Below are 57671 nucleotides of genomic sequence, written 5' to 3'. Positions count from 1 at the left end.
CGAGGTGTTTACACCAATTGATTTGATTAATGCTAAAACATTATCATCAGTTATCAACTCTTTCTTTGGTACTAACCAGTTATCTCAATTTATGGATCAAACGAATCCATTAGCTGAGATTACACACAAAAGAAGATTATCTGCACTTGGACCTGGCGGACTTTCGAGAGAGAGAGCTGGTTTCGAGGTTCGTGACGTTCACTATACACACTATGGTCGTTTATGTCCGATTGAAACTCCAGAGGGACCAAACATTGGTTTGATTTCATCTCTTGGTGTTTATGCAAAAGTAAACGGAATGGGTTTCATTGAAACTCCATACCGTAAAGTAACTAATGGTGTAGTTGATTTAGAAAGTACTCCAATTTACTTAAGTGCTGAAGAAGAAGAAGGAAAAATGATTGCTCAGGCAAACATTGAAATGGATGCTTCAGGTAAGATTACAGCGAGCAATGTTATTGCTCGTGAGGAAGGTGACTTCCCGGTTGTTGAACCATCAGCAGTACATTATACAGACGTTGCTCCTAACCAGATCGCTTCGATTTCTGCTTCATTGATTCCTTTCTTGGAGCATGATGATGCGAATAGAGCCTTGATGGGATCTAACATGATGCGTCAGGCGGTTCCTTTGATCCGTCCAGAAGCGCCGATTGTTGGTACAGGTTTAGAGCGTCAAGTAGCTTCAGATTCAAGAGTATTGATCAATGCTGAAGGGCATGGAACTGTTGAATATGTAGATGCTAATATCATTACTATCAAATACGACCGTACTGAAGATGAAAGAATGGTTAGTTTTGATGCTGATGAGAAAACTTACAACTTAATTAAATTTAGAAAAACCAATCAAGGTACAAGTATTAACTTGAAGCCAATCGTAAGAAAAGGTGATAGAGTTATTCCTGGACAAGTATTGTCTGAAGGGTATGCTACTCAAAATGGAGAATTAGCTTTAGGTAGAAACTTAAAAGTTGCGTTCATGCCATGGAAAGGGTACAACTTCGAGGATGCGATTGTAATTTCTGAAAAAGTAGTTCGTGATGATATTTTTACATCTATCCACGTTGATGATTATTCATTAGAGGTTAGAGATACTAAGTTAGGAAATGAAGAGTTAACAAACGATATTCCTAACGTTTCTGAAGAAGCTACTAAAGATTTAGATGAAAACGGTATGATTAGAATTGGAGCAGAGGTTAAACCTGGCGACATTTTGATCGGAAAAATTACACCAAAAGGAGAATCAGATCCTACTCCAGAGGAGAAATTGCTTCGTGCAATCTTCGGAGATAAAGCTGGTGATGTAAAAGATGCTTCATTGAAAGCTTCTCCATCTTTACATGGTGTAGTTCTTGACAAAAAATTATTTGCAAGAGCCGTAAAAGATAAACGTAAACGTACTCAGGATAAAGATGCTTTAGGCGCTTTAGAAATGGAATTCGAAACTAAATTTGTTGAATTAAAAGACAGATTGGTTGAGAAATTATTCTTGATCGTTAACGGAAAAACATCTCAAGGTGTAATGAATGATTTGGGTGAAGAAGTTTTACCAAAAGGTAAAAAATATACTCAAAAAATGCTTTACGCAGTAGAAGATTTTGCTCACTTAAGCAAAGGTCAATGGGTTGCTGACGATGCTACAAATAAAATGGTTAATGATTTGATTCATAACTATAAAATTAAGCTGAATGACTTACAAGGATCTTTAAGAAGAGAAAAATTCACTATTACAGTTGGAGATGAATTACCATCTGGAATCTTGAAATTGGCTAAAATCTATATCGCTAAAAAACGTAAGTTAAAAGTTGGTGATAAAATGGCAGGACGTCACGGTAACAAAGGTATTGTTGCAAGAATCGTTCGTCATGAAGATATGCCTTTCTTGGAGGATGGAACACCAGTAGATATCGTATTGAATCCACTTGGGGTACCTTCACGTATGAACATTGGTCAGATTTATGAGACTGTTCTTGGATGGGCTGGTATGAACTTGGGTAGAAAATTTGCTACTCCAATTTTTGATGGTGCTTCCCTTGACGAAATCAATGCTTTGACTGATGAAGCTAATGTACCACGTTTCGGACATACATACCTTTATGATGGTGGAACTGGAGAGCGTTTTGCACAAAAAGCAACTGTGGGTGTAATTTACATGCTTAAATTAGGACACATGGTTGATGATAAGATGCACGCACGTTCTATCGGACCATACTCATTGATTACGCAACAGCCACTTGGAGGTAAGGCTCAATTTGGAGGTCAGCGTTTTGGAGAGATGGAGGTTTGGGCACTTGAGGCTTATGGAGCTTCTAGTACACTACGTGAAATCTTGACTGTTAAGTCTGATGATGTTATTGGTAGAGCTAAAACTTACGAAGCTATCGTTAAAGGTGAGACTATGCCAGAACCAGGTTTACCAGAATCATTCAATGTATTAATGCACGAATTGAAAGGTCTAGGTTTAGATCTTCGTTTGGAAGAATAAATAAAAGTTTTGTAGTCAGTCTCATTTTTTAATGGGACTGATTACTCATTTATAAAAGTTTTTAAAGATTTATACCCGTAAACCGTTCCGATTTTTTATAATAATGCAAGGCATTTTATAACTAGCGCTTCAAATTAATTTTGAGGTTTAGAGAAGTAACCCGAGGTAGTAGCTGAATGATTAACTCTTATATTTCTAAGAGTAGATTATAAATCTAAATTCAATTTTTTAATTGCAAATAAATCAATAGTAAAAACTATGATGAATAACAGAAACAATAAAGATAAGAATCCAGTAAAAAGATTTAACAAAATTTCTATTGGATTGGCTTCGCCAGAATCTATCTTGAAAGAATCAAGAGGAGAGGTGTTGAAACCAGAAACTATCAACTACAGAACTCACAAACCAGAGCGTGACGGACTTTTCTGCGAAAGAATCTTCGGACCTGTTAAGGATTTTGAGTGTGCTTGTGGTAAATATAAAAGAATTCGTTACAAAGGTATTATCTGTGACCGTTGTGGTGTTGAAGTTACTGAGAAAAAAGTACGTCGTGATAGAGTAGGACACATCAACCTTGTTGTGCCAATTGCTCACATCTGGTATTTCCGTTCTCTTCCAAACAAAATTGGTTATATCCTTGGTCTTCCATCTAAGAAATTAGATATGATTATTTACTACGAAAGATACGTAGTAATCCAGGCTGGTATTGCTAAAAATGCAGATGGAGAATCATTACAAAGATTAGATTTCTTAACTGAAGAAGAATATTTGAATATTTTAGATACTCTTCCACAAGAAAATCAATATTTAGATGATATGGATCCTAATAAATTTGTTGCCAAAATGGGAGCAGAGTGTATTATGGATTTATTGGCTCGTATTGACTTAGATGCTTTATCTTATGAATTAAGACACAGCGCTAACAACGAAACATCTAAACAACGTAAAACTGAAGCTTTAAAAAGATTACAAGTTGTTGAGTCTTTCCGTGAGTCTAACTTAAACCGCGAAAATCGTCCTGAGTGGATGATCATGAAAGTGGTTCCTGTTATTCCACCAGAATTACGTCCGCTTGTGCCACTTGATGGAGGTCGTTTTGCAACTTCAGATTTAAATGATTTATACCGTCGTGTAATTATCCGTAACAACCGTTTGAAAAGATTAATGGAGATTAAAGCTCCGGAAGTTATCTTAAGAAACGAAAAACGTATGTTACAAGAATCTGTAGATTCATTATTTGATAACACTCGTAAAGCTTCTGCAGTTAAAACAGAATCTAACAGACCATTAAAATCATTATCTGATTCATTAAAAGGTAAGCAAGGACGTTTCCGTCAAAACTTACTTGGAAAACGTGTGGATTATTCTGCTCGTTCGGTAATTGTTGTTGGTCCTGAATTAAAATTATTCGAATGTGGATTGCCAAAAGATATGGCATCTGAATTATACAAACCTTTCGTTATCCGTAAATTGATTGAAAGAGGTATTGTTAAAACAGTGAAATCTGCTAAGAAAATCATAGACAAAAAAGAGCCTGTAGTTTGGGATATCCTTGAAAATGTAATTAAAGGTCACCCAGTATTGCTTAACCGTGCTCCTACGTTACACAGACTTGGTATTCAGGCTTTTCAACCAAAATTAATTGAAGGAAAAGCGATCCAATTGCACCCATTAGTATGTACGGCTTTCAACGCCGATTTTGATGGGGATCAGATGGCAGTTCACTTGCCATTAGGACCAGAGGCTATTTTAGAGGCACAATTGTTAATGTTAGCTTCTCACAATATCTTGAACCCGGCAAATGGTGCTCCAATTACTGTACCTTCTCAGGATATGGTCTTGGGTCTATATTATATGACCAAAGAACGTATTTCAACTCCAGAACATGTAATTTTAGGTCAAGACTTAACGTTCTATTCTGCTGAAGAAGTAAACATTGCATTAAACGAAGGAAGATTAGAATTGAATGCTCGTGTGAAAATTAGAGCAAAAGATTTTAATGATGCTGGAGAATTAGTGTACAAAATCATTCAAACAACTGCAGGACGTGTATTATTTAATGAAGTAGTACCTGAAGCAGCTGGATATATCAATGATGTATTGACTAAGAAAAACCTTAGAGATATTATCGGACACATTTTAAGTGTGACTGATGTACCTACAACGGCAGCTTTCTTGGATAATATGAAAGATATGGGGTATAAATTCGCATTTAGAGGAGGTTTATCATTCTCTTTAGGTGATATTAGAATTCCAGAACAAAAAACTAAGTTAATTGCAGATGCTAGAGAGCAAGTTGAAGGTATCTCAACTAACTATAACATGGGTCTTATTACAAATAACGAGCGTTACAACCAAGTTATTGACGTATGGACTTCAGCAAATGCGCAGTTAACAGAATTAGCAATGAAAAATATTAGAGAAGACCAACAAGGTTTCAACTCTGTATATATGATGCTTGACTCTGGGGCGAGGGGTTCTAAGGAACAGATTCGTCAGTTAACTGGTATGCGTGGTTTAATGGCTAAGCCTAAAAAATCTACTGCTGGTGGTGGTGAGATTATTGAAAACCCGATTCTTTCTAACTTTAAGGAGGGTCTTTCGATCCTTGAGTACTTTATTTCTACTCACGGTGCTCGTAAAGGTCTTGCGGATACGGCTCTTAAAACGGCCGATGCTGGTTACTTAACAAGAAGGCTTCATGACGTTTCTCAAGATGTTATTGTTAACATCGAAGATTGTGGAACTCTTAGAGGTGTTGAAGTTGCTGCATTGAAGAAAAATGAGGAAATCGTTGAGTCATTAGGAGAAAGAATTTTAGGACGTGTTGCATTGCAAGATGTTATAAATCCACTTACTAATGAAGTAATGGTTCAATCTGGTCAACAAATTACTGAGGCAATTATGAGAACTATCGAAGCTTCTCCTATTGAAAAAGTAGAGGTTAGATCTCCATTAACTTGTGAAGCTTTAAAAGGTATTTGTGCTAAATGTTACGGTAGAAATTTAGCTACTGGTAAGATGACACAAAGAGGTGAAGCTGTCGGAGTTATTGCAGCTCAATCTATTGGAGAGCCAGGTACACAGTTGACACTTCGTACGTTCCACGTTGGAGGGGTTGCTGGAGGTATTTCTGAAGAATCTAGTATTGTTACAAGATTCAACGGTAGACTTGAAATTGAAGATTTAAAGACAGTTAAAGGAGAAGACGGAGAAGGAAACTCTGTTGATATCGTAGTTTCACGTTCAACTGAGTTGAAATTAGTTGACGAGAAAACTGGAATTGTTTTAAATACGCATAACATTCCTTACGGATCTAGTATTTTTGTAAATGATGGTGATACTGTCGCAAAAGGAACTGTAATCTGTAAATGGGATCCATATAACGGTGTAATTGTTTCTGAATTTACTGGTAAGATTGCTTACGAGGATTTAGAACAAGGACAATCGTTCATGGTTGAAATCGATGAGCAGACTGGTTTCCAAGAAAAAGTAATTTCTGAGGCTAGAAACAAAAAATTAATCCCAACTTTATTGGTTTACGGTAAAGAAGGTGAATTGATTCGTTCGTACAACTTACCAGTAGGTGCACACTTAATGGTTGAGAATGGGGAGAAAATTAAAGCAGGTAAAGTATTGGTTAAAATCCCACGTCGTTCTTCTAAAGCAGGCGATATCACGGGAGGTCTTCCAAGAATTACTGAGTTGCTTGAAGCTCGTAACCCTTCAAACCCAGCAGTTGTATCTGAAATCGATGGTGTTGTATCTTTCGGAAAAATTAAAAGAGGTAACCGTGAGATCGTTATCGAGTCTAAATTTGGTGAAATTAAAAAGTATTTAGTTAAACTTTCTAGCCAAATCTTAGTACAAGAAAATGACTTCGTAAGAGCGGGAGTTCCATTGTCTGATGGTGCAATTACACCAGATGATATCTTAAGAATTCAAGGTCCAGCTGCTGTTCAACAGTACTTGGTAAATGAAATTCAAGAGGTTTACCGTTTACAAGGGGTAAAAATTAATGACAAGCACTTTGAGGTAGTTATTCGTCAAATGATGCGTAAAGTAAGAGTTCAGGATCCAGGTGATACTTTATTCTTAGAAGACCAATTAATTCATACTAAAGATTTCATCGTTCAAAACGATAAATTATACGGTATGAAAGTAGTTGAAGATGCTGGAGATTCTTCAGTATTGAAACCAGGTCAGATTATTACACCTCGTGAATTGCGTGATGAAAATTCATTATTGAAACGAAATGATAAAAATCTTGTTGTAGCAAGAGATGTAATTACTGCAACTGCAACGCCAGTTCTTCAAGGTATTACAAGAGCTTCGTTACAAACTAAATCATTCATTTCTGCGGCTTCATTCCAGGAGACAACGAAAGTACTTAACGAAGCTGCTGTAGCTGGTAAAGTTGATGATTTAGAAGGATTAAAAGAAAATGTAATTGTTGGACACAGAATTCCTGCAGGAACTGGTATGAGAGAATACGATAATACAATCGTAGGATCTAAAGACGATTACAACGAAATGATGGCTAATAAAGAAGAATACATTTATTAATTAGGAAACTATGAGTAATCCGAAACAACAACAAGAGCAAATTAATATTGAGTTAGATGAAACTATTGCAGAAGGAATTTATTCTAATCTTGCGATTATAAATCACTCATCATCAGAGTTTGTTTTAGATTTTGTAAGCATTATGCCAGGTATTCCTAAAGCCAAGGTAAAGTCAAGAATTGTTTTGACACCACAACATGCTAAAAGATTATTAAGAGCAATAGGTGAAAACATCCATAGATTTGAAGCCGCTCATGGCGAAATCAAAGAAACGGAACAAGCGCCAATTCCGCTTAATTTTGGTCCTGCGGGACAAGCATAAATTCAAAAGCCCCAGTAATGGGGCTTTTTTTTTTGACATGTATTTTTTGATATTGCAGTTTATCCGATTTAATAAGTATTTCATCGACTAAATTTCTCCCTTCTTTAAGATTGAAGTATTTTAGTAGAACCTAATTAGAAAAAAATTATTTGGGAATAATGAACTTAGTAAGGTTGTGTTAATTCAAATAAAAAAAAGCGCTATAGATATATAGCGCTTTTTTTATATTTGAATTTGTAGAATAATTAATCAAATTCTGAAGTGAAAAATAATTTCACACTTGGATATTTACTCTGTGTCATTTGAATCGTAAAATCAGAATCGGCTAAAAATACTAATTGGCCATATTTATCATGAGCAAGGAATTTTTGCTTGATACGTTTAAATTCTTTGAATTCTTCATTTTTGGCATCGTCCGGTTTTACCCAGCATGCTTTATGAACTGGGAAATTTTCATAGGTACATTTTGCACCATATTCGTGCTCTAGACGATATTGAATAACTTCATATTGAAGTGCTCCAACAGTTCCAATTACTTTTCTATTATTCATTTCTAAAGTAAACAACTGTGCTACTCCTTCATCCATCAACTGATCGACTCCTTTTTCTAATTGCTTAGCTTTCATTGGATCAGCATTATTGATATATCTAAAGTGTTCTGGAGAGAAACTAGGAATTCCTTTAAAGCTCATTATTTCGCCTTCAGTTAAAGTATCTCCAATTTTAAAGTTTCCAGTATCATGTAAACCAACGATATCTCCAGGATAAGAAATGTCTACAATTTCTTTTTTCTCAGCAAAAAATGCATTCGGACTAGAGAATTTTAAATTTTTCTTCTGACGAACGTGGTAATAGGGTTTGTTTCTTTCGAAAGTTCCAGAAACAATTTTTATAAAAGCTAAACGGTCACGATGTTTTGGATCCATATTAGCATGGATTTTAAATACAAAACCAGACATTTTTTCTTCAGCCGGATCAACCAAACGAGTTTCAGAATCTTTTGGTCTTGGAGATGGGGCGATCGTCACAAAACAATCTAACAATTCGCGAACTCCAAAATTATTTAAAGCTGAACCAAAGAATACAGGCTGAATTTTTCCGTCTAAATAATCCTGACGCTCAAATTTTGGATAAACTTCATCGATCAATTCTAATTCTTCACGAAGTTTTTCCGCTGCTTTTTGACCAACGATTTTATCTAATTCCGGATTATTCTGAACATCAGAAAAAGCAATAGTTTCTTCAATGTTTTTACGGCTGTCTCCACTAAAAAGATTGATGTTTTCTTCCCATAAGTTGTAAATTCCTTGGAAATCATAACCCATTCCGATTGGGAAACTTAAAGGAGTGACTTTTAACCCTAATTTTTGTTCTACTTCATCCATCAAATCGAAAGCATCTTTACCTTCACGATCTAATTTATTGATGAAAACAATCATAGGAATATTACGCATTCTACAAACTGAAACCAATTTTTCAGTTTGTTCCTCAACCCCTTTTGCAACGTCAATTACAACAATTACACTGTCTACAGCAGTTAAAGTTCTAAAAGTATCTTCAGCAAAATCCTTGTGTCCAGGTGTATCAAGAATATTGATTTTTTTGTCTTTATAATTAAAAGCAAGCACAGAAGTTGAAACCGAAATACCTCTTTGGCGTTCGATTTCCATAAAGTCACTCGTTGCTCCTTTTTTAATTTTATTGTTTTTTACAGCTCCGGCTTCTTGAATAGCACCTCCAAATAACAATAATTTTTCAGTCAAGGTTGTTTTACCGGCATCGGGATGCGATATAATTCCGAAGGTTCTTCTGCGTTGTATTTCTTTTAAAAAGCTCATATTTCGTATAAATAGGTTGCAAAAGTACTATTAAATACGGCTTTATAAAAATATTCACTTCTTAAATTTGGAAGTCTTTATTTATTAAGAGGTTTTTAGAAAAAAATAAGGCTGTTTTGCAACAGCCTTAAATAGTCATTTTAAAATTACTGATTAATTGACCAAATTGAATATCCTTTTGGAGGACATTGTATTTTTACCCATTTGTCTGCTTGTGTGGTTGGATACCAGGTTGAATTTCCGGTAAAATCCTTTATCTGTGTGTTTGCCCAATTCGTCTGAATCCATCTTTCCTGCCAAACATCGGAATTGTTTATATAAACTACTAACCCCGGATTCCCGTTGTACCCGTTTCTTCTAGCCAAATATTCATCATTATCAGAATATAGAATAGAAGTGGTTCCGGTTGCTTTGTTGTTATGAATCCAGATTAAATTATTTAACTTGTTTTTGTCCAGCCATTCTTCATAATCTCTGTAGAAAATTGTTGGATAACCTTCATGAGTTAATATATAAGAATAAGCTAAAAGTTTGCTCCAAATTTCATCAGTATCATGATTGGTTACAAAAGTTACTGCTTTGTACGGATTTCGTTTCCACATCATGTCATCGTTTAAAAGAGCAAGATTATTTCCGTCAAAGGCATCATTCATTTTGTAATAACAAGCAAAATCAAATACAGAACTATTAGCATTGTTTGCCCAGTCATTTAATACGTTAACATTCGAATCCCATAATTCTCCAACAGAAAATCCGCCAACATTTGCATTCCAAGCATTTACAACCCAAGCTCCAAAGCCTTTTACATAGTCGAATCTCCAACCGTCAAATTTCATTGTATTTTTGTAATATTTTCCAACGCCGTCAGCACGTAACCACAGCCAATCTTTTACATAAGGATCCGCATGGCATAAATCAGGAAATCCTCCAAAAGAGCCTTCATCATTATTGCCAAAACTGTTTTTATAAAAATTAGAATAAGTACGCTTAAATTTTCCAGAAGCAACTCCATTAAAATTAGTCCAAGTATTAGTTCCAGTAAACGGATTGGCTTCTGATGCCCCGCCACTATTATGATTAATTACGATATCGGCATATACTTTCATATTTTCAGTATGTGCTTTTGTAATTAAACTTACTAATTCGGTTTTTGAACCAAAACGAGTTTCTGTAGTTCCATTTTGATTATAATCTCCAAAATCAAAATAATCAGTTGGATCATAACCCATTGAAAATGCGCCGTTTTGTGCTTTTGAAGCTGGAGGAAGCCAGATAGAGCCAATTCCTGCATTGCCCCATGCAGTAACTTTTCCGCTGACCGTATTCCACCAAGTTCCACCAGAAGGAACGTCCCAGTAAAAAGCCTGCATCATAACACCGCCACCGGGATTATCAACATATTTTCCTGTAAGTGATGATTTTGAGGCTCCTGTGCTAAAAGGTTTTCCGTCGTGATGCGTAACGTTGATGATTTCGAATTTCTGACTTTCTGCTTTTGAATCAGTTTCTGATGTTTCATTTTGCGAGCATGAACATAAAAATGCTGTAACTAAGCTCATCAACAAAAATTTTGTTTGTGGTTTTTTCATAATAGATTTGGTTAGAAAAGGTTAATAAAGTTTGTAATTAGATAATTTTTAAGCTTTAAATCGCGTATATTCTTAGTTTTTAAGCAGATAAATTATTAATTACGCATCGAATGTAAGTTTTTTTTGATTCAATTTGTTTTTGCATGAAAATAGTTATACAACGAAAACGTTATAGTGTTAAAAACTTTTTTTTACAATGCTTATAATTAAAGGGTTGTGTTTTTGGTTGAAAAAGATTTTTGGGAAATTGTGTCTTTTTATTTTCATCATTTAATCGATGAAAAGCAGTTTCTCATATTTAAAATAAAAGAGAATCTCTATAATTTTTTGTTAATAGTATAAGCGATAGTTGTATTATGTAATTGAATTGTTATTTTTGTTCGTTATAAGCAAAAGAACTAGAGTTTAATTGTTTACTGCTTTGGAAGTTTAGCTTTTAAAATAGGACAATTGAAAGTTTGGTTTTTAAAAACGATAATTCTAAAAAGCAAGATCTTTACATTTAAATTAAATCTAAAATAATGTTATTAAAAAAATTACAGCTAAAAACAATTGATTACAAGCTTGTATTGACAATGTGTTTTTTACTTTTTTTCAGCTCAATGGTTTCAGCTCAGGAAATTATTCCGGATGCTGTAGCACAAAAACCAGCTGAAGTTCCTGTTGGGAGACAAAAAATTGACGGTATTATTGCAACCGTTGGAGATTATATTGTTTTAGATTCAGATATTGATAAAGGCTTTTTAGAAATTACAGCTCAAGGTGGTTCTGTAAAAGATATTACAAGATGCCAGATGCTTGGTAAACTTTTAGAGGATAAATTATACGCACACCAGGCAATTCAAGATAGTATTATTGTGAGTGATGCCGAGGTGAGAGGGATGATGGAAGATCGTTTGAACTATATGGTTAAACAGGTTGGAGATATCAATAAAGTAGTTGAATACTACAAAAAAAGCTCTGTTGAGGAATTTAAAACCTATTTTGCTGACATCTTAAAAGAGCAAAAATTAGCCTCAGAAATGAGAGAAAAAATCATTAAAGATGTTGAAATTACGCCTGAAGAAGTTCGTAATTTCTTTAAGAAAATACCAAAAGAGGAATTACCAACTTTTGGAGCTGAAATGGAAGTAGCACAAATTGTTGTAGAACCTAAAGTTTCAAAAGAAGATAAGCAGAAAGTAATTGACAGATTGAATGCAATAAGACAAGATGTTATTGGAGGTTCTAGTTTTGCAACAAAAGCCGTTTTATATTCTCAGGATCCAGGATCATCTTCTAACGGAGGGTATTATAAAATGACAAGAAAAACGCCTTTTTTGAAAGAGTTTAAAGATGTTGCTTTTAGTTTGCAGGAAGGTGAAATTTCACAGCCTTTTGAAACTATTTATGGATTTCATATAATAATGATTGATAAAATAAAGGGACAAGAAGTTGAATTACGTCATATTTTGATCTCGCCAACGGTTTCTGAAGCTGCTTTAAAAGAAGCAAAAGAAAGAATTACAAACATTCGTAATAAGATTGTAAATAAAGAGATTTCATTTGCAGATGCTGCCAGAACAGAATCTGATGAAAAAGAAACTAGAGCAAACGGAGGTATATTAATAAATCCTAATACGCAGGATACGCGTTTTGAATTGACTAAAATGGATCCGCAATTATATGGTCAGGTTTCTAATTTGAAAGATACGGAGATTTCTCAGCCCCTTTTAAATGTAGATGAAAAAAGCAGTAAAAAGACCTATAAAATAATCACGGTAACAAACAGGATTGAAGAGCATACAGCAGATTATGCAATGGATTACACAAAAATTAAAGATCTAGCATTAAAAGAAAAACAGATTAATGCAATCGCAAAATGGTTTGATGCTAAAATAAAAGATACTTATATCAAAATTATTGGAGAATACAGAGAATGTGCTTTTGCTAATAATTGGCTGAAAAAATAATTTTTATTAAATAAATAAAAGAGTTAGTTTTATGAATCCATAGAGCTGACTCTTTTTTAATTTAAAAACATACTTAAATGTCTGACGTAACAGCAATTCATAATTTAGTTCAAAAACGAAACGAGTTAAAATCAGAAATAGCAAAAATAATTGTAGGCCAAGATGCAGTAGTTGATCAAATTTTACTGTGTATATTTTCAGGAGGACATGCTTTATTGATTGGTGTTCCAGGTTTGGCAAAAACTTTAATGATAAACACTTTATCTCAAGCGTTAGGTTTAGATTTTAAAAGAATTCAGTTTACACCAGATTTAATGCCTTCAGATATTTTAGGAAGTGAAATTTTAGATGAAAACAGGCAATTTAAATTTATTAAGGGGCCAATTTTCTCTAATATTATTTTAGCTGATGAGATCAACAGAACGCCGCCAAAAACGCAGGCTGCTTTACTTGAAGCTATGCAGGAACGTTCGGTTACAATTGCGGGACAGAATTACAAATTAGATTTGCCATATTTTGTTTTGGCAACCCAAAATCCAATTGAGCAAGAGGGGACTTATCCTTTGCCAGAAGCGCAATTAGACCGTTTTATGTTTGCTATTAAATTAGAATACCCATCTTTTGAAGAGGAAGTTCAGGTAGTAAAACGTACAACTTCAGATGTTAAAACAACAATTAATGCTTTATTTAGTGCGCAGGAAATTATTGATTTCCAGCATTTGATTCGCAGAATTCCGGTAGCTGATAATGTAATTGAATATGCTGTGACATTGGTTAGCAAAACGCGTCCTGACAATAGTTTATCAAATGATTTTGTGAAAAATTATTTAGATTGGGGTGCAGGACCAAGAGCTTCTCAGAATTTGATTTTAGCAGCAAAAGCGCACGCCGCTTTTAATGGTAAATTTTCACCAGATATTGAAGATGTAAAAGCAGTTGCAGTTGGAATTTTGCGACACAGAATTATTAAAAATTATAAAGCAGATGCTGAAGGAATAACGGAAGAAGTTATTATTCAAAAACTGTTGTAACAATTATATTTTATGTAAAAGCCTGACAATATTAAAATTTGTCAGGCTTTTTTTATTACTGAATTTTAGTTGTTTCATTAATCAAGCGTACAGATTTCTTTGTGAACAGTTTGATTAAAAGAACTTCAGGAAGAGCAGTATATTTTTTTCGATCGCATTCGTACCACCAATACGAGTTGTATTGAAGCCCGTTTTTCTCCATCTTTACCTGCCATATTTTTTCGTTTCCTCTGACGGTTTCTTTTTTCTCTATAATTTTATAACCATTTCCGGTCCAGCAGACTAATGGGTTATGAGCCGGAGTTTTTATATAAATTAGTTTGTTTGGAGTTGCTATTTTAAAAACTTCACTGTTTATCCAAGCTCCATTTTGAATAGAATATTCGGAGCTTAAGTTTTCAAGTAAATTGTTCGGTTGTATTTTCTTTATTTCAAAACTGGTTGCAAACATGATGACAGTTGCTGTAATAGCGATGTAGAATTTATGCAGTTGTTTCTTCGTCTGAGTTTCTTCTGTTTTCGGTTTAAAAAATCGGATCAGAAAAAGCATAGGAACAATTTGATAAAATACGAAACACAAGATTCCAATGCTATGATGGAGTGCGTTTTCTTGTGTACACTGAAATAAAATAAGTGTAATGATTCTGAAATAGTTCGAAATTATATTAAGAATAATTATGACTACACAAAAAAGAAAAATCTGAAGAATACCGAAATATTTTGATTGTTTCCTTTCTTCTAAAGTTAATATAAAAGCACCTGACAGCAATCCGGTTTTAAACATTGACAACCCCATGCAGGCAGTATCGACGGTAATTTTGGCATTATTGATGTAAAAATTGACGCCTTCTATTTTATCAATTGCAATAAAATTTTTTAAAACAATATAAACATAATAACAGAGAATTTGTTTTATTTCTGTTGTCATGTAATCAAAGAAAGTGCTGAAAACTGAAGAGAACAGCAGAATACAAATGAAAGCGATAAATGAAAATTTTTGTGTAAAACTGTAATACAAAAGACAGACAAATAATGCCAAAGCTAAAAGATGCAATGATTTGGTATGCAAGCGATAACTTATAAACTCTAATATAAAAATCATTGCAAAAAGAGGATAGCTTACATTAAAAGTTGTTTTTCGACTCCCAATAAAAAATAGCCCAATTGATGCCAGAATTCCAAACAAATTATTATTCAGTCCCACTGTAATTATGCTGTAATTTAAAAGTAAAAGACAGCTGACTAGCAGTAGGACAGAAGTTTTTTTGTAATTCAGTAATAGATTCATTTATACAGTCTGTTTTTTTGTTTTTCTGTAATAGAAATAAAGTGTTGCAGTTCCAATAATAATCAAAAGGCATTCGTGGGGCTCAGGAACAGCACCGTCATTATTTATGGAAGCATTTCCTAAGGTGTTTACGTTTTTATCGATTCCATTATTTTTGTAATCTTCATCAGTTTCAAGAACAATCAATGATGAAATTGGCGTTACAATATTGGCATCTTTTGCTAGTTCAACGTATTGATTATTGGTCAAAGCGTCATTTTGAATTTTAACCTGTTCTTCGAGAACTTTTCCAAAAGCGTACATTCTGTAAATATGATTTGGTCCAGTGGTTTTCGAATTATTGTTGTGGATATTTTCATGAATTGAAACTTGTGACGGTTCAATATTGATGCTATTTTGATCTGTTTTGTATACAGGAAATTGATGTTTGTTGATCAGCTGTAAACAATTATCCAAACTGCTTTGAAAATAGTCTACGTATTTTTGTTGTTTAGCAGTCTGCCAAAACGGATTAATTTCGCCACTGATATTGATGACTTTTATATTTCGTTGTTTGGTTCCAGATTTAATTTTCTTCAAATAATTCGATTCTTCAAGCTCTTCAAAATTAGCAGAGAAAGTTCCCGATTTTGCGATGACTAAGCTGTTCTTGGTCAATTTATAAAGAGGCAATAATGTGTACTGAGAATCTTCAAAGTCCAATTGAATGGCTTTAAAATTATCTTTAGTGATTTTCTTTTTATGTCCATTTACAAAAACGTAAAGATTCTGTTGATCAAGATCTACAAATGATTCTATTTGTTTTGTTGTCCAACTGCTGTTTAAATCCAAAATAATTTCAGAAGGAGTGAAGGGAATTACTGTTTTTTGAATGTCATCGACTTCATAAATCTTTCCTTTCCAAGCAAATGAATTATGATTGATTTTGCTTAATGGCATTGTTGCATCCCAATCTTCCAGTCCTTTTGATTGGTTCATGTAGAATCCCTTTTCAAATTCAAAATCTTTATTGGTCTCCACAGCACTAGTTCCTGTCATTTGTATTCTTGAAATTGTTTCGGCATTTGAAATGTTCGGTCCTTTAATTGAAAGACTTTGGTATTTCATTTGATTATCTTCAACTTTTAATGGAGTTGTAAAACCGCATTTAAATGTTCTAGGGGTTTTATAATTGATTGGAAAAACGCGAACTACAATCTTATTTCCTTCTTTCCATTGCATTAATGAAGGATCACGATATTCTACGCCAACAATTTGATTGTACGCCTTTTTAGCTTTTTCTTTAGTTGTCAAGACGCCTTTGCGTTCCACTCCATTAACCCATAATGAAAGAGAAGTGGCAACAGAACCTTCTGGCAACTGAAAAGAATAAATAGCTTCTTGATTTCGCCATGATTTTTCGCTGGCAATTTTCATGGTAATTTCGGTATAAGCCAATCTAGAGTCGGGATATAGTTTGATATCTTCTTTAATAGTTTTGGTAAACAAATCTTCACCGCTCCATAATTGTTCTTCGGTTTCTAATCTTTTATCAAAATTTGATTTTAGAATATTGATTTTGTCATCATTGTCCAAACCAAGATCATCACAAACTAAATAAGCTAGACTTATAAAAGGATTATGAATTTTGTTTCCATTGAATTGCTGTTTGCTGAAGGAATCAAAACGGTCAAACGAAAAGAAGTTATCTATATTGATGTACACAAGACCTTTCTTTAGTAAAATTTCATTAAAAAAATTAGGTTTTATATTCTGAGAAACCGAAATGTATGCGGGTAAATCGGTATTGGTTTCGAAGGAATTGATTTTTGCAATTTGCGCTATTTTTTTGCTTTCAATTACTAAACCGGCAGTAAAAATTAGAAAGCCAACAAGTACGATTGAAAATCCAGTACTAAAGGAAAGATAATAAGGCCTGTTTTTAGGCAAATACAAAATAACGGTTAGCAAATGAATGATTAAAATTATTGCAGGAACCATTCCGTAAAAACCCAGTCCTAAAGCTAATATTCCAACAAATGAATAAGGTATTACCGGAATAAGAAATAAGGCAAAATAAAATATAATCCAGAATGTGGCGCCATTAATAAAATAGACAATATAAGTATGAGGGGTTTTGACTTCATTTTGATAAAGAAAAAAATTAGTGATGCAAAACACAAAAGTTGTAACATAAACCCATACTGGCAAATGTTGAAAAATTGGAATAAAAACATTTAGGCTAAAACAGCCAATAAGCCAATTAAGCATTAAAAAAGGAGTAAGATGAAGATATTCTTCTCTTTTTTTTAGAATAAGAAATGATACTACAGTTCCGTAAATAAATTCGATTATCAAACTAACCCCTCCGATAGATTCGTACTTGTAAAAAGAGAATTCTTTAGAAGTGAGTGCACAAATCATAAATATTGTACTGAATAGTGTTACTAAGAGGCTAATTTGCACGCCTTTTTTTTGAGAATAATAATCTAAAATTTCTAGTTTGTATTTCATAGTTGTATTTTTTAAAAAGTACTTTGAAATACAAAGTTAATAGAATATTTGAAAAACAAGATTTTTTTGTTTTATTTTTTTGAAGAAAATTTTGTGTGCTTTTGTGGATTCAGAAAATCCTTTTTAAAGATGAAAAAAAGTCAACTATAACGTTATAATTTCTTATTTAGAACTATTCTTTGCGAAAATAGAGGTAAAATCTCACTTAGTTTATAACAACAAATTTCGACTTTGTTAATGAAAAGATTTTAAAATATCAATAATTCATTTTTTTAATACAAAATTGATATTTTGGCAAAAACAAGCAGTGAAAATCGTTTTTTAGCAATAATAATTTTTGAAAAGGCGACTTTCATTATATTCTTTTTAATTCTCACCTTTAATCTCTAAATTTGCGTACAAAAAAAAATACTTCTAATATATTATGAATACTTACAAAGATTACATTAACGAAATTGAAGAAAGAAAAGGCCAAGGACTTCATCCAAAGCCAATTGATGGAGCTGAATTACTAAGCGAAATCATTGCTCAAATTAAAGATTTAGATAATGAATATAGAGAGGATTCTCTTAAGTTTTTTATTTACAATACTTTGCCAGGTACTACAAGTGCAGCTGGCGAAAAAGCAGAGTTTTTAAAAGAGATTATTCTTGGTGAGTCTGTAGTAAAAGAAATTACGCCAGCCTTTGCTTTTGAATTATTATCTCACATGAAAGGCGGACCTTCTATTAAAGTGCTGCTTGATTTAGCTTTAGGTAGTGACGCTGCTATTGCAAAAGAAGCTGCAAAAGTTCTTAAAACACAAGTTTTCCTTTACGAAGCAGATACAGATCGATTAGTAGAGGCATTCAAAAATAATAATGAAACTGCCAAAGAAATTCTAGAAAGTTATGCTCAAGCTGAGTTTTTTACAAAACTTCCAGAAGTAGCAGACGAAATTAAGGTAGTAACTTTTATTGCTGGTGAAGGTGATATTTCAACAGATTTGCTTTCTCCGGGAAATCAAGCACACTCTCGTTCAGATCGTGAACTTCATGGGCAGTGTATGATTACTCCTCAAGCACAACAAGAAATTAAAGCATTACAAGCACAGCATCCTGATGCAAGCGTAATGTTGATCGCTGAAAAAGGGACTATGGGAGTTGGTTCTTCAAGAATGTCAGGTGTGAATAACGTGGCACTTTGGACAGGAAAACAAGCAAGCCCATATATTCCATTCGTTAATATCGCGCCAATTGTTGGTGGAACAAACGGTATTTCTCCAATTTTCCTAACAACTGTCGATGTTACTGGTGGTATTGGTTTAGACCTTAAAAACTGGGTTAAGAAAGTTGATGCTGATGGTAACGTTATCCGTAACGAAAATGACGAGCCAATTCTAGAGCAAACATACTCTGTTGCTACAGGAACTGTCTTGACAATTAATATTAAAGAGAAAAAACTATATAGCGGCGATCAGGAATTAATCGATATTTCTAAGGCATTTACACCTCAGAAAATGGAATTCATTAAAGCTGGTGGTTCATACGCTATTGTTTTTGGTAAAAAACTTCAAACATTAGCAGCTAAAGTTCTTGACGTGACTGCTCCTCTAGTATATGCTCCGTCAAAAGAAATTTCACATGAAGGACAAGGTCTTACAGCGGTTGAGAAAATCTTCAACAAAAATGCTGTTGGTATTGCTCCGGGTAAAGTATTGCACGCTGGTTCTGACGTTCGTGTTGAAGTTAACATCGTAGGTTCTCAAGATACTACAGGTCTTATGACTGCTCAGGAATTAGAGTCTATGGCGGCTACAGTAATTTCACCGATTGTTGACGGTGCTTACCAATCTGGTTGTCACACTGCTTCGGTTTGGGATAAAAAAGCGCAGGCTAATATTCCTAAATTGATGAAATTCATGAACGATTTTGGTTTGATCACAGCTCGTGACCCAAAAGGTGTTTATCATGCAATGACTGACGTAATTCATAAAGTACTTAACGATATTACTATAGACGAGTGGGCTATCATTATTGGTGGTGACTCTCATACAAGAATGTCAAAAGGAGTTGCTTTCGGTGCTGACTCAGGAACTGTTGCTCTTGCATTGGCTACGGGTGAGGCATCAATGCCAATTCCGGAATCTGTAAAAGTGACTTTCAAAGGTGAAATGAAAGGGTATATGGACTTCCGTGATGTGGTTCATGCTACTCAAGCGCAGATGCTTCACCAATATGGAGGAGAAAATGTTTTCCAAGGAAGAATTATTGAGGTTCATATTGGTACGCTTACTGCTGACCAGGCCTTTACATTTACTGACTGGACAGCAGAGATGAAAGCAAAAGCTTCTATCTGTATTTCTGAAGATGATACTTTAATTGAATCATTGGAAATTGCTAAAGGCAGAATCCAGATCATGATCGACAAAGGAATGGATAACGACAAACACGTTCTTCAAGGGTTGATCAACAAAGCTGATAAGAGAATTGCTGAAATTAAATCGGCAGAGAAACCAGCATTAACTCCAGATGCAAATGCTAAATATTATGCTGAGGTTGTAGTTGATTTAGATCAGATTTCTGAGCCAATGATTGCTGATCCAGACGTAAATAACGCTGATGTTTCTAAAAGATATACGCACGATACTATCAGACCTTTATCTTTTTACGGAGGTGAGAAAAAAGTAGATCTTGGATTTATTGGATCTTGTATGGTTCACAAAGGAGATATGAAAATCCTTGCTCAAATGTTGAAAAACGTAGAAGCACAAAAAGGAAAAGTGGTATTCAACGCTCCTCTTGTAGTTGCTCCTCCTACTTACAATATTGTAGATGAATTAAAAGCGGAAGGTGACTGGGAAGTTTTGCAAAAATATTCTGGTTTTGAATTCGACGATAATGCTCCAAAAGGTGCAGCGCGTACAGAATACGAAAACATGTTGTATTTAGAGCGTCCAGGATGTAACCTTTGTATGGGTAACCAGGAAAAAGCGGCAAAAGGAGATACAGTTATGGCAACTTCAACGCGTCTTTTCCAAGGAAGAGTTGTAGAAGATACTGAAGGTAAAAAAGGAGAGTCATTGCTTTCTTCTACACCTGTTGTAGTGTTGTCTACAATTTTGGGTAGAACTCCAACATTAGCGGAATATACAACTGCAGTAGAGGGTATCAACTTGACTAAATTTGCACCTTCTAATAAATCGTTAGTAATGTAATCTTACGATTATTAATATATCAAAAGCCCGAGTGATAAACTCGGGCTTTTTCTTTTATAGCTCTTCTATTTTTTGTAACTTGTCATGTTCAAAATAAAATAAAAAACAAAAAATAATATAGAACTTATGGCTTTTGATATCGAAATGATTAAAAAAGTGTACGAAAACATGCCAAATCGTGTTGATAAAGCACGTGAGATTGTTGGGCGTCCACTTACGTTGACAGAGAAAATTTTATACAATCATCTTTGGGATGGAAATCCAACTCAGGCGTTTGGAAGAGGAATTGATTATGTTGATTTTGCACCAGACCGTGTTGCGTGTCAGGATGCAACGGCTCAAATGGCATTATTGCAGTTTATGCATGCCGGAAAATCTAAAGTAGCGGTTCCAACAACCGTACACTGTGATCACTTGATTCAGGCAAAAGTTGATGCTGCAACCGATTTGGCCAGAGCGAAAACACAAAGTAATGAGGTTTTTGATTTCTTGTCGTCAGTTTCTAATAAATACGGAATTGGGTTTTGGAAACCAGGAGCCGGAATTATTCACCAAGTAGTACTTGAAAACTACGCTTTCCCTGGCGGAATGATGATTGGTACTGATTCGCACACCGTAAATGCTGGAGGTTTAGGAATGGTAGCCATTGGCGTTGGTGGAGCCGATGCTGTAGACGTAATGTCTGGAATGGCTTGGGAACTTAAGTTTCCTAAATTAATTGGAGTTAAATTGACTGGTAAGTTATCAGGATGGACTGCTCCAAAAGATGTTATTCTTAAAGTTGCTGGTATTCTTACTGTAAAAGGAGGAACTGGTGCTATTGTTGAATATTTTGGCGAAGGCGCAACCGCAATGTCTTGTACCGGTAAAGGAACTATTTGTAATATGGGTGCCGAAATTGGAGCAACAACTTCGACTTTTGGTTATGATGATTCTATGAGTCGTTACTTGCGTTCAACAAACAGAGCCGATGTTGCCGATGCTGCTGATAAAGTAGCTTCTTATTTAACAGGAGATCCAGAAGTTTACGCAAACCCGCACGAATATTTTGATCAAGTTATCGAGATCAATCTTTCGACATTGGAGCCACACTTAAATGGTCCTTTTACACCAGATTTAGCGACTCCAATTTCTAAAATGAAAGAAGAAGCAATCAAAAACAATTGGCCATTACAAATTCAGGTTGGTTTAATTGGTTCTTGTACAAACTCGTCTTACGAAGATATTTCTCGTGCAGCTTCTTTAGCAAGACAGGTTGCTGATAAAAACTTAAAAACAAAAGCAGAATTTACTATTACGCCAGGTTCTGAAGTAGTTCGTTCAACTATCGAAAGAGATGGATTTATTGATACATTCCATAAAATTGGCGCAACCGTTTTTGCTAACGCATGCGGGCCATGTATTGGTATGTGGGATAGAGAAGGGGCAGAAAAAGAAGAAAGAAATACAATTGTGCACTCTTTCAACCGTAATTTCTCAAAACGTGCAGATGGTAATCCTAATACGCTTGCTTTTGTTGGTTCTCCAGAATTGGTAACTGCAATGGCAATTGCTGGTGATTTAGGCTTTAATCCATTAACAGATACATTAATTAATGAAGATGGAGAAGAAGTAATGCTCGACGCTCCAACAGGAGATGAGCTTCCTGCTAAAGGATTCTATGCCGAAGATCCAGGATTTCAGGCTCCGGCAGCAGATGGTTCAGGAGTTCAGGTTGTAGTTAATCCTACATCAGAACGTTTGCAATTATTGGCTCCATTTGATCCTTGGGATGGTAAAAATATTACCGGTGCTAAATTGCTAATCAAAGCCTTCGGAAAATGTACCACCGACCATATTTCAATGGCTGGACCTTGGTTGCGTTTCCGCGGACATTTGGATAATATTTCTAATAATATGCTGATTGGTGCTGTAAACGCTTACAACCAAAAAACAAATTCGGTTAAAAATCAATTAACAGGCGAATACGATGCTGTGCCAGCTGTTGCCCGTGCATACAAAGCAGCAGGTGTTCCGTCTATTGTAGTAGGAGATCACAATTATGGAGAAGGTTCTTCTCGTGAACATGCGGCAATGGAACCTCGCTTCTTAGGTGTAAAAGCAGTATTAGTAAAATCTTTTGCTCGTATCCACGAAACAAACCTTAAAAAACAAGGTCTTTTAGGGTTGACTTTTGCAAACGAAGCAGATTATGATAAAATTCAGGAAAACGATACTATTAACTTTACTGATTTAACGGAGTTCGCTCCTGGAAAACCATTAACTTTAGAATTCGTTCATGTTGATGGTACAAAAGATATTATCTTGGCAAACCACACTTATAACGCAGGTCAAATTGGCTGGTTCGTTGCGGGGTCTGCATTAAACTTAATTGCGGCCGGAAAAGCTTAAATTTTAAAGTTCTATTATATAAAAAAAATGCTCTGTGTTAACAGGGCATTTTTTTTATTAGCAGCTAATCCGGCTGTCCGCTGTATCTTTTATGGCGAACCCCGCCATAAAAGGATGCCGCTTCCATCCGGGCTAGGGCACTCGTTTTCAAAAGGAAATTTCAGTTTGAATAATTTTGTTTTAAATGAAAACTATCCGTCTGATTTAGTTTCATTATTTTGTTGTGATAAAATTTTGGTTCTAGATGGTCTAGTTTTTTTGAATTCGTCTATCTCAATGCTAAATACTTTTGAAGAAGGTAGTTTGGAGAAATTTTTATCAATACGGCCGCCTATAAGATATAATTTCTGATCATTGTAAAGTAAAGCAGCATATTTCAGTTCAATATTAATCTCGTATTCTTTTAACTGTTTGGTCTGTATATTATAGGTGTATATTTTTTGATTCTCAAAAAAATAAATAATATCGTCATGATAGGCGGTCGCGGGCCTTTCTAGTCCTGAAAATAACTCGCCTTCGGTCTGCCATTTTTCAGTTATTAAATCAAATGTCTCGATTTGTGAAACCGCATTTCCATTATTACCGCCCAAAAGATAAACTTTGTCTCCAACTAAAACTCCTGTCGTTTCTTTTGCCATTGGCATCTCGGCAAGTTCATACCAATATCCAGAAGTGATATTATACAAATGTACTTTTTTCGTAAAATCTTTTTTACCGCTTTCGGCTTTTTTTACCGAGCCACCCATCAAAACAATATTGTCTTTGTAAATAAAGGAAGCAAAATCTGAAGCTTGATGCGGATTTGTTTTGTCAATCGTTATACTGTTTTTCTTGGTATCAAACACTTCGATTTGATCTTGTAGATATTCAAATTTGGCATTAAGTGAAATTCTTTTTCCTCCAACAATATAGATCTTATCATCATAATAGAAAATATTGTGACTGGCTCTTTTTTTGAATTTTATTACAGAAGTTTCCCAGTTATCATTTTTAATATCATAAACTGCTAAGTTGTCTTTAAAAATAAAATGATCTGGATTACGAATAAGTTCTTTTTGAACATCTAGAGCGGTTGCATCTGGTTTTTCGTCGCGCAGCTTCATCATTGGATCAGATTCTCGGGATGCATCTCCTCCCATAACATAAATTTTGTCATCTTTTACAAAGGAACCAAAAGAAAAAACACCATCGTTTAATGGTTTTAGAACTTTAAATGCAAGTTTGGCTTTTAGGTTTACACTGTTGTTGATTGCGACTTCTGTTAAATTTTGGATATTTTCTTTGAGATAAATTTTAAAATTTTGATCGGCTAAATCCTTAGGAGTTATTTTAATAGAAAGAAAACCAATGTGCGAAAATTCCAATATCTCGATGTCTTTGAATTTCGGAAGTAAATTTATTGAGAAAAAGCCATCATTATTGGTAATGGTTCCTGTTTTACTCGATGTAGCCAAAATATTTACATTTTCGAGAGGTGTGTTGTTTTCTGAAAATACAATCCCTTTAAGATTTTGCGCTTCTGAAATTAAAGGAAAAAGCAGAAAAATAAGTAGTAATTTTTTCACAAGTTTTTGAAGGTTAAGTTACTATTAATATTTTAAATTATGATAATGTATAAAAAGCTGAATTTTAAAAAGTTGGCTAAATTTTTATAACGAAGAGACTTATTTCTTAAAGACTCGACCGCATTTGGTTTAGCGGATGATTCTTAAAAGGAAATCATTCATTAGCTTTGGCTAAAGTTATTTCTTTCTTGAAAATTTTGGTTCTAACTGGCTCCGTGTTTTTGAAGTTTTCGAGGTCAATATTATATACTTTAGATGAAGCTATATTAGAATATGCAGTTTCTACACGTCCTCCAAAAATATATAATTTGTTGTCGTAATAGTACATAGAAGAATATTTCAAACTTAGGTCGATTTCATATTCTTTCAGCTGTTTTGCTTTGAGATCGTAAGTGAACATTTTTCGATCTTCAAAAAAATAAATAATATTTTCATGATATGTTATTGCGGGTCTTTCTAAACCGGAGAATAATTCAGCTTCAGTTTCCCATATTTCTATATCCAAATCAAAACTTTGAATTTTAGCGATCGGCTTTCCATCATTACCGCCAATTATATAGATTTTATCATCAATAAGAATTCCTGTGGTTTCTCGTGGAGTAGGAAGGTTTCCAAGCTCATACCAATATCCAGAAGTAATATTATAAAGATGAATTTTACTTGTAAATCTTTTACTCCCTTGTTTCCAGTTCTCAAATAACCGCCCATTACAATAATATTATCCTTATAAGAAAATGAAGCAAAATTTGCTGCCTGATGCGGATTTGTATTGTCTACTTGAATTGCTTGGTCATTAATATTTAAAACTTCAATTTTATCCTGTATATATTCCCATACATAAATATTGTCATCAGTTTTCAAAGTCATCTTGATTTCTTTACCACCTAAAATGTAAATTGAATTGTCATAATAATGGATATTATGATAGGCTCTTTTTTTTAATTTTAGCTTTTTGATTTCCCAAGTGTCAGTTTAAAATCATAAATACATAGGTCGCGTCTATAAAATAGAATATTATCTTCTTTTCCGGATTGAAGAAAGTTAAGCAGATCAGCATCGGCTCTTCTTGATCTAAATTTTTCAAATGCATCTGTCTCATATGATGAGTCGCCACCAACTACGTATAATTTATCGTCTTTAAGAAATGATCCAAATGCTGAAATATTATTTTTCATTGAGTTCAATTTCTTAAACGAAAGTTTTTCCTCCAATTTTTTGTTAGCGGCAATAGTTACGCCAGATAAATTTTGAACGTCTACTTTAAGTATAACTTTATAATCTTGGCTTTTTAAATAACTTATGCTAAATCTTTTTGTAATATAACCGATATGCGAAAACTCCAGTATTTCATCATTTTTAAATTTCGGAAGCACTTGTAGGGAAAACTTGCCGTCTTTATTGCTTATTGTTCCGGTTTTGCTTAAGACGGCAAATATGTTGGTATTTTCAATAGGATTATTGTCTTTCTCAGAAACGATAATTCCAGTAATATTTTGAGCAACTGATAACAAAGGACAGAAAATGAAAATTAAAAATAATCTTTTCATATGATTTTGCAGATTTTTGGTTGTTTCGGATTTATGAGAAAAACTTTTTTTATATAAAAAGCATATTGTCAGAGTATTGCCGCAATTTCTGTGCCGACTTGTTAATTTGAGCAAAATTAGTTGTTAAAAATTGTGCTTTTTTTACTTTAAAAAGTTAAATTCGCCTTGCCCCAAATAACAAAATAGCTTTTTTTGAGTTTTCAGAATAGAAAAGTTGAAAAAGTGCGTAAGATAAAATGATAAGGATGACCTATAGATTGATAATATTGATGTTTTTTTTTAGTGTTGGTGTTTTTTCTCAAGAAAAATACATCAAACATAAGATTTCGAAAGGAGAAAATATTACCGTTATTGCTAAAAAATATGGAGTTAAGCCGAAGGATATTATTGATGCAAATCCTGATGCTCCAAAAATTCTGAAACTGAATTCGGTTTTATTAGTCCCAGATAATAAAAATAATAATAAAGCAGTTACACTAAAACCTGCTGAAAACCCTGAAAATGCAAATAGTGATTCTCATGAAGTTCTGGCAAAAGAAACACTGTGGGGAATTGCAAAAAAGTATAATGTGTCAGTCGACGAATTAAAAAAGGTAAATCCAACGCTTGAAAGCGAAGGATTACAGATTGGACAACGAATAAATATTCCTTCAAATTCAGCAACAATTGTTGAAAATACCACTGAAATTACCGAAAAATCAACTGATGTTGAGGTTATAGTTGAGGTACAGCCAAAAGAAACCAAATACGCAATTGCCAAGAAATATGGAATTACGGTTGCCGAATTAGAAAAACAAAATCCTTTTATAAAAGGAAAACTTCCTGTAGGTTACGTTTTAAAGATAAAAACTTCTAAAGAAAAGGCAGATGCCGCAGCGACATTAAATCCGGTCCAAGCGCCAAATGAAATAACACCGACTCAGGAAGAAAAGACACAAGTAGCTGAAAATACGAATGTGAAAACAGACTCTTCAGCAATGGTTCGGGTGAGTAATCATTCGGAATTGATTGATCTTTTAATTTTGAACGCTACTCAAAACATTGGAACTCGTTATCGTTCCGGGGGAACAACAAAAGCTGGTTTTGACTGCTCGGGTTTGATGTTTTGTACTTTTGGAAACTTTGATATTAAGCTACCTAGAAGTTCAATTGAACAATCTCGAATTGGTAATAAGGTTAGTTCTGACACAGCACAAAAGGGAGATTTGATTTTCTTTAAAACAAATGGGCGTCGCCATATTAATCACGTAGGAATGGTTGTTGAGGTAAATGAAGGCGAAATTAAATTTGTTCATTCTTCAACTCACGGAGGCGTTATGATTTCTTCAACAAAAGAACCTTATTACGAAAGAGCTTTTTCGCAGGTTAATCGTATTTTGGAAGAAGAAGCTAAGAAGCTGTAATATTCAGATAAAATTTATCTTTAAATTCTTCAATAGGAAAAGGCTTGCTCAGCATTTTTTGAACATATTTATTTTTTGTGATTTCGTCAATTTCATCTTGATCTAGTGTTGATGAAAGGACATAAATCTGAATGTCGTTTTTGTATTTTTCATCAAATTGATCGAATGTCTTCAAAAAATCGAAACCATTCATAATAGGCATTTGAATATCGAGAAGGATAATCAAAGGGGTGCAGGTTTCTAAATTGTAAAAAAGCCATTGAAGTCCCTCTTTGCCATTATTTGCAAGATGCACTTGATCTATACCGAGTACTTTTTTAAATAATTGTTTAATGACCAGCTGGTCAATTAAATTATCTTCAATTAATAAAAATGTTGGATTAAGTGGCATAATAGTTTGGTATTGTTACGACAAATTTGCTTCCTATTTCAGTTTGTGAGCTCACAGATATGTTTCCTTTAATATTTTGAACTGCTTCTTTTACAATATAAAGGCCTAATCCAGATCCTTTATTTTTGTTTGTTCCAAAATACATTTCAAAAATATTATCTTTAAATTCTTCTTTAATTCCAAGTCCGTTGTCTGTTACTTCAATTTTGTTAAATCCATCATTGACTGAAGTTTTAATAGAAATAAGCATTTCTTCTTTGCTGGCATCGGCATATTTTATAGCGTTTGAAAGTAAATTCGAAATGATAATTTTTAGTCTTAAGCTGTCGCTGTGAATTTGATCTACCAATAGTTCTTTGGTGAATTTGATTCTGCTGGCGTTTTCAATGTGCATTAATTGCGAAATAGCTTCTTCAAATAATTCTTTTAAACTTACAGGCTCCATGATTATTTGAGCGCGTTTGTTTTTTGAATAATCAATAATGTCGCTTATAAATTGATCCTGTTTGGCTAGACTCTGTTCCATTAAATTTAGATAGCCTTTTATCTGTGATACGTTGTCTTCTAATTGTGTAATTTTTATCAGGCCTTTTAATGATGTAATAGGAGATCTTAAATCGTGTGATGCGCTATAAACAAAGCAATCCAGTTCATGATTTACCAGAATCAAATTTTCGTTTTTAACTTCAGTTTCTTTTTTTGAAAGAAGCAAGCGTTTTACCATTATGGAATAATAAAGGCAAATACTGCAGACAATAATAAGAATGAATAAGATATTGGTGATAATTAGCAAATCTTTTATTTTGCGGGTTCCTGCGCCCAATGTATTCGAAAAATTACGTTCGTTGATCGTAAGTTTGTCGCTTATAACACTTATTTGTTCAAGAAAACTACGTTGTTCTCCAACAGTTAGTGAATTGTGTTTGATTTTTGCGTCAATCTCGGTTCCAATTACAAATAATTTGTAGATCAAATTATCACCTTGTTCCCATTCATGAATAGCTTTTGCTAAAAAGGGTACTTCTTTAAAATGAACAAAAAGCCAAACAAGATCATCTAGGTCGTCCTTATGATTTCGCCCAATAAGAAATCCTTTGCGAGCAATCTGGTTGTCGCCTGCTTTTATGAGTGTTTTTCTTGCGATCCCGTCACCTTGAGGTACGCTTAACTCTTCGAGATATAATTTCCATTGATTTTTGTCTTTAGTATAAAGGTATGTTATGAGATGGCGGGCTGCATCTTTTTGGCCTTTCGAATAATGTGATTCGCCATTTACGTAGGCTCTATTGGCAGATAAAATTTTGATTGTAAAGAAATTGATGCAAATTAAAAGGGCACATGTGATAAATACAATTAACAAAAGAACAAAGACATTTGGAAAACGCATTTTTCTTAAAAGCTTAATCTTCTGCATATTTCGTATTTTGTAGGTTGATAGTTTTGTTTTAAACGTCTGATTGCCTTGTGGTTGATGTTTTTTTTCTGTTTCGTAAGTTTGGGGAACTTTCTATAAGTTTAGATTGTTAAATAAACAATTGTTAATAAAAATAAGGTTATTAGATCAATTTCAGCTTCTTACCAAATTTAATGAAAAAATATTTTGCTTCAACAAAGAAGATTTTATTTTCGGATTATTTTGAATTTAATTTATTTAAATAATTGTTTTTCAGTTAATTGTGTTTTTGTTAAAATTTGAATCCACACTTTTTTAATGAAAAATGAGTTCATTTTTAATAATCATTTTACGAATAAATAATATTTTAAAACATAATTTTGTTTAACGATAGGCGGTTTTGAAAAACAAATTATAATAGAAGGTTTTGCTTTATTTTTTGCAGAAAATTAAATAAAAATAATTTTCAATAAAATGTAAGAATAAAATGGATCGTTTTTTTATTTTTGAGCGCATTTTGAAACAAAAAAGCTGCGAGTTTTGCTCGCAGCTTTTTTTGCTTTTAAGTAAAGTTATTTGTGAACTTTAAGCTCATTTGCTAATTCTTCTTGTTGTTCTTCAAAATTGCCTCCAGAGCTGTTTTTGGTTTTTTGAATGATTTTCCAAAATAAATTCCCTTCCATCAACTCTTCAGAAGCTGTATAATCTGTGTTTTTGATATTTTTAGAACAGCGGTTTCTTTCTGAATTACTAAAAAAACATATCAAATATTCCCATTGTTTTTTGGTATTAGTTTTTGTTTCACATTTTTAATGAAAAGTCATTTTAAGAATTGACATTAATTAATCCTTTGAAAAATTGAATGCCACCAAATAAAATAGCACCCCAAAATATAAAACCAATATCAGCAAATGTCAAAACAGTACCGCCACAAAACCAAAGTGCGCCATAAACCATATCTTTTCGGGCTCTTTCGTGTTTTGCTTCTTGTATTTGAATTTCAACGTTTTCGACGATCAATTCAGAAATTTCGTAGCTCAACCCTTGTTCTACGAGTTTTGCTTTAGTTTCAGATGATGACTTGTTTTCATTTAAAAGCAGATTTGCAGCATAACTGTAGTGATGATTTAAAACATCTGCTGGTTCAACTTGGGTGGTTTCCATATGTTAGTTTTTGGTTGGTTACAAATAAAAAGATACTTTTTACGGCTATCATATTATTTGACAAGATTGTGATGATGCTCAAAAAAGTTAATTGGTTTTTCAAATATAAATAGTTGAAAATTTATATACTTACGGGAAGACGTAAAGGAGAAATTTTTTTAAATAAAAAAAGCTGTAAAGTTTAATTTTGCAGCTTTTTAATCGAGTTCATGCCAATAATGTCCGCAACCATTTTTGCATTCGGTGTTTCGTCTTTCAGTATCTGTTATCTTAAAAATCCATAATAAGGCAGTTGTTGTTGTTTTATTTTCATCTTCGGGAAGGGAAGCTAATTTTTGAAAAGCAATTTTAGTGGGGAATGTTTTTAAAATTACAATTGGAGTGTAAGTTTGTTTAAGCGGAATAGTATTTATTGCTGTTTGATAAACCTCAGAATTATAATCCGTCTTATTGGGAATTGAATTAAAAATATAATGCTGCAATATTTTAAATAGAGCTTTAAAATTGTCATTATATTCTAATAAAAGCTTTACACCAAGATCAAAGTCTATTTTGTCTTGCGCAGTTTTATTAATTATTTCTTCTATATCTTTCAATATTTTTTATTTCGGATTAATTTCCCAAACGCTGCTATTTCTTATTGTATGACTTTAACGTTTTGAAGCTGTTTTATCTGCTTTAAATTTTCTGACGAAATTGGGTTATTAGTTAGAATAATTTTACGGAGCTTTTTTAAATTTTTAAGCTGATCAATTGGTAGATTTTCTATGTCATTGTTTTCTAAATCAATCTCTTCTAGATTTTGTAAATCAAAAATGATTAAAGGCAGTGCATCTAAATAATTATTTTTAAAACTAATTTTTATATAAGTATTTCTAATTTCCTGCGAGTTGTATTTGATATTGTCTGTTATCGATTGAAGATTTCCAGATCTATCGCCGCCAGGAGCGTATATTCCTCTGTTTTCATCTGGTTCAGCAGTTAAAAATATTATATCACTTTTAGAGGTTAATCTTTCGGGAGGATTTATTCCTAAAACTTTATTAGAAAAAATCAAGGCAGGAATTAGAGCAAATACAAATCCAATTATTCCCATAATAAAACGAGTGCCATCATAACCAACAATTTCTCTAATAATTCTTGCTGACGTTTTATGCGGAACATAACTATTGTCCCACCCTTTAAATGCTTTGTAAATGAAATATGCGCCGTATAAAAAGACAAACGTTAAAAAAAGAATAATAAAGATTTTGAAGCCCATAAGTTGATTTTATTAAAAATGTTTTGTTTAGTCGTAATTGATTTTAGCTATGAAAATTGAACTGCATTCTTTGTGCTAAAGTATAAAATATCTTTTTGTACAATGAATAAATTATATTCGGGGCGATTAGGATCTCCACTTTATTTTCAAAAATCTAAAATCTACGATCTAAAATCTAAAATTTCAGAAAAAAGTATATCTTTAACCAACCCAAAAACCAAAAAAATGCAAGAAAACGACCAAGAACATTTTAAAAGAGAACTCGGATTATTAGACGGAACCATGCTTGTAGTTGGTTCTATGATTGGATCTGGGATATTTATCGTAAGTGCCGATATCGCACGACAAGTTGGATCTGCCGGCTGGCTGACACTGATCTGGCTGATTTCCGGATTAATTACAATTATCGCAGCTGTAAGTTACGGAGAGTTGAGTGCGATGTTTCCTAAGGCAGGAGGACAATATGTGTATCTTAAAGAAGCTTATAATAAACTAATTGCCTTTTTGTATGGCTGGAGTTTTTTTGCAGTAATTCAGACCGGAACCATTGCCGCAGTTGGAGTAGCTTTCTCAAAATTTGCAGCGTATATTTATGAACCTTTCAGCGACGAAAATATTCTTTACGAGTTGGGGGCGTTTAAATTAAATGCAGCACAACTAGTATCGATTTTTACGATTATTTTACTGACTTACATTAACAGCCGCGGTGTAAAAAACGGAAAAATTCTGCAGACTGTTTTAACAATAATTAAAATTTTATCATTGTTGGGGTTAATCGTTTTTGGATTAACGCTTGCAGCAAAAGCTTCAGTTTGGGATGCCAACTGGGCTGATGCATGGACAACGCGCACGTATAATGCCGAAAGCAGTTCATGGCTTCCAATCAGCGGAACGGCTTTGATTACCGGAATTTCTGCCGCAATGGTGGGTTCATTATTTTCAAGCGATGCTTGGAATGGCGTTACTTTTATTGCTGGTGAAATTAAAAATCCAAAACGTAATGTTGGTTTAAGTTTGTTTCTAGGAACTTTTATAGTAACAGTAATTTATGTTTTGACCAATTTGATGTATTTGGCTGTTGTGCCACTTCAGGAAATTGCAACTGCAAAATCGGATAGAGTCGCGGTTGTGGCTTCGCAATATATTTTTGGAGATATTGGAACCCTGATTATCGCCATCATGATTATGATTTCGACTTTTGCCTGCAACAACGGACTAATTATGGCGGGAGCAAGAGTTTATTATACAATGGCAAATGATGGTTTGTTCTTTAAAAAGGCAGCTGTTTTAAACGAATCGAGCGTTCCGGAGTGGGCTTTATGGGCACAATGTATTTGGGCATCTGCTTTATGTTTGACAGGAAAATATGGCGATTTATTAGATTTCGTAATCATCATCGTATTGATTTTTTATATTCTGACGATCTATGGAATTTTTATTTTAAGAAGAAAAATGCCAGACGTTGAAAGACCTTATAAAGCTTTCGGATATCCGTTTTTACCAATGTTGTATATCATCGTTGCAACTGCAATTTGTATTTCATTGTTATTTACGAAATTTTCAACTTGTGGCTGGGGAGTTTTAATAATGTTGGCAGGAATTCCAGTTTACTATTTAACGAAACCAAAAGAGGAATAAATTTGTTTCAGGTTTAATGTTTCAAGTGTAATGCTTTATCTATAAAAAAAGCGTCTTGTTAATGCAAGACGCTTTTTTGTTTTTAATTGTTAGAATCCGATAAGTCATTATCAATTCTTTCTGCCGTTGGTCTTAAGAAAATCAGATAAATTAAAACCAAAATTCCGAACAATATAAATTCTGGTTTTAGAATTAAAATCAAAAAGGCGGCACCTTCGAGAACAGCCCAGCGCAGAATTGATGCCGTTTGGTAAATGGGAAATTTTTCTTCAAGTTTTAATTTTGGATTAATTTGTTTCAATTGCGATTTGAATAAAAAACTGCTTAAAACAAACGCTAAAACAGGAATTAGAACATAAACTGCTGATGAAGAATCGATAGTGGGAATTCGTAATTTTTCAATTGAAAGATCGCCTAAAATATAATAAGCTATAATTGTTCCTGCGCAAATGGCAAGATGAATAATTTGGAGAGCTTTAATTTTTTCAGACATGATTTGGTTGGTTTGAGGTTGGTTTATATATGCAAGTTAGGAATTAATTGTCTGAAAATAAGTGTTTTGATTAATAAGAATTACGATTCTAACCTCCTTTTTTATTTTTTTGTTCTTCTTAAGATAAAAAAAAGACACTGCAGTTAAGCAGTGTCTCTTTGATGCAAATAATCTGGAAACTGTTTTATAATGCAACAGCTTCAGCAGATGATTTTATTGTTGAATTAATAATAGACAAAGTAAGCGGGTCAGATTCTCCTGAGAAGAAAGCTTCCAGAATTTCCTGAAAAATCGGATTTGTATTTTCTACCAAAGAAAAAAGTGTCATAGAAGAACGTAATTTGCGTGCATCTAAATCGCCAAAAATCCCATCAGCTGACTTTCTTTTGAAAGTCAATAAAAGTTCTGAAATTTCGATTAAATGTTTCCCTAAAATTGGGTGTTCCAAATAATCTGTAGCTTCTTTTAAATCATTAATGGCATAAAGATTTGCTGTGTCACTTTTGCCTAAACCTTTTATTTGCGGAAAAATGAACCACATCCAGTGTGTTTCTTTTTTTCCTTTTCTGATTTCAGAAAAAGCGGTAAGATAAAGTTTGTTCTGCGCATCTAAGAAACGCGCTAAATCATTGTTTGAATATGCCATTATGGTATTGTATTTGAAAAAAGGTTGCAAAAGTAGTAAAAAAGATAGGGTTTGCCTAATAAAAGGTTCATACAGTGTGCGTTTTAACTTTTTAAAGAAGGAATATCTTACTGTTTTTTTGTCGAAAAAACTTTTTTTAATTATTCAATTCTATAAAAATCAAAGTTTTCGATTGGTTCTCCTAAAGGTAAGATTGATCCTTGGCAAAACATCCCGAGCCGTTTTAGGAACTTGATGCTGCCAAAAACTATTAGTTGTTCCAGCCATTAATAAAAAAGAACCATGATGTAGCGGAATCTCAACTTGAGGAATTTCCTTGCTGTATTTATGACGAAGTCTGAACATTCTGGTTTCGCCAAAAGTCACCGATGCAATAATAGGATTTGGTCCCGTATTATGTTCTTTGTCACTGTGCCAGCCTACGCCATCATTTCCGTTTCGGTATAAATTTAAAAGGAGGCTGTTAAAATCAACTTGCGTTTCTTTTTCAACACGGCCTCGAATAGTCAATAAGTCATAAGTCCAGTCAGGTCCTTTTGGATCTGCTCCAGGATTATCTTTGTCTTCATACCAAGAAATCATTCGAGGAACTGTATAGGTTTTATCATAAATTTCCATTTCATATTCTCTCCATTTAGTCTTGCGAAGTATTCGTTCATAAAAACGATCAGATTCTTCTTTTGTAAAGAAATTATCGATCAAAATCAATTCGGAATCAGGAATGTCAAATACTTTTTTTCCTGCCAAACCAGTTGCAAATAATTCGGTGTCGTTAAATAATGTCATTGTTTTCTCCTTTATTTTTTGTCAATTTCAATCCATACTGGCGCATGATCGCTTGTTTTTTCCCAGCCTCGAACGTGACGATCGACACCGCCCGAGCGCAAAGCTGTAGCTATTTGTGGACTCAGTAAAAAATGATCAATTCGAAGTCCTGCATCTCGCTCGTAGGCATTTCTGAAATAATCCCAAAAAGTGTAAATCTTTTCATCGGGATATAGTTTTCGAATCGCATCTGTCCATCCTTGCGAGACAATATTCTTAAATGCCTCTCGTACTTCAGTTCTATAAAGGGCATCGTTTACCCATTTTTCAGGTTTATAAACATCCAGTTCCGTTGGTATCACGTTATAATCGCCAATTAGTATTACAGGAATTTTTAAATCAATCAATGTAGATGCACGATGAGCCAGACGATCAAACCATTTTAATTTGTATTCGAATTTTGGTCCCGGCCACGGATTTCCGTTTGGCAAATAAAGACAGGCAATTACGATTCCGTTTATCAAAGCTTCCACATAACGACTTTGAATATCTTCTTCATCTCCTGGAAGAATTCGGGTTACTTCTTCAATCTCCATATTTCGGGCGAGAATAGCAACACCATTCCATTGTTTTTGTCCGTGCCAAATAGCGTTGTAGCCGGCGTCATTAATCGCTTTAATCGGAAAATTATCCTGAGTCGCTTTTAATTCCTGCAGACAAACAATATCAGGTTTGGCTTCTTCCAACCAGCGCAGTAATACATTTAATCTTCCGTTGACTCCGTTTACATTATAAGTGGCTATTTTCATAGTAGATTTAATTAGTTGTGCTATTAAATTTACAGCTTTTTAAACATATATATTTACACAGTTTCCTATTCTTATTTCAAGAACTGTTTGTTAAAGAATATTTTACCCGGATATTTTTCTGCGTAAGCAAAAATCAATTGCACCATATATTGATTGCTTTTGTACTGCGTGACATAATTTTTTACTTCGGATGGATCAGTAATTGCTACATCTGACGGAATATAACCCATTCCGTAAAAATGTCCGTTTTCAACCCAAATACAGCTGCGTTCGTCTGCCGTTCTTCCTTTTTCTATAATGGCAAACGTGGGTCTGTTTTGTAATAAAAATTCAATGGCATTGTCGACTTGCTCGTTGTGGAGCAAAACATCCGGCAGACTTTTGACTTCGGTATTCTGAAAAAAATCTCCTTCTTCAGGTCTGGAATATTTGCAGAATCTTTGGTCAATTTCAAATTGTTCAGAAAGGCTTCTCAATAAATCGATAGCATTAAACAAACTATTAAATTCATGAATGCAAGTCTGAAATTTGGTTAGTTTTCCAACAGCCAAATATTTATATCCGTTTCTTGCTTCATATTGATAAATACCGAATTTGGCTTCAAAACGTTTTAATGCTCTGTTGTAAGTCGGCCAAAGTTGTTTTATTTCGGTACATTCTAACAAAAGTGCCATTAATTCGTTCGCACAAATTTCAAAGGAAATAGCGTGAATATCTCTCAAGAAATGCTGTCTTTGCGGATTAATTTTATGACCGCTAAAATGAGAGGCTACACGTTTTTTTAAGTTGATCGCTTTTCCAACATAAATCACCTTATTCATTTGATTATAAAAATAATAGACACCTGGTTTCTCGGGTAAATTATTAAAATCTTCGGGAGGCAGGTTAGGTGGTAAACGCTGATCTTGTGAAGTCATCTTGACCATTTTTGCTATCTCGCCTTCCTCGTCCCATTCGAGTAATCGGGAAAATAATATGGCGGTGGCATCTGCATCTCCGCCAGCCCGGTGTTGATTCTCTAAAGGAATGTCAAGCGAATAGCAAAGTTTTCCCAAACTGTAAGATGTTAATCCCGGTTTGATTTTTCGTGCTACGCGAACGGTACACAGTTTTCTTGCCGTCCATTTAAATCCCGCTTGTTCCAATTGATGACGCACAAAAGAGTAATCAAAGTTGACGTTATGAGCAACAAAAATACGGTCGGTCAGCATTTCTAGTACTTTTTCTGAAATGTCATCGAAGATTGGAGCGTTGGCAACCATTTCGTTGTTAATACCAGTTAATCCAAAAATAGAAAGCGGAATTTCTCTTTCCGGATTAACAAGCGTTTCGAAGCGATCGATTACCTTTTCACCGTCATGTATAATAATGGCAATTTCAGTAATGCGACTGCCACTGGCATTTCCACCGGTGGTTTCTATATCTACTATGGCGTATTCTTGCTTTTTCATCTCTTTACTATAACGCAAAACCTGTTTTTGTTCTTGTAAAATCATCGTGGTTATTTTTGAAATTTCATTCGGTGTCTTGGTAGGTTGATTTCATGTCCCTGCGGATACGGTTCCCGATGCGTCGGACTCACATCTTCCTTAATTTGACGCTGTGTTTTAAACTGATCTTTCGCATCCATATAACGCGGATCCGGAATAAAAGGCATCTTAGCCATTTTGATAATGGTGATTGTCGGGAAATGATAATCAACTTCTACATTTCCCAAAAGCAAATAACAGCCTCCGCCCTGAAAAGGATATTCTGCCAGACAATCCGGAAAATGTGCGGTATCAAAATAAGTGCCTTCGTGATCGATCCAGGTGCCGAAATACATGTTTCCTTTTTTGGTTGGGACTTGTTTTCTGGATATTAAATAAGCCAGCATTTTTACTTGTTTTTTATGATGTGCCACTAAATCCTTAGCCATAATATCGCCACGGTATTTGATCTGAAGCAAATCAAAAACAGTACATGAAACAGGAAAATTCAATAATTCAATTTCATCAAAAGCATCTTCAAACAGAGAACGTTCCAAAGTTGGAAGTTTATATTCTTTAACGGGTTCCTGCAATAACATCAAACTTCTGTTTTCGGGTTTGAAATTGTTTAAAAGCAAACTCGCAATGACTAAAAGCTGATTTTTTGTTTTTCCTGTAAAGCGAAAAGCATCAATAAAAATCAAAATTTTAATGCTTTCAATTCCGATTGGTATTCGATTAATGAAATCTTCCAAAGAAAGAAAGTCACCGTTTTTCTCCCGATCTGATTCAATCAAATTTGCGGTTTTCGATTCTAAACCCTGCAAATGCATAAAACCCAAATAAATATCATTTCCATAAACAGTAGTTTGATATTCGCTCTTATTCACACATGGATTTAGGATTGTCCCGCCAGACATTCGTGCTTCGTGTACATAAACTTCGGTTCGATAAAATCCACCCTGATTGTTGATGACCGCCACCATAAACTCAACAGGATAATTAATTTTGAGATACAAACTCTGATAACTTTCTACCGCATAAGAAGCGGAGTGGGCTTTACAAAATGAAAATCCGGCAAAGGATTCAATCTGACGATAAATTTCCTGACTCAGTGCTTCAGGATGTCCTTTTCTGGCACAAGAGGCAAAGAAATTATCTTTTACTTTTTGTAAAGCTTCTAAAGAACGCCCTTTTCCAGACATGGCACGGCGCAGGATATCGCCATCAGCGGCAGGAACGCCTCCGTAATGCTGGGCAATTTTGATCACATCTTCCTGATACACCATAATGCCGTACGTTTCGCCAAGATGTTCTTTGAAAACCTCATGGAAATACTCAAATTGGTCTGGATAATTATGACGGAAAATATATTCTTTCATCATACCGGATTGAGCAACTCCAGGCCGAATGATCGAAGACGCGGCAACCAAAACTTTATAATTATCACAATTCAATCGGCGTAATAAACCGCGCATCGCCGGGCTTTCGATATAAAAACAGCCAATCGTTTTGCCTTGTGCCAAATGAACATTGCAGATCGCTTCATCTTTAGAAATAGAAGTATTGCGAATGTCTACTTTAATTCCTCTGTTTTTCTCGATCAGTTTTACACTGTCATCGATATGTCCAATCCCGCGTTGGCTCAAAATATCGAATTTATCAAAACCAATTTCTTCCGCAATGTGCATGTCAAAAAGTACAATTGGAAATCCTTTTGGTGGCATTTCCAATGGCGTATAATTGGTAATGGGTTCTTCAGAAATGATAATCCCACAAGCGTGCATACTGCGTTGGTTGGGATATTTACCCATCATCATGCTATATTTCTGTACCAAGTTCACGATAGAATTAGTTTCGTGTAATGCCATCGGATTTTTGGCCAGCATATCCAATTCTTCTTTCGGAAGACCAAAAACTTTTCCGACTTCTCTGTAAATAGATCGGTGTTTGAATTCGACATTAGTTCCGCAAAAAGCAACGTGCTCACGACCATAAGTTTCGAAAATATATTCTAAAATGGTATTGCGTTCTTTCCAACTCCAGTCAATGTCAAAATCGGGTGGACTTTTTCGATTTAAATTTAAAAAACGTTCAAAATACAAATCGAGTTCGATTGGACAGATGTCGGTAATTCCGAGACAATAGGCAATAATGCTGTTGGCACCGCTTCCACGCCCAATATGCATAAATCCCTGACTGTTGCTGTATCGAACAATATCCCAGGTAATTAAAAAATACCCGCTGAATTCTAATTGGTCAATAACTTTTAATTCTTTTTCTACACGTTTTCGAGCAATTTTGTTTTCTTTTCCATAGCGCCATTCAAAACCTTCTTCGGCCAATTCTGTTAGTTTTTTGATATCATTCTCACGACTTCCGGTAAAGAATTTTTTATTTCTTTTAATTGAAAAATCAAACTGAAAATCACAGGAATCAATAATTTTCTGTGTGTTGTCAATAATTTCAGGGTATTTTTCATAGAAAGGCAAAAGCGATTCTAAAGGCAACATTTTTTCAGAAGTTCTGGAATAATCAGCTTCTGTCAATTTTGATAAAATAATATTGGTATCAATCGCACGCAGAATTTTGTGCAGGTTAAATTCTTTTTTATTTCTAAAAGTTACCGGTTGAAGGACAACCATTTTAGAAATTTGATTTTTATGTTCTGATGTAAAAAGTTTTGAAACTTCATCTGTTCGAATGCCGATAAATTCATTTTTACGAAGCGTTTTCGGAGAATTTTCTAAAGTATAAATCACAAAAACCGATTCAAATTCGGGAGCAATTAAAGGCAAAGCTTCTCCGCTGAAATTATGATTCGTTAAAAAACGATTCATTTCGCCTAAACCTTCGGCATTCTTAGCTAAGCCAATATATCGAAATTGATGATTACAGCGAAATTCCATTCCGACTAAAGCTTTAATTCCTTTAGATTCACAAGCTCTTATAAAATCATAAATTCCCGTAACGGTATTAATATCTGTTAATGCCATTGCTTCTACACCACAAGAAACAGCTTCCTCAACTAGTTTATCGAGAGGAATCGTGCCGTAACGCAGAGAGTGAAAGGAATGACAGTTGAGATACATGATTATTTTTTACGTTTTAAAATTTCATCTTTATTATTAGGCTTAAAAATAGCTCCGGCACAGCGCATTACGGCATCAAAACCATAACGGCTTTTCATTTTATCCATAGCTTCATAAAGTGATAACATTTCCTCCGTATCTTCAAAAAGATCAATTTGATAGGTACCGCGAACCAATCCGCTAAAGCGAATACCAATTAAGCGTAATCGCATACGGCGTTGGTACAATTTTTCAAAAAGTTCCATTACATTTTTGGTCAGAATATGATCTGCTGAAGTGTAGGCAATTTTGCATTGTTTGGTTTCAGTATCAAAATTGGCGTAGCGTATTTTAACCGTAATAGTGGAGGTCAGCCATTGTTCTGATCGCAATTGGAAAGCAAGTTTTTCGACCATGCCTATAAGTACTCTTTTGAGTTTTTCGATATCGATAGTATCCTGAGAAAAAGTATGTTCTGTAGAAATTGATTTTCTTTCGGTATAAGGTTCTACGGGAGTATTATCGATTCCGTTGGCTTTTTTCCAAATATCCAATCCGTTTTTGCCAATCATCTGTTGTAAAACTTCAGGAGGCATCTCAGCTAAAGTTTGAATTTTACGAACACCGATTCGGGATAAAAGCTGAAAAGTGACAGCGCCAACCATAGGAATTTTTTGAATCGACAACGGATTCAAAAAACCTTGTACCTCGTTTTCCGGGATTTGTAAATTTCCTACCGGTTTGCCTTCGCCGGTAGCAATTTTAGAAACGGTTTTATTGACAGATAATGAAAAACTAATTGGCAATCCGGTTTCTTTAATAACGGATTGAGCGAGTTCATTTGTCCATTTATAGCTTCCGTGAAATTTATCCATTCCGGTAATGTCAAGATAGAATTCATCGATGCTCGCTTTCTCCATAATCGGTGCTTTTTCCTGAATGACCTGAGTAACATCATGCGATAATTGAGAGTATAATTCCATATCGCCTTTCATTACTTTGGCTTGCGGACAAAGTTTCATCGCCATGTGAATAGGCATCGCAGAACGCACTCCAAAGTAACGTGCTTCATACGAACAAGAGGCTACAACACCGCGATCGCCACCACCAATAATCAACGGAATACCGTTTAATTCTGAGTTAGTTAGCCTTTCGCAGGATACAAAAAAGGTATCCAAATCCATGTGTACAATCGCCCTTGCCATTTCCTTTGTTTTTGTACAACAAAATTAGTACAGATGATAACATTTTTTTGTATATTTGATGTTCCAAATTATAACAAATTAATTATGTCCTTATTTTCAGACAATATCAGAGCATTGAGGGTTAAGCATAAAATATCACAAGAGAAATTAGCTGAAAACCTAAAAATTACCAGAGGTAGATACGTTAAATACGAAGACGGAACTTCAGAAGCACCGTATGATATTTTAAAGCAGATTGCTTTATATTTTCATATGAGTATTGACCTGATACTGTCTGTCGATATACGCAAAATAGATGTAGAAAATTTAATAAAATTAGAAGGAAACCGACTAATTTTACCCATACAAGTAGATAGATTCGGAGAAAATTTCATCGAAATTGTAAGTCAAAAAGCAAAAGCAGGTTATCTAAACGGCTATGCTGATCCGGAATATATTGAAAGTTTACAACAGGTTTCGCTTCCGTTTTTGGGTCCGGGGAAACACAGAGGTTTTCCTGTAGAAGGTGATTCGATGCCACCACACGAAGACGGTTCTATTATTATTGGCCGTTATGTAGAAAGGCTGGGCGAGGTTATGGATGGAAAGACCTATATACTGATTACCAAAAATGAAGGTATGGTTTACAAACGTCTCAATAAAAATAAAAAGAATGCTTTAGTGTTAGAATCTGACAATCGCTTTTATCCAAATTACGAAGTAAAAGCTTCAGATATTCTAGAAATATGGGAATACGAATGTAACATCGGCCGAAGTGATAGACGTCATGAACAGACAGAATCACAAAGTATGAAAGATTTGCTTTTAGAAGTAAAAAGAGAAGTTATGGAGATTAAGAATAATACTTCGAATACATAATTTTTGCCACAGATTAAAAGATTAAAAGGATTATTTCTTCGCCACGAATTACACAAATTTGCACGAATTATATTGATCACATTTTGAATGAAAATTTGTGAAAATTTGTGTAATTCGTGGCAAAAAAAACTAAAACCTTCACATACTTTGTGAACTGTACTGAAGTCCAGCCCTACAATATAATTTGAGCCTATGGCTCTTTTTACACTTTTAGTGCAAACCAAAACGTACTTCCCAATCCTAAATTACTTTCTACGCCAACATTCCCATTTTGAGCTTCAATAAATTCTTTGCTGATCGCTAATCCCAATCCGGTTCCGGATTTTTGACTTCCCGGAACCTGGAAATATTTATCAAAAACCTTGTCTTTATATCTTGCGTCAATTCCTTTTCCGGTGTCGATAACCTGAAATACGATCTGGTTGTTCTCTTTTTTTAATTGAATGACAATCGTACTTTTTTCTGAAGAATATCGAATTGCATTCGACAAATAATTAATCAGAACCCAGCCTGTTTTTTCGCTGTCGGCTTTTACATCTTCCAGGTTTTCCTCAGCATTAATAACCAATTTAATCTGCTTTTGATCTGCCTGAACTTTTACGGCTTCCATAGCATAATTTACAATTTCGTGTGGATTGCTTTTTTCGATATTCAGCTGAATATTTCCAGTTTCCAATTGCGATAAATTCAGCAATTCTCCTGTGATTTTTAATAAACGCTGACTGTCATCTTTTATACTTTCGACCAATTGTTTCTGATCGTCGTTCATGTCGCCGGTTTTTGTGTTTTCAAGTAATTGAAGACTTAGTTTTATAGACGCAATTGGGGTTTTTAATTCGTGCGAAACGGTTGCAATAAAATTGGTTTTAGCAAAATCCAGTTCCTTAAAAAGCGTAATATTTCGCAGAATAATCACATCGCCAATATTAATTTCTTTTTCTTCTCCTGTTGGAATTATAGTAATATTTAGAATTTCTTTTTCGAAATAACTTTCCTTTCCGTGTGCGTAAATTTTAAGCGGTTGTTTTTTAGCAGAATCAATCTCTTCTTTTACAATCAAGGAACGAATTAAATCATTTGACAAGGCTAGAGTAGAGGCCGATTTCCCAACAACATCTTCCAATTTCATTCCGATAATCTTCAGTGCTTCATCATTCACAAACAAAATAATTCCGTCATTATCCAATCCAATAATAGGATCATTCATATTATTGATAAGCGTTTCAAGTCGTTTCTTTTCGAAAAACAACTTATACAAATTACTATCATTGTATTCCTGAAGTTTTTGCGCCATCGTATTGAATGATTTTGCCAAATCGCCATATTCGCTGTGACTGGTAAAATGCACCCGCTCCGAATAATTTTTATTAGCAATTTCCCTTATACTTTGCGTTAATTCTTTAATAGGGTTTGCAATGTTATTCGGTAAGTTAACCAATAAGTTAAACGCAATCAAAAAGCATAAACTTCCCACAATGGCAATCCATAAATTGGCATTTTCGGCGGTATGTTTCGCAATATCGCTTTTCTGTTTTATAGCATCCAGATTGAGTTTCATAATCGCAAAAATATCTTGCCGAATTTGTGCTTTTATGGTTTCATCCGAACTGTTTTTTTCTAAAAGTGAAAAATCATTTTCAAGTTTAGCCGTTGCTTCTTTTTCTCCGGGTTCGGTAACATTTTGCGTTTGTTTTTCAAGATATTCCTTGAAAACATGAATCTTACTATCAGGGCTTTCTTTAATTTCATCCAAAGACAAAATCATATTTCGCGAATATTCCAGCGTGTTATAATTTGCTTTCAGAATATTCTCTGTATCCGCTTTTATCAAAAAAACAGAATAGCCACTCACTAAAGAAAGTATGATGATCATTAAAAATAACAATCCAACGCCCAGATTCAATTTGGTTTTAATTCTCATGATGTTTAAAAACAAGTTTTTTATATTGAACCATTAAGATATTAAGTTTCATTAAGTCAAAGCTTAATTTTTCTTAATCTCTTAATGGTTAGAAAATTTTATGACAAAATAACAAGATCCACATTCGATAAAGACAGGCGATTTAATAAACGTCTGAAAATCGTTGTAGACAAAATTACTTTAAATAAATTCAAATGCGGTTTCCCAATGCAGACAGTTGTAATTTGTTTTTCTTCTACCGCTATTAAAATCGCATCGGCAATATTTTTATGCTCTAATTTGATAACTTCCGCGCCTAATTGTACGGCCAGTTTAAAGTTATTAATTAAATGTCTTTGTTTGTCTAATGCAATTTTGGTACTGCTTTCTTTTGGTGTTTCTACATACAAAACATACCAGCTTCCGTTATAATAACTCGCCAGTCGAGCCGCTTTTCTAATTACAATTTTTGCCGTTTTATCATTACTGCTAATGCATGCCAAAAGTTTCTCATGGCGTAAAGCATGCAGTTGAGGTACTTCATTTTCGACTTTCCGAACTACTTGGCTTGCTACTTCTTTTAAAGCCAATTCGCGTAATTGTAAAATTTGTTCCGATTTAAAAAAGTTCGTTAAAGCGGTCTGAATTTTATCTGGCGTGTAAATTTTACCTTCTTTCAAACGCGCAATCAAATCTTCCGATGTCAAATCGATATTCACGACTTCATCAGCCAGACGCAGAACATTATCCGGAATTCGTTCCTGAACATCAATATTAGTAATCCGTTTTACATCCTCGTTCAAACTCTCAATATGCTGAATATTAACCGCAGAAATAACATTGATTCCGGCATCTAAAATTTCTAAAACATCCTGCCAGCGTTTTTCATTTTTGCTTCCTTCAACATTGGTGTGTGCCAGTTCATCGACAATTACAACTTCAGGTCTAAGGTTGATAATTGCCTGTACATCTAGTTCTTCCAGCTGTTTCCCTTTATAGAAAATGGTTCGCCGTGGAATCACAGGCAAACCAGCTAAAAGTTCATGCGTTTCCTTCCGCATATGCGTTTCAATGTAACCAATTTTTACATCAATTCCATTCTTCAACAACGAATGCGCTTCCTGAAGCATACGAAAAGTCTTCCCCACACCGGCACTCATCCCAATGTAGACTTTAAACTTTCCTTTCCGTGATTTCTGAATTAAATCGAGAAAGTGCTGTGCGTTATTTTTCTGTTCCATAAAAATATGCTTTAGGCCATAAGCTTTAAGCTTTAGGCAGTTTGACTTTTCAAAAGCTTACTGCCTAAAGCCTATAGCTTAAAGCTAAAAAGAAATTGCCAGCGAAGTCGTTACAAACGTATTCGTATCCGTTGGAAGATTGTCTTTTGTAAATATTTCATCTTTACTCGAAAGATTTCTGGCTTCAATTCTAAACATTACATTATCAGTAACTAAGTAATCAAAGTTAGCCGAAAATCCGTAAGTTTTAAAACCGTTTTCAGTTTCTGTTGCGATAATTACACCTTTTTCGTCACTATAATATTCGCCTCTTACTGCAAGTTGAATTTTGTCAACTGGTTTGTATTGTAGAATCAAAACTGGCGAAAACCAAGTGTCATATTTGTTACTGCTTTTAGCCGATTGTTGCGATCCAACATCAAAACCAGCTGTAATATTTGTTTTGTCTGTTACTTTAAATTGTCCGTAAAAGTTGTTGAAATAACGCCACTTTTTATCAATGTCCGGCTGTTCATTTCCAATATACGTACTCCAGTTCAAAGCCACCTTATCCGTTGGTTTATACGTAATTTGCGTTCCAAAAGCAGGTGTATGATTTCCGTCTAATTTTTGGATACGTTGCCAGCCATTCAAATACATTCCGGCCAAATACCAGGCACCAGATTCAGAGGTGTAACCAATTTTTACTCCAGCTTCATAATAAGGAGAATTCTCAGCCAAAATGCTTCGCGTCAAAGTCTGGCAATCTTTTCCAATCGCACTTTCAAAACCAATATGTGCAGGCATAATTCCCGCATCAATCCACAAATTATGGCTTTGCGAAATCTTCACACCAACATTGGCTTCATATACATTTTTCAATAAGTCCTGTTCAGCCGACATATTATATTGTGCATAAGTTCCGGCCATCAAAGCAAAATTTCCGCGGATATTATCTTTCGTATAATTCACTTTTGCCATACCTAAATTCAGGTTCACTTCATTACTTCGATTATAATTGTAAAAAAAGCCCGGGCGTGTATGATCGTCTGGTTTTCCAAAATCATAACTGTAATAAGTTTCGACGTAACCTGAAAATGTTAAAGGACTTTTCGATTCTTCCTGTGCATGTAAATTGCTAAAACCGAATGCGATTAAAGCAGTAAGTATTATTTTTTTCATTTTTGTTTTTATTATTTGGGGTAAAAAAGGCGTATTAATTTTTATTAGTAGTTTTTTAAGGAGCTATTTCCTGCTATCCGCTATATCTTTTTAGGCAGATTGTTTATGGTAAACAAGATCTTTTCAATAGCCTAAAAAGGATACCGCTTCTATCAGGGCTAGGGCACTCAGGGTAAAAGGAAGTTTTTAGTTCTAATTTTCCATCTAGTTTGTCATTGCGAGGAACGAAGCAACCTCACTAATAATGTCAAAGCTGATTTTGTAAATGTGGTTGCTTCGTTCCTCGCAATGACCAAAAAATGAGTTAAAAAAAACCTTAGAACCTTAGCGACTCAGTACCTCAGAACCTTTTCCAGAAAGCGCATCAAGCGCCATATTCAATTCCAAAACATTAACTGTTTCAGGACCCACAACAGCCGTATTAATTTTAGATTCCACCAAAGCCTTTACTTTATCTTCGGCTAATTTTCGTTCTTTAGCAACACGTTTTACCTGAATCAAAGCACCTTGTGGAGAAATATTCGGATCCAATCCACTTCCGGAAGCCGTAACCATATCTGATGGAATATCAGATTTTTTCAAGTACGGATGAACTAGTAAAAGTGTATCAATTCTTTTTTGAACCAAAGCCAAATATTCAGCATTGCTTGGTCCTTTATTGCTTCCTGCACTTCCTGCAGCGTTATAATCAACAGCCGAAGGTCTTCCCCAGAAATAATTCGACTTATCGAACTTCTGACCAATTTTTTGGTATCCAACCACTTTTCCGTTAACCGAAACAGTTTCTCCTTTTCCTTGATTCGGAGCAATTTGTGCGATTCCGTAAATCGCAAGAGGATAAATAACTGCAAACAGAATTACGGTAAGCAGCGTCAATTTTAATAATGAGAATATATTTTTCATTCTTTTTGAGATTCTAAGGGACTAAGTTGCTAAGGTTCTAAGTTTTTTTTTTAGAAGCTTAGTAATCAAAGTCTATGTTTATAATTTTAGTTTTTTAATGATTCTAGGATTTTTAAGACTCTAAGAGAAAAACCTTAGTATCTTAGAGCCTTAGCATCTCAGAACCTTAAATAAATACAGCAACAAGTAAATCAATCAGTTTAATCCCGATAAATGGAATAATCAATCCCCCTAAACCATAGATCAAAAGATTTCTTTTTAGGATTGCACTTGCTCCAATTGGTTTATAATCAACACCTCTCAACGCAAGTGGAATCAAAATCGGAATGATAATCGCGTTAAAAATTACAGCAGATAAAATGGCACTTTCCGGGCTATGTAAATGCATAATATTTAAACCTTGAAGCGCAGGAATCGCAGTAATAAAAAGAGCAGGAACAATAGCAAAATATTTCGCAACGTCATTTGCAATAGAAAAAGTAGTTAAAGTTCCACGAGTCATTAAAAGCTGTTTTCCAATTTCGATAATTTCGATAAGTTTCGTTGGATCATTATCAAGATCGACCATGTTTCCGGCTTCTTTAGCCGCTTGCGTTCCACTATTCATTGCAACACCAACATTGGCTTGCGCAAGGGCAGGAGCATCATTCGTTCCGTCTCCCATCATGGCAACCAATTTACCAAGATTTTGCTCATTTTTGATGTAGTTCATTTTATCCTCAGGTTTCGCTTCGGCAATAAAATCATCTACACCCGCAGCTTCGGCAATAAACTTAGCTGTTAGCGGATTATCGCCAGTAACCATTACCGTTTTTACACCCATTTTTCTCAATCGGTCAAAACGTTCTTTCATTCCGGTTTTAATGATATCCTGTAATTCGATAACACCTTGAACCTGATTGTTTTTAATAACCACTAATGGCGTTCCTCCGTTTGAAGAAATGTCGATTACTTTTTGGGCAGTATCTTCTGGGAAACTATTTCCTGCTTGAGCAGCAATGTTTTTTGCAGCATCCTGAGCACCTTTTCGAATATTGGTTCCGTCTTTTAAGACAACTCCGGAAGTTCTGGTTTCTGCGGTAAATTTGATTAAAGTAGCACCTTCAATTGATAATTTATTGGCAGTTTCGGCTCCAGCCAATTCCACGATACTTTTCCCTTCCGGAGTGTCATCTGCTAGTGAACTTAACACCGCAGATTTTATAAAATCTTCTTCTGAAACTCCTTTAGTAGGATAAAAACTGGTTGCTTTTCTGTTCCCGATAGTAATTGTTCCGGTTTTATCTAAAAGCAATACGTCAATATCTCCGGCAGTTTCTACCGCTTTTCCAGATTTTGTAATTACGTTGGCACGCAATGCTCTATCCATTCCGGCAATACCAATTGCAGAAAGTAAACCTCCAATTGTAGTTGGAATCAAACAAACAAAAAGAGCAATAAAAGCCGCAATCGTGATGGGCGCATTTGCATAGTCGGCAAACGGTTTTAGCGTAACGCACACAATCACGAAGATTAAGGTAAATGCGGCTAATAAAATGGTTAAGGCAATTTCGTTTGGCGTTTTCTGACGGCTCGCACCTTCAACCAAAGCAATCATTTTATCTAAAAAGCTTTCGCCAGGTTCAGAAGTTACAATTACTTTAATTTTATCAGATAACACTTTTGTTCCTCCTGTTACAGATGATTTATCGCCACCGGCTTCGCGAATTACTGGAGCACTTTCTCCTGTAATGGCACTTTCGTCAATGGTTGCCAAACCTTCGATAATTTCTCCGTCAGTTGCAATTAGATCACCTGACTCGCAATAGAAAATATCTCCTTTTTTTAATTGCGAAGAACTGATATTTTTGATTTCTCCGTTTGGTAAAATCTGTCTTGCAGGCGTTTCTTCACGTGTTTTTCGTAAACTGTCGGCTTGTGCTTTCCCTCTGGCTTCGGCAATAGCTTCGGCGAAATTGGCAAACAAAAGTGTTGCTAGTAAAATTAAGAACACAATTAAATTATAAGTAAAACTGCCCTGATCTGTTGCTCCCATCAAAATGGAAACACAAACAGCAAACATAATGGCAGTTCCAATTTCTACGGTGAACATTACCGGATTTTTGATCATCAATTTTGGGTTCAACTTGACAAAAGATTGCACTAAGGCTTCTTTTACCTGTTTGCTTTCAAACAATGATGCGGATTTATTAGTTGTCATTTTTTTGAATGTTATTTATTAAGCTAATATTTGTTTTAAACACATAGACATAGATTTTTACTTTGAGAGTTAGGCGTTCACTTGCATGTAAACACATAGCTATGTGTGAAAAACTAGTTTTTTTAATACTCTTTCTGTCTGTTTTGTTTTGCTATGTTTCTATGTGTTTAAAATATTCAGCATTTTTATTTTAGTGTGAAATATTCAGCCAATGGACCTAGAGCAAGTGCAGGAAAGAATGATAAGGCAGCAATAATTGCGATCACGGCAAAAACCATTACTCCGAAAATTGTTGTGTCAGTTTTTAAAGTTCCTGCACTTTCGGGAATGTATTTTTTGTTAGCCAATAATCCGGCAATTGCTAATGGCCCAATAATCGGAATGAAACGGCTTAACAGTAACACAATTCCTGTAGTGATATTCCAAAACGGATTATTATCTCCTAAACCTTCAAAACCAGAACCGTTGTTTGCAGCACTTGAAGTATATTCGTATAACATTTCCGAGAATCCGTGATTGCCTGGATTGTTTAGCCAGCCCGCAGCGTTTCCGCTAAACCAATAGCCCATTGCAGTGTCATGTGCAGCAAAATAAGAAGCTATCGCTGTTCCGGCTAAAATCAATAAAGGATGAAGAATTGCAATAAAAGCAGCAATTTTAACTTCCCGAGCTTCGATTTTCTTTCCTAAAAATTCAGGAATTCGACCTACCATTAATCCGGAAATAAATACAGCAAGAATAATGAATACATAAAAATTCAGGATTCCAACTCCACAACCTCCATAAAAGGCATTAACCATCATGGCTAGCAATTGCATAGCTCCGGAAATCGGCATAGAACTATCGTGCATACTGTTTACAGAACCTGTAGAAATTACGGTTGTAGCAATACTCCAGAACCCTGAAATCGCTGGGCCAAACCGAACTTCTTTTCCTTCCATCGCTCCGGTTGCCTGAGCAATTCCCATTTTTTCTATCGCTGGATTTCCATTTAGTTCACTGATAACTGTTGGAATGACAAGGAGTAAAAAGCCAATTGTCATTACGCCAAAGATTACATAGGCTAGTTTCTTTTTCTTTAGATAAAAACCTAAAGCAAAAATCATCGCAAACGGAACTATCAATTGTGCCCAAAGTTCAACCGCATTCGTAAAATAAGTAGGATTTTCTAATGGATGTGCCGAATTGGCTCCAAAAAATCCACCACCATTAGTACCGATATGTTTGATAGCGATAAAAGCTGCTGCCGGTCCGCGAGAAACTTGTACTGAATCGCCTTGTAAAGTGGTAATGGTATCTTTTCCTTCAAACGTCATAGGAGTTCCGCTAAATAATAGAGCAACTGCTACAATAGCTGAAAGTGGCAGCAAAATACGAGTACAACTTTTGATGAAATAATTATAAAAATTCCCCAGTTTTTCTGTTGTTCTTTCTTTCATTGCAGTAAAAATCATCGCTGCAGCAGCCATTCCGACACCAGCGGAAACAAATTGCAGGAACATCAAAACCATTTGAGATAAATAAGAAAGTCCGGTTTCGCCTGAATAGTGCTGTAAATTACAGTTTACTACAAATGAAATAGCCGTATTAAATGCCAAATCGGGTGTCATTGACGGATTGTTGTCGGGATTCAAGAATAATGATCCTTGAAAAAGCAAGACAAAAAAGCAAAGAAAGAACCAAATCATGTTCACGCTTAAAAGCGCTTTCAAATGTTGTTTCCAGTTCATCTCCTCAGTAGAATTAATTCCGCTGATTTTAAAAATAAATTTTTCAATTGGATTGAAAATCGGGTCAAAAATGGTTTTATCTCCTAAATAAACTTTAGCAATATACTTTCCTATTGGAATGGCTAAAACTATCGAAATGATAAAAATGCTAATGACACCAAATAACTCTGTGTTCATATTTTGTTTGTTAGAAATTAATTAAAATTGGGGCTTTTACAAAAACGCAACAAGCGTTATAAAGGCTAATGTCCAAGCCACAAAAACATATAGTAGTAGCTTTTTTCCTGACTGTGACTTTTTCATTTTTTTAGAATTTTTCTGGTTTGATTAATACATAAACCAAATAGCCAAAAACGGCGATAGAAATAATAAATAGTGCAATCATGATTTAGATTTTTTCAAAGAATTCAACTGATTTAAAACAAATGGCAAAAAGCACAACGGCCAATGCGAGTAAAAGAAAAGTGATCATAATATTATTTTAGATTTAAGAGTTTAGATTTTAGATTGTCATCCGATTAAACGATTAAACAAAAAACCGATTAAACATTTTTATACGCCTGAAGCATTAATTTGCTTGATATATTCCGCTTTAAGCATTTGTGGAAAAAGATGAGAAATATTGCAGTGACGTACTTCCATAAAAGAAGAAACGGAGAAAACATACACATTAGAAATAGCATTTTTAGTTTCGATGCTTCCGCTAATGAATAGGCGTTCAGCAAGTGCCAGACATTTTTTTGCACGAACAATATTTCCAGAAATAATAGATTTTTTGGTTATCTCAGCAAAGCGTTCAGCTTGTTTGTAGATTGAGGTTACTTGATTTTTCATGAGAATGAATTTTTATGTTCTTCCTCCTTATGCCAAAATATGTTCCGAAAAAGTTGAGGTATAGCTAAAGTGCTGTCAATAAAAGGAATGTAGTTTCGTGCCAAAAATTAGGCATAAAAAAAGCCTATCAAAATGATAAGCTTTTATTGAAATGATAAGGATTTGATTTTGAAAATGAGTTCCAGAGGGACGTTATGTTTATAGAAAATTACAACGTTCGATAATAAAGCCCCTTAGGGGTGGCATGTTTTAGATTGAAACAAACGCTAGAATGTCGCTCCGCTGGAGCTTCAATCAAAACCAATTATATTTGCTATAAACATTTTGCTCGGCTGGAGCTTTAAATTGGTTTGGAATTTATCCTGATTGGAATTTAAATTTATTATTGAATTCCGTACTCTTCTAATTTTCTATACAAAGTCGCAATTCCAATTTCGAGCAATCGCGCAGTTTCCGCCTTATTTCCTTTTGTATAATTTAAAACTTTTTGAATATGAAGTTTTTCAACACTCTGCATCGAGAAAGCTGACATTGATTTGGTGTTTTTTTCAGCTTGATGTTGCATTTCATAGGGCAAAACATCAGAAGTTAAAGTATCGCCATTACTCAAGATAACCGATCTTTCAATAATGTTTTTAAGTTCCCTAACATTTCCTGGCCAGGAATAATTTTCCAATTTCTGCAGAAAATCATCGGCAATATTTAAAGCTTTTTTATTCGTTTTTTCAGAAAACTGTTTGACGAAATAATGCGCCAATACTGAAATATCTTTGATTCTTTCTCGCAAAGACGGCAATTTGATTTCGAAAATATTCAATCGAAAATATAAGTCCGAACGAAAACGATGTTCATCACTTTCTGTTTTTAAATCACGGTTTGTAGCAGCAATTAATCTGAAATTTGATTTTTTTGGAGTCGTATCGCCAACAGGAATATATTCTGAAGTTTCTAGAACGCGTAATAATTTGGCTTGAAGATCAATTGGCATTTCCCCAATTTCATCAAGAAATAAAGTGCCGCCATTAGCTTCTTCAATGAAACCTTTTTTATCTTTTAAGGCACCGGTAAAAGCGCCTTGTTTATGGCCGAACAATTCACTTTCAAGGATTTCTTTGCTGAAAGTACTACAGTTCAAAGCGACAAAAGATTTTCCGACACGATTACTATTTTCATGAATCGCCTGCGCAAAAACTTCTTTTCCGGTTCCGGTTTCTCCAGTAAGTAGAACAGTTGAATCGGTTTTGGCAACTTTTTGTGCCAAATCGATTACTTGTTCAATTCCTTTAGATTTTCCGATAATAGTATTAAAAGAATATTTATCGCCAATTCGTTTTTCAAGTTGTTGTACTTTTTTCTGTAACTGTACTTTTTCTACAGCTTTATATAAAAGCGGAATAATTTTGTCATTATCATCGCCTTTAACAATATAATCAAAAGCACCGTTTTTCATGGCTTGTACGCCGTCTGGAATATTTCCGAAAGCAGTTAATAGAATAACTTCTACTAAAGGAAAACTGTTTTTTATATTCTGAAGAAAATCAACTCCATTTCCGTCGGGCAGCTTCACATCACACAAAACGACATCAATTTCGGTTTGTTCCAATTTCTTAAAACCTGATTTTAAATCTTTGGCTTCAAAAACTTCAAATCCTTCCGATTTTATAATACGCGCCAGCAGACTTCTTAGTTTTTCTTCGTCGTCTATAATTAAAATTTTGTGTGTCATTTGCAGATAAGCTAAACCCGAATGGGTATTTTGATGTACAAATTTAGGTTTTAAATCATATTCCTTTTTTGATTCAGCAGAAATTATTTTCAAAAGAGTAAATGTTTTTAAAATTATTTCTTCAAAAAGAAATGTACTTTTAAGCAAAAAATGAATCCATATAATTTATGTTAAAACGCATTCTTCTTATCGTTATAATTTTCTTCGGGTGTTTTACTTGTTTTTCAAATGAATTAATCGAAAAAGATTCTTCAAAATCAAAAACGATTTCATTTAAAATAAAACTACAGTCGGCAGAAAGTATCCAAATTAAAGTCGCTCCTTTAAAGTATAACAAACATTTTGCTTACAGTTTTACCCTGGATGACGGATATCGATCAACATATTTAACTGCATTTCCATTATTGAATGGCGGAAAAATAAGTAATTCTGATAAAAACGAATGGAAAATTGATCAAGGTGGAGACGGAACAACTTCAAATGGTCTTTTTTATTCGGACGGATTCGGAAATAAAATTCCGTTTAAATTGGCATTGGCAGTTAACGGAGGTGCAATTCGCGATTTACCAGCAAACCGCGGGCATCTCTCTTGGTCGGAAATTAAAGAAATGTATAACGCCGGTTGGGATATTTTAAACCACGGTTTTCATCATGCAACAAAACACGGTACGAATTATTTGACAGAAGTAATCGAAAATACAGCTTCTATCAAACAGAATCTTGATTTTACAATGTCGCATTTTGTTGTTCCAGGCGGAGAAGGCGATGCAGGTTATCATTTAGAATATGAAAAAGATGCTTTGGCAAACGGCTTTTTTTCGGTGGCATCTTATACAGGTGTTGGTCCAGTTTTTAAAGTCGATTCAAAAGTAAATTTAGATAAAATGATTACAGCTAGAACTTTTGTGCAGAGTTCAAAAGATACTACTAGTTTTAAAACAATGGATCGTTATTTAAAAACGTTAGATTCGATTGTAAAACAGCCAAATTCACTTTGGTTTAATGAATTCACACACGGAACAGGAAATACTAATTTGTGGAACTTAAGTATGCGTTTTCCTGATTTCAAATATTATATGACAACCATTGCCGATAAATACGGAATAAAAGGAAACGATTCAATCTGGATGGCGCCATGGCAGGAAGTTTATGAATATATTTGGTTAAGAGACCTAATAAAAATTGATTACAAGCAAAAAGGAAAAGATGTAGAAGTGAAAATTGTAATTCCTGAAATTCCTGAAGCATTTAGATACCGAGAAATTTCATTAGTGATTGATACTTCTTCTAAATTTGAAATAGAATTTGGTAAAGATCTAATTATAAAAGATGATGGTAAAACAAGCCATAAACTAGTTCATCTGAAATTGAAATAATAAATATTTGTAGCTACAAATATTATAATTCTATTAACATCAGAAAGTAAAGTGCATCAATATAAATGAGTTAATTTTGCACCTTAGCATTATTTTATATGAAAAACCCAATTTCAGTTTCAATATTAGAGCTTGCAATCATTACGCAAGACAGCAACGCATCAGAAACATTTAAAAAAACAAAAGACATTGCGCAATTAGCCGATAAACTCGGATATAAACGAATTTGGCTCGCAGAGCATCATAATATGGCACATGTTGCAAGTACAGCAACAGTAGTTTTAATTGGATATGTTGCGGGGCAGACGCAAAATATCCGCGTAGGGTCAGGCGGAATTATGCTTCCAAATCATTCTCCTTTAGTAGTGGCAGAACAATTTGGAACATTAGAAACGCTTTATCCCAACCGAATCGATTTAGGTTTAGGCAGGGCGCCAGGAACAGATCAGCCAACTGCTGAAGCTATTCGAAAAGACTTTTTTGAACAAGCGCAGCGATTTCCTCAAAATGTAACAAAGCTTCAAGAATATTTTTCGGCCGAAAATACAACAGCAAAAGTAAGAGCTTTTCCAGCCGAAGGTCTTAATGTTCCTATCTGGATTTTAGGATCTAGTATGGAAAGCGCAGCTTTAGCAGCAGCTTATGGGTTGCCTTATGCCTTCGCCGGACATTTTGCTCCTCGTTTAATGATACAGGCTTTCGAGTTTTACCGTGCAAATTTTCAGGCATCGGAATTTTTAGATAAACCCAAAACAATGGCATGTGTTAATATAATCGCAGCTGATACAAATGAAGAAGCCGAATTATTATCGACAAGTTTGTATCAAATGTTTCTCAACTTAATCAGGAACGACCGCAAAGGATTACAACCGCCAGTCCCGTCACTTGATGATATCATGAGTGAGGAAGAACGTTTACATGTCAATCAAATGACAGCTGGAACATTTACAGGAAACAAAGAACAATTGATTACAGATTTAAAAAAGTTTGTCAACTACGCTAACATTGATGAGTTGATGGCAACAAGCCCTATTTTTGATCATGAAGCGAAATTGAAAAGTATTCAAATCACAAAAGAAGTAATAGATAGTCTGAATTAATACCTACTATATATACTGTTATATATAGTAGCAATATTTAACCCGCCAGATTTCATAATTTGGCGGGTTTGTTTTTTCTATAGATATATAAGTAGAGAATCATACATATAATATATAGGAGTAAGGATTTAGTACATCAGATTGGGGCGAGAGTTTTTGAGGCCTGTAATTTGTTTTAATAAGGAACTGTTTCCCGCTATCAGTTCCAGACGAGTGATAGCGAACTGAGGAAGTAATCTTTTGCTTTTTAAAGAAAAAAGCAAAAGGATTTCCACTTCTATCGGGGCTAGGGGAGCTGTTTCCAAAAGAAAATATTGTTTTTTCCATAAGGGATAATCGTTTTCCAGAAGAAAAAGAAAGGCTTTACGCCTTCGCATCTTTGCGATAAACCCCAGATAACAAGGGAAAATCCAGTTTTGCTCCCTTTGCGGATACAGGCCCAAAGAGAAAACACTCTTGTGTCTTTGCGTAAAACCACCTAAAAAGGCCAAGTTCCAGAAAAGTCCAAAAAAACTTTGCATTATAAAAACCCCCATACCAGCGACTTATAAAAAATATTGAAATTATATGATAAAAACCCTTGGAAATGCAAATAAAGGTGCTACTTTTGCACCCGCAACAACGACAAACGTTCACTGAAACACTGGCAAGCAAACGAATTAAGGGAAACGAAA

The 57671-nt window shown here is 34.4% G+C and carries 43 protein-coding genes (1 of these 43 running past the window's edge); 12 read left to right on the top strand and 31 right to left on the bottom strand.

Features of this window, described 5'->3' with window-relative positions:
• The 3 genes from rpoB to EV145_RS21680 all read left to right on the top strand — a co-directional run.
• Nucleotides 1-2482 carry the 3' portion of a DNA-directed RNA polymerase subunit beta gene (gene rpoB, locus EV145_RS21690; protein WP_133527271.1) on the top strand. It extends 1331 nt beyond the left edge of the window, so the window shows 2482 of its 3813 coding nt (coding positions 1332-3813); its start codon lies off the left edge, out of view; it ends in the stop codon at nt 2480-2482.
• A 258-nt stretch (nt 2483-2740) separates the two neighbouring features.
• Nucleotides 2741-7048, top strand: coding sequence for a DNA-directed RNA polymerase subunit beta' (rpoC, locus tag EV145_RS21685; RefSeq protein WP_133527270.1), 4308 nt, complete (start codon nt 2741-2743; stop codon nt 7046-7048).
• Between the two features lie 10 nt (nt 7049-7058).
• Complete coding sequence (locus tag EV145_RS21680; RefSeq protein WP_012024017.1) at nt 7059-7370, top strand: DUF3467 domain-containing protein; 312 nt, start codon at nt 7059-7061, stop codon at nt 7368-7370.
• Between the two features lie 245 nt (nt 7371-7615).
• Here the strand turns inward: EV145_RS21680 and EV145_RS21675 are convergent, their stop codons facing one another.
• Together EV145_RS21675 and EV145_RS21670 are read right to left on the bottom strand one after the other, a co-directional pair.
• Nucleotides 7616-9208 (bottom strand): peptide chain release factor 3, encoded by a 1593-nt coding sequence (locus tag EV145_RS21675; protein WP_133527269.1) that lies wholly within the window; start codon nt 9206-9208, stop codon nt 7616-7618.
• Nucleotides 9209-9354: 146 nt separating this feature from the next.
• Nucleotides 9355-10797 (bottom strand): alpha-amylase, encoded by a 1443-nt coding sequence (locus tag EV145_RS21670; protein WP_133527268.1) that lies wholly within the window; start codon nt 10795-10797, stop codon nt 9355-9357.
• Between the two features lie 521 nt (nt 10798-11318).
• Between EV145_RS21670 and EV145_RS21665 the strand changes: the two genes are divergently transcribed.
• Nucleotides 11319-12749: a peptidylprolyl isomerase gene (locus EV145_RS21665; protein ID WP_133527267.1), complete on the top strand. Its 1431-nt coding sequence runs from the start codon at nt 11319-11321 to the stop codon at nt 12747-12749.
• Between the two features lie 77 nt (nt 12750-12826).
• On the top strand, nt 12827-13780 hold the full coding sequence (locus EV145_RS21660) for an AAA family ATPase (protein ID WP_133527266.1): 954 nt from the start codon (nt 12827-12829) through the stop codon (nt 13778-13780).
• A gap of 55 nt (nt 13781-13835) precedes the next feature.
• Here EV145_RS21660 and xrtN read toward each other — a convergent pair whose 3' ends face one another.
• Together xrtN and EV145_RS21650 are read right to left on the bottom strand one after the other, a co-directional pair.
• Nucleotides 13836-15068: an exosortase N gene (gene xrtN, locus EV145_RS21655; protein WP_133527265.1), complete on the bottom strand. Its 1233-nt coding sequence runs from the start codon at nt 15066-15068 to the stop codon at nt 13836-13838.
• Complete coding sequence (locus EV145_RS21650) at nt 15069-17561, bottom strand: XrtN system VIT domain-containing protein (protein WP_133527264.1); 2493 nt, start codon at nt 17559-17561, stop codon at nt 15069-15071.
• Nucleotides 17562-17985: 424 nt separating this feature from the next.
• On the opposite strand from EV145_RS21650, the gene EV145_RS21645 reads away from it, so the two are divergent.
• Complete coding sequence (locus tag EV145_RS21645; protein WP_133527263.1) at nt 17986-20757, top strand: bifunctional aconitate hydratase 2/2-methylisocitrate dehydratase; 2772 nt, start codon at nt 17986-17988, stop codon at nt 20755-20757.
• A gap of 126 nt (nt 20758-20883) precedes the next feature.
• A complete protein-coding gene (locus EV145_RS21640; protein WP_133527262.1) occupies nt 20884-23148 on the top strand; it encodes an aconitate hydratase in 2265 nt (754 codons plus the stop codon).
• Between the two features lie 191 nt (nt 23149-23339).
• Here EV145_RS21640 and EV145_RS21635 read toward each other — a convergent pair whose 3' ends face one another.
• The 4 genes from EV145_RS21635 to EV145_RS22635 form a co-directional block, all read right to left on the bottom strand.
• The gene (locus tag EV145_RS21635) at nt 23340-24713 is read right to left on the bottom strand and encodes a Kelch repeat-containing protein (protein ID WP_133527261.1); all 1374 of its coding nucleotides are present in this window, start codon (nt 24711-24713) and stop codon (nt 23340-23342) included.
• 154 nt (nt 24714-24867) lie between these two features.
• Nucleotides 24868-25218, bottom strand: coding sequence for a hypothetical protein (locus EV145_RS22645; RefSeq protein ID WP_243739302.1), 351 nt, complete (start codon nt 25216-25218; stop codon nt 24868-24870).
• Between the two features lie 47 nt (nt 25219-25265).
• Nucleotides 25266-25580: a hypothetical protein gene (locus EV145_RS22640; protein ID WP_243739301.1), complete on the bottom strand. Its 315-nt coding sequence runs from the start codon at nt 25578-25580 to the stop codon at nt 25266-25268.
• 77 nt (nt 25581-25657) lie between these two features.
• Nucleotides 25658-26260, bottom strand: coding sequence for a carboxypeptidase-like regulatory domain-containing protein (locus tag EV145_RS22635; RefSeq protein WP_243739300.1), 603 nt, complete (start codon nt 26258-26260; stop codon nt 25658-25660).
• Nucleotides 26261-26505: 245 nt separating this feature from the next.
• Between EV145_RS22635 and EV145_RS21625 the strand changes: the two genes are divergently transcribed.
• Nucleotides 26506-27663: a peptidoglycan endopeptidase gene (locus EV145_RS21625; protein WP_133527260.1), complete on the top strand. Its 1158-nt coding sequence runs from the start codon at nt 26506-26508 to the stop codon at nt 27661-27663.
• Here the strand turns inward: EV145_RS21625 and EV145_RS21620 are convergent.
• The 6 genes from EV145_RS21620 to EV145_RS21595 all read right to left on the bottom strand — a co-directional run bounded on the left by EV145_RS21620 (nt 27650) and on the right by EV145_RS21595 (nt 31872).
• Nucleotides 27650-28054 carry a response regulator gene (locus EV145_RS21620; protein ID WP_133527259.1) on the bottom strand — a complete coding sequence of 135 codons (405 nt, stop codon included), beginning with the start codon at nt 28052-28054 and terminating at the stop codon, nt 27650-27652. The two genes, EV145_RS21625 and EV145_RS21620, sit on opposite strands and share 14 nt — an antisense overlap.
• Complete coding sequence (locus EV145_RS21615) at nt 28044-29468, bottom strand: sensor histidine kinase (protein ID WP_133527258.1); 1425 nt, start codon at nt 29466-29468, stop codon at nt 28044-28046. Before EV145_RS21615 ends, EV145_RS21620 begins: the two co-directional genes overlap by 11 nt.
• A 551-nt stretch (nt 29469-30019) precedes the next feature.
• Nucleotides 30020-30214, bottom strand: a complete 195-nt coding sequence (locus tag EV145_RS21610) for a hypothetical protein (RefSeq protein ID WP_133527257.1) — start codon at nt 30212-30214, stop codon at nt 30020-30022.
• 58 nt (nt 30215-30272) lie between these two features.
• Entirely contained in the window at nt 30273-30611 is a 339-nt protein-coding gene (locus EV145_RS21605; RefSeq protein ID WP_133527256.1) for a hypothetical protein, read from the bottom strand.
• Between the two features lie 197 nt (nt 30612-30808).
• Nucleotides 30809-31207 (bottom strand): DUF5958 family protein, encoded by a 399-nt coding sequence (locus tag EV145_RS21600; protein WP_133527255.1) that lies wholly within the window; start codon nt 31205-31207, stop codon nt 30809-30811.
• A gap of 41 nt (nt 31208-31248) precedes the next feature.
• Complete coding sequence (locus EV145_RS21595; protein WP_133527254.1) at nt 31249-31872, bottom strand: leucine-rich repeat domain-containing protein; 624 nt, start codon at nt 31870-31872, stop codon at nt 31249-31251.
• Between the two features lie 225 nt (nt 31873-32097).
• Here EV145_RS21595 and EV145_RS21590 point away from each other — a divergent pair, with 225 nt between their 5' ends.
• Nucleotides 32098-33510 carry an APC family permease gene (locus EV145_RS21590; RefSeq protein WP_133527278.1) on the top strand — a complete coding sequence of 471 codons (1413 nt, stop codon included), beginning with the start codon at nt 32098-32100 and terminating at the stop codon, nt 33508-33510.
• Nucleotides 33511-33592: 82 nt separating this feature from the next.
• On the opposite strand, the gene EV145_RS21585 is transcribed toward EV145_RS21590, so the two are convergent.
• The 7 genes from EV145_RS21585 to dinB form a co-directional block, all read right to left on the bottom strand.
• A complete protein-coding gene (locus EV145_RS21585) occupies nt 33593-34003 on the bottom strand; it encodes an MFS transporter (RefSeq protein ID WP_133527253.1) in 411 nt (136 codons plus the stop codon).
• A gap of 184 nt (nt 34004-34187) precedes the next feature.
• A complete protein-coding gene (locus tag EV145_RS21580; protein ID WP_133527252.1) occupies nt 34188-34649 on the bottom strand; it encodes a DUF1810 domain-containing protein in 462 nt (153 codons plus the stop codon).
• Nucleotides 34650-34808: 159 nt separating this feature from the next.
• Nucleotides 34809-35435 carry an alpha-ketoglutarate-dependent dioxygenase AlkB family protein gene (locus EV145_RS21575; RefSeq protein WP_133527251.1) on the bottom strand — a complete coding sequence of 209 codons (627 nt, stop codon included), beginning with the start codon at nt 35433-35435 and terminating at the stop codon, nt 34809-34811.
• 11 nt (nt 35436-35446) lie between these two features.
• Nucleotides 35447-36223: an exodeoxyribonuclease III gene (gene xth, locus EV145_RS21570; RefSeq protein WP_133527250.1), complete on the bottom strand. Its 777-nt coding sequence runs from the start codon at nt 36221-36223 to the stop codon at nt 35447-35449.
• 71 nt (nt 36224-36294) lie between these two features.
• Nucleotides 36295-37674, bottom strand: a complete 1380-nt coding sequence (locus tag EV145_RS21565) for an exonuclease domain-containing protein (RefSeq protein ID WP_133527277.1) — start codon at nt 37672-37674, stop codon at nt 36295-36297.
• Between the two features lie 50 nt (nt 37675-37724).
• Nucleotides 37725-40784: a DNA polymerase III subunit alpha gene (locus EV145_RS21560; RefSeq protein WP_133527249.1), complete on the bottom strand. Its 3060-nt coding sequence runs from the start codon at nt 40782-40784 to the stop codon at nt 37725-37727.
• Nucleotides 40785-40786: 2 nt separating this feature from the next.
• Nucleotides 40787-41968, bottom strand: coding sequence for a DNA polymerase IV (gene dinB, locus EV145_RS21555; protein ID WP_133527248.1), 1182 nt, complete (start codon nt 41966-41968; stop codon nt 40787-40789).
• A gap of 84 nt (nt 41969-42052) precedes the next feature.
• Here dinB and EV145_RS21550 point away from each other — a divergent pair, with 84 nt between their 5' ends.
• Nucleotides 42053-42826, top strand: a complete 774-nt coding sequence (locus EV145_RS21550) for an XRE family transcriptional regulator (protein ID WP_065448371.1) — start codon at nt 42053-42055, stop codon at nt 42824-42826.
• A gap of 202 nt (nt 42827-43028) precedes the next feature.
• On the opposite strand, the gene EV145_RS21545 is transcribed toward EV145_RS21550, so the two are convergent.
• The 9 genes from EV145_RS21545 to EV145_RS21505 all read right to left on the bottom strand — a co-directional run bounded on the left by EV145_RS21545 (nt 43029) and on the right by EV145_RS21505 (nt 54521).
• On the bottom strand, nt 43029-44747 hold the full coding sequence (locus EV145_RS21545) for a sensor histidine kinase (protein ID WP_133527247.1): 1719 nt from the start codon (nt 44745-44747) through the stop codon (nt 43029-43031).
• Between the two features lie 98 nt (nt 44748-44845).
• On the bottom strand, nt 44846-45967 hold the full coding sequence (locus EV145_RS21540; RefSeq protein WP_166638507.1) for a sensor protein KdpD: 1122 nt from the start codon (nt 45965-45967) through the stop codon (nt 44846-44848).
• A gap of 84 nt (nt 45968-46051) precedes the next feature.
• Nucleotides 46052-47128: a porin gene (locus EV145_RS21535; RefSeq protein WP_133527245.1), complete on the bottom strand. Its 1077-nt coding sequence runs from the start codon at nt 47126-47128 to the stop codon at nt 46052-46054.
• Between the two features lie 324 nt (nt 47129-47452).
• A complete protein-coding gene (locus EV145_RS21530; RefSeq protein ID WP_133527244.1) occupies nt 47453-48031 on the bottom strand; it encodes a K(+)-transporting ATPase subunit C in 579 nt (192 codons plus the stop codon).
• Nucleotides 48032-48197: 166 nt separating this feature from the next.
• A complete protein-coding gene (gene kdpB / locus EV145_RS21525; RefSeq protein WP_133527243.1) occupies nt 48198-50231 on the bottom strand; it encodes a potassium-transporting ATPase subunit KdpB in 2034 nt (677 codons plus the stop codon).
• A 185-nt stretch (nt 50232-50416) separates the two neighbouring features.
• Nucleotides 50417-52138: a potassium-transporting ATPase subunit KdpA gene (gene kdpA / locus EV145_RS21520; RefSeq protein WP_133527242.1), complete on the bottom strand. Its 1722-nt coding sequence runs from the start codon at nt 52136-52138 to the stop codon at nt 50417-50419.
• A 130-nt stretch (nt 52139-52268) separates the two neighbouring features.
• On the bottom strand, nt 52269-52346 hold the full coding sequence (kdpF, locus tag EV145_RS21515; RefSeq protein WP_133527276.1) for a K(+)-transporting ATPase subunit F: 78 nt from the start codon (nt 52344-52346) through the stop codon (nt 52269-52271).
• A 167-nt stretch (nt 52347-52513) separates the two neighbouring features.
• Nucleotides 52514-52795, bottom strand: a complete 282-nt coding sequence (locus EV145_RS21510; RefSeq protein ID WP_133527241.1) for a hypothetical protein — start codon at nt 52793-52795, stop codon at nt 52514-52516.
• Nucleotides 52796-53177: 382 nt separating this feature from the next.
• Nucleotides 53178-54521 carry a sigma-54-dependent transcriptional regulator gene (locus EV145_RS21505; protein WP_133527275.1) on the bottom strand — a complete coding sequence of 448 codons (1344 nt, stop codon included), beginning with the start codon at nt 54519-54521 and terminating at the stop codon, nt 53178-53180.
• A gap of 167 nt (nt 54522-54688) precedes the next feature.
• Between EV145_RS21505 and EV145_RS21500 the strand changes: the two genes are divergently transcribed.
• Both EV145_RS21500 and EV145_RS21495 read left to right on the top strand, forming a co-directional pair.
• Nucleotides 54689-55897, top strand: coding sequence for a polysaccharide deacetylase family protein (locus EV145_RS21500; protein WP_133527240.1), 1209 nt, complete (start codon nt 54689-54691; stop codon nt 55895-55897).
• A 98-nt stretch (nt 55898-55995) separates the two neighbouring features.
• Entirely contained in the window at nt 55996-56997 is a 1002-nt protein-coding gene (locus tag EV145_RS21495; RefSeq protein WP_133527239.1) for an LLM class flavin-dependent oxidoreductase, read from the top strand.
• Nucleotides 56998-57125: 128 nt separating this feature from the next.
• Here the strand turns inward: EV145_RS21495 and EV145_RS21490 are convergent, their stop codons facing one another.
• Nucleotides 57126-57533 (bottom strand): hypothetical protein, encoded by a 408-nt coding sequence (locus EV145_RS21490; RefSeq protein ID WP_133527238.1) that lies wholly within the window; start codon nt 57531-57533, stop codon nt 57126-57128.
• Nucleotides 57534-57671 lie beyond the last annotated feature (138 nt).

It is taken from the genome of Flavobacterium sp. 245, assembly GCF_004362055.1.
In the GTDB taxonomy this organism is placed as follows: Bacteria; Bacteroidota; Bacteroidia; order Flavobacteriales; family Flavobacteriaceae; genus Flavobacterium.
The sequence above is the reverse complement of the archived record's forward strand: the minus strand, read 5'-3'. Positions and strand labels throughout refer to the sequence as shown.

Bases quoted from the DNA above. Each gene is read 5' to 3' on its own strand.
- EV145_RS21575 (WP_133527251.1), bottom strand. From the start codon at position 35,435: ATGACATTATTTAACGACACCGAATTATTTGCAACTGGTTTGGCAGGA.
- EV145_RS21660 (WP_133527266.1), top strand. From the start codon at position 12,827: ATGTCTGACGTAACAGCAATTCATAATTTAGTTCAAAAACGAAACGAG.
- EV145_RS21650 (WP_133527264.1), bottom strand. From the start codon at position 17,561: ATGAAATACAAACTAGAAATTTTAGATTATTATTCTCAAAAAAAAGGC.
- dinB (WP_133527248.1), bottom strand. From the start codon at position 41,968: ATGGCAAGGGCGATTGTACACATGGATTTGGATACCTTTTTTGTATCC.
- kdpA (WP_133527242.1), bottom strand. From the start codon at position 52,138: ATGAACACAGAGTTATTTGGTGTCATTAGCATTTTTATCATTTCGATA.
- EV145_RS22635 (WP_243739300.1), bottom strand. From the start codon at position 26,260: ATGAAAAGATTATTTTTAATTTTCATTTTCTGTCCTTTGTTATCAGTT.
- EV145_RS21535 (WP_133527245.1), bottom strand. From the start codon at position 47,128: ATGAAAAAAATAATACTTACTGCTTTAATCGCATTCGGTTTTAGCAAT.
- EV145_RS21545 (WP_133527247.1), bottom strand. From the start codon at position 44,747: ATGAGAATTAAAACCAAATTGAATCTGGGCGTTGGATTGTTATTTTTA.
- EV145_RS21530 (WP_133527244.1), bottom strand. From the start codon at position 48,031: ATGAAAAATATATTCTCATTATTAAAATTGACGCTGCTTACCGTAATT.
- EV145_RS21505 (WP_133527275.1), bottom strand. From the start codon at position 54,521: ATGACACACAAAATTTTAATTATAGACGACGAAGAAAAACTAAGAAGT.
- EV145_RS21495 (WP_133527239.1), top strand. From the start codon at position 55,996: ATGAAAAACCCAATTTCAGTTTCAATATTAGAGCTTGCAATCATTACG.
- EV145_RS21665 (WP_133527267.1), top strand. From the start codon at position 11,319: ATGTTATTAAAAAAATTACAGCTAAAAACAATTGATTACAAGCTTGTA.
- EV145_RS21585 (WP_133527253.1), bottom strand. From the start codon at position 34,003: ATGTCTGAAAAAATTAAAGCTCTCCAAATTATTCATCTTGCCATTTGC.
- EV145_RS21675 (WP_133527269.1), bottom strand. From the start codon at position 9,208: ATGAGCTTTTTAAAAGAAATACAACGCAGAAGAACCTTCGGAATTATA.
- EV145_RS21680 (WP_012024017.1), top strand. From the start codon at position 7,059: ATGAGTAATCCGAAACAACAACAAGAGCAAATTAATATTGAGTTAGAT.
- EV145_RS21620 (WP_133527259.1), bottom strand. From the start codon at position 28,054: ATGCCACTTAATCCAACATTTTTATTAATTGAAGATAATTTAATTGAC.
- EV145_RS22640 (WP_243739301.1), bottom strand. From the start codon at position 25,580: ATGACTTTGAAAACTGATGACAATATTTATGTATGGGAATATATACAG.
- EV145_RS21640 (WP_133527262.1), top strand. From the start codon at position 20,884: ATGGCTTTTGATATCGAAATGATTAAAAAAGTGTACGAAAACATGCCA.
- EV145_RS21490 (WP_133527238.1), bottom strand. From the start codon at position 57,533: ATGGGGGTTTTTATAATGCAAAGTTTTTTTGGACTTTTCTGGAACTTG.
- xth (WP_133527250.1), bottom strand. From the start codon at position 36,223: ATGAAAATAGCCACTTATAATGTAAACGGAGTCAACGGAAGATTAAAT.
- EV145_RS21540 (WP_166638507.1), bottom strand. From the start codon at position 45,967: ATGGAACAGAAAAATAACGCACAGCACTTTCTCGATTTAATTCAGAAA.
- kdpF (WP_133527276.1), bottom strand. From the start codon at position 52,346: ATGATTGCACTATTTATTATTTCTATCGCCGTTTTTGGCTATTTGGTT.
- EV145_RS21625 (WP_133527260.1), top strand. From the start codon at position 26,506: ATGACCTATAGATTGATAATATTGATGTTTTTTTTTAGTGTTGGTGTT.
- kdpB (WP_133527243.1), bottom strand. From the start codon at position 50,231: ATGACAACTAATAAATCCGCATCATTGTTTGAAAGCAAACAGGTAAAA.
- EV145_RS21605 (WP_133527256.1), bottom strand. From the start codon at position 30,611: ATGGAAACCACCCAAGTTGAACCAGCAGATGTTTTAAATCATCACTAC.
- EV145_RS21560 (WP_133527249.1), bottom strand. From the start codon at position 40,784: ATGTATCTCAACTGTCATTCCTTTCACTCTCTGCGTTACGGCACGATT.
- EV145_RS21645 (WP_133527263.1), top strand. From the start codon at position 17,986: ATGAATACTTACAAAGATTACATTAACGAAATTGAAGAAAGAAAAGGC.
- EV145_RS21670 (WP_133527268.1), bottom strand. From the start codon at position 10,797: ATGAAAAAACCACAAACAAAATTTTTGTTGATGAGCTTAGTTACAGCA.
- EV145_RS21595 (WP_133527254.1), bottom strand. From the start codon at position 31,872: ATGGGCTTCAAAATCTTTATTATTCTTTTTTTAACGTTTGTCTTTTTA.
- EV145_RS21590 (WP_133527278.1), top strand. From the start codon at position 32,098: ATGCAAGAAAACGACCAAGAACATTTTAAAAGAGAACTCGGATTATTA.
- EV145_RS21565 (WP_133527277.1), bottom strand. From the start codon at position 37,674: ATGAAAAAGCAAGAATACGCCATAGTAGATATAGAAACCACCGGTGGA.
- EV145_RS21580 (WP_133527252.1), bottom strand. From the start codon at position 34,649: ATGGCATATTCAAACAATGATTTAGCGCGTTTCTTAGATGCGCAGAAC.
- rpoC (WP_133527270.1), top strand. From the start codon at position 2,741: ATGATGAATAACAGAAACAATAAAGATAAGAATCCAGTAAAAAGATTT.
- xrtN (WP_133527265.1), bottom strand. From the start codon at position 15,068: ATGAATCTATTACTGAATTACAAAAAAACTTCTGTCCTACTGCTAGTC.
- EV145_RS21500 (WP_133527240.1), top strand. From the start codon at position 54,689: ATGTTAAAACGCATTCTTCTTATCGTTATAATTTTCTTCGGGTGTTTT.
- EV145_RS21615 (WP_133527258.1), bottom strand. From the start codon at position 29,468: ATGCAGAAGATTAAGCTTTTAAGAAAAATGCGTTTTCCAAATGTCTTT.
- EV145_RS21510 (WP_133527241.1), bottom strand. From the start codon at position 52,795: ATGAAAAATCAAGTAACCTCAATCTACAAACAAGCTGAACGCTTTGCT.
- EV145_RS21550 (WP_065448371.1), top strand. From the start codon at position 42,053: ATGTCCTTATTTTCAGACAATATCAGAGCATTGAGGGTTAAGCATAAA.